Raw genomic sequence first — 57671 nt, forward strand, 5'->3', positions numbered from 1 at the left:
GGCCGATTTTCGCCGTGGCGTTACGCTCGCGAAACCGGCCTACTCGTCCTGCAGCCGGGGGTCGGCCTCCAGCCCGATCAGCCCATTCCACATGAGGTTGACCAGGTGCGCGGCCACCACTTCTTTCTTGGGCTCGCGGGTGTCGAGCCACCACTGCGCGGTCATCGACACGGAGCCCACCAACGCCTGGGCGTACAGCGGCGCCAGCCCGGGATCCAGGCCCCGACGGGAGAAGTCACCGGCCAGGATGGAGCTGACCTGGTTGACGGCGTCATTGAGCAGGCTCGAGTAGGTGCCTGAGCTGATCGCGGCCGGCGAGTCGCGGATCATGATCCGGAAGCCGTCGGTGCGCTCTTCGACGTAGGTGAGCAGGGCAAGAGCCACCCGCTCGACCCGCACCCGGGAGCGGTTGTTGGTCAGCGACGACGTGATGCCGTCGAGCAGCGCCGACATCTCGCGGTCGACGACCACGGCATAGAGGCCCTCTTTGCCCCCGAAATGCTCGTAGACGACCGGCTTGGACACATTGGCCCGCAGCGCGATCTCCTCGATCGAGGTGCCTTCATACCCGCGCTCGGCGAACAGCGAACGCGCGATGCCGATGAGTTGTTGCCGACGTTCGGTGCCGGTCATCCGCGCGCGCGGCGCCCGCACCTCTTTGTCGGGTTCCTTTTGCGTTTGGGAGTCCAGCACGGCCACGTCAATCAGCGTATCGGGCGGCGGGCGGTTCAGCGGCCGACCAGCGCCCCGCATCGTCATCCGACTAGGCCGGATGGTCGGATTCCTCCTCGGGCCGCAAGCGCCCCGCATCGTCATCCGACTAAAGTCTTCTTGGCGATCCGTCGTGGTGTAATCGGCAGCACCTCTGATTTTGGTTCAGATAGTTCAGGTTCGAGTCCTGGCGACGGAGCTTCCTCCGAATCGAGCGCGGGTCTCCCGCGGCTCGATTTTTTGCCTTCACCGCAGATGAGATGACACGCTTGACGGCGTGTCGGCGCTTCCGCGCGCAGCCCGCGCGGGACAGACCCGAAAAGGAGGGTTGATGTCGTCTCGTGATACCGCGGTCGTGGTGCTAGCGGCCGGGCCCGGCACCCGGATGCGGTCGGACACCCCGAAGGTGCTGCACACCCTCGGTGGGCGCAGCATGCTGTCCCACCTCCTGCACGCGATCGCCAAGGTGGCGCCGCAGCACCTGGCCGTGGTGTTGGGCCACGATCACGAGCGCATCGCGCCGCTGGTCGCCGACTGGGCCGACGCCCTCGGACGTCCCATCGACGTGGCCCTGCAGGACCGGCCGCGGGGCACCGGCGACGCCGTCCTGTGCGGCCTGTCCGCGCTGCCCGACGACTACGCCGGGGTGGTCGTCGTCACCTCCGGCGACACCCCGCTGCTCGACGCCGACACCCTGGCCGACCTCATCGCAGCCCATAGCGCGGCGCCGGCCGCGGCCACGGTGCTGACCACGACGTTGAGCGACCCCAGCGGCTACGGCCGCATCCTGCGCACCCAGGACAATGAGGTCACGGCGATCGTGGAGCACGCCGACGCCACCGAATCCCAGCGCGATATCCGCGAGGTCAACGCCGGCGTCTACGCCTTCGACACCGCGGCGTTGCGCTCGGCGCTGAACCGGTTGAGCTCCAACAACGCCCAACAGGAGCTGTATCTGACCGACGTCATCGCGATCCTGCGCGGCGACGGCCTGGCCATTCACGCCCGCCACGTCGACGACAGCGCGCTGGTGGCCGGCGTCAACAACCGGGTCCAGCTCGCGCAGCTGGGCGCCGAACTCAACCGCCGCATCGTCGCCGCCCACCAGATGGCCGGCGTCACCATCGTCGACCCGGCCACCACCTGGATCGACGTCGACGTCACGATCGGCCGCGACACCGTCATCCACCCCGGGACTCAGCTGCTGGGCCGCACCCAGGTCGGCGGGCACTGCGTCGTCGGCCCGGACACCACCCTCACCGACGTCAGCGTCGGCGACGGCGCGTCGGTGGTGCGGACCCACGGCACCTCGTCGTCGATCGGCGCCGGGGCCACCGTCGGCCCGTTCACCTACCTGCGGCCCGGCACCGTGCTGGGCGACGACGGCAAGCTGGGCGCGTTCGTCGAGACCAAGAACTCCACAATCGGCACCGGCTCCAAAGTGCCGCACCTGACCTACGTCGGGGACGCCGATATCGGCGAGCACAGCAACATCGGCGCGTCCAGCGTGTTCGTCAACTACGACGGCGAATCCAAGCGGCGGACCACCATCGGCTCCCACGTCCGCACGGGGTCGGACACCATGTTCGTGGCCCCGGTGACCGTCGGCGACGGCGCCTACACCGGCGCCGGCACGGTGGTGCGCAACGACGTCCCGCCGGGAACGCTGGCGGTCTCCGCAGGTCCGCAACGCAACATCGAGGGCTGGGTGCGCCGCAAGCGCCCCGGCAGTGCGGCCGCGCAGGCGGCGGAGGCCGCCGAGAAGGCGCCCGCCGCGGAAGCCGAACAGACACCGTGACGTCAGTAGCTGGCAACCCGGCCACATTTCCGTACGATTCGCTTCGTACGATGGGCACTTCCATTTGGATCCGAACGGCAAGGGCAGCACGGTGAGCCACGACTGGACCGATAACCGCAAAAACTTGATGCTCTTCTCCGGTCGGGCGCACCCGGAGCTGGCCGAGCAGGTGGCCAAGGAGCTCGACGTCCACGTCACCGCGCAGACCGCGCGCGAGTTCGCCAACGGCGAGATCTTCGTGCGGTTCCACGAATCCGTGCGAGGGTGTGACGCCTTCGTCCTGCAGTCCGCCCCGGCGCCGGTGAACAACTGGCTGATGGAACAGCTCATCATGATCGACGCGCTCAAGCGGGGCAGCGCCAAGCGGATCACGGCCGTCATGCCGTTCTACCCCTACGCCCGGCAGGACAAGAAGCACCGCGGCCGCGAACCGATCTCGGCGCGTCTGGTCGCCGACCTGCTCAAGACCGCCGGCGCCGACCGGATCGTCACCGTCGACCTGCACACCGATCAGATCCAGGGCTTCTTCGACGGGCCCGTCGATCACATGCGCGGGCAGAACCTGCTCACCGGGTACATCCGGGACAACTACCCCGACGGCAACATGGTCGTCGTCTCCCCCGACTCCGGCCGGGTGCGCATCGCCGAGAAGTGGGCCGACGCCCTGGGCGGTGTCCCGCTGGCCTTCATCCACAAGACCCGCGACCCGCGGGTGCCCAACCAGGTGGTGTCCAACCGCGTCGTCGGTGAGGTGGCGGGGCGGACCTGCGTCTTGATCGACGACATGATCGACACCGGTGGCACCATCGCCGGCGCGGTGAAGCTGCTGCACGACGACGGCGCGGCCGACGTGGTGATCGCCGCCACCCATGGCGTGCTCTCCGATCCGGCCGCCGAGCGGCTGGCCGCCTGCGGCGCCCGGGAAGTGATCGTGACGAACACGTTGCCGATCGGCGAGGAGAAGCGCTTCCCGCAGCTGACCGTCCTGTCCATCGCGCCGCTGCTGGCCAGCACCATCCGCGCCGTATTCGAAAACGGCTCAGTCACAGGGCTATTCGACGGGGACGCCTAAATGGCCGACACCGTCATCTACCACAACCCTCGCTGCAGCACCTCCCGCAAGACACTGGACTTGTTGCGCGACAGCGGCTTTGAGCCTGAAGTCGTCGAATACCTGAAGACCCCGCCATCGCGTGCCGAACTGGTGAAGATGATCCGCGACGCCGGCATCGACGTGCGTACCGCGGTGCGCAAGCGTGAAACCCTGTATGGGGAGCTCAATCTCGCCGACGCGACCGACGATCAGTTGCTCGACGCCATGGCCGAACACCCCATCCTCATCGAACGACCCTTCGTCGTCACGCCGAAGGGCACTCGGCTGGCCCGTCCGATCGACGCGGTCCGCGAGATTCTGTGAATCGCTTCGGCAGCTGCGCGGCCGCCGCCGCGATAGTTGCACTGGCCGTGTCGTCCGCCGGGTGCGCCCCGAAAGCTCCTGACTACCAATCGATCTTGTCGAAGACGCCGACGACCTCGACGACCACCCCGACGGCAAAGCCGGTCCCCCTGTCGCAGTATCTGCAGAGTATTGGGGTCACCGGCCAACCCGTGGCACCGGGATCCGTGCCAGGCCTGACGATCTCGATCCCGACGCCGCAGGGCTGGGCGCCCTTCACCAGTCCCAACATCACGCCGCAAACGCTGATCATCTCCAAGGGCGGCAAATTTCCGACGGCGCGGCTGGTGGTCTTCCAGCTGAACGGGGATTTCGACCCGGCCGAAGTCATCAAGCACGGCAACGACGATGCGCAATTGTTCGAGAATTTCAAGCAGCTGGACGCCTCGGGCGCGCCGTACAACGGCTTCCCGTCGTCGATGATCCAGGGCAGCTACGACCTCGACGGCATGCGGCTGCACAGCTGGAACCGCATCGTGATCCCCACCGGGTCGCCGCCGGACCGCAAGCGTTACCTGGTGCAGTTGACCATCACCAGCCTGGCCAACCAGGCCGCCGCCGAGTCGACGGACATCGACGCGATCATCCGCGGATTCGTCGTCGCGGCCAAGTAAGTAGCGCGAGCTGCCGCTGGAGTTCGATGTCGGTACTGTTCAGCCATGACGAACTGGACCGCCGCAGATCTGCCGTCGTTCGCCGAACGCACCGTGATCATCACCGGCGCCAATAGCGGGTTGGGCGCCGTGACCGCCCGCGAGCTGGCGCGACGCGGTGCCACGATCGTCATGGCCGTGCGCGACATCCGCAAGGGCGAGACCGCCGCCCGGACGATGGCCGGCCAGGTCGAGGTGCGTGAGCTCGACCTGCAGGACCTGTCGTCGGTGCGCCGGTTCGCCGACGGGGTGAGCACGGCCGACGTGCTGATCAACAACGCCGGCATCATGGCGGCCCCGTTCTCCCTGACCGTCGATGGCTTCGAGAGCCAGATCGGCACCAACCACCTGGGGCATTTCGCGCTCACTAATCTGTTGTTGCCCAAGCTCACCGACCGGGTGGTGACGGTCTCGTCAATGGCGCACTGGCCGGGACGCATCAACCTCGACGACCTGAACTGGCAGACGCGGCGGTACTCGCCGTGGCTGGCCTACAGCCAGTCCAAGCTCGCCAACCTGCTGTTCACCAGCGAGCTGCAGCGACGCCTGGCCGCGGCCGGGTCCCCGCTGCGCGCGATCGCCGCCCACCCCGGCTACTCGCACACCAACCTGCAGGGCGCGTCGGGCCGCAAGCTGGGCGACGCGCTGATGTCGGCCGCCACCCGGGTGTTCGCGACCGACGCCGATTTCGGCGCCCGGCAAACCCTGTACGCGGCGTCCCAGGACCTGCCGGGCGACACCTTCGTCGGTCCCAGGTTTGGCCAGATGGGCCGCACGCAACCGGTCGGCCGCAGCCCGCGGGCCAAAGACGCGGCCACCGCGGCGGCGCTGTGGGCGCTGTCCGAAAAGCTCACGAAGACGCAATTCCCCCTCTGAGTCACCTGGGCCACGGCCGAGACCACCCCCGACGCCGAATTTCCCCTCTGAGGTGCACATGCGCTACCCTGACCGGGCGTCACGGCGAGGGTGGCTGGCTGGCCAGCACCGTTATCGACGGAGACCGACGAATCGTCGCGACCCTGGCCGTGCCCCGAACCACCGAGCACACACAGGAGCGACACGATGGCTGCCAAAACACTCAACCAGCTCAAGGTCACGGTGCGAGCCGAGACCGGCAAGGGTGCGTCCCGGCGAGCCCGCCGTGACGGCAAGATCCCGGCCGTCCTCTACGGCCACGGCGCCGATCCTCAGCACCTCGAACTGCCGGGCCATGACTTCGCGGCCGTGCTGCGGCACGCGGGCACCAACGCGGTGCTGACCCTCGACATCGAGGGCAAGGAGCAGCTGGCGCTGACCAAGTCGCTCGACATCCACCCCATCCGCCGCACCATTCAGCACGCCGACCTGCTGGTCGTGCGGCGCGGTGAAAAGGTCGTCGTCGAGGTCCGCGTCGTCATCGAGGGTGACGCCGCGCCCGGCACGCTGGTGACCCAGGAAACCAGCACCATCGAGGTCGAGGCCGACGCCATGTCGATCCCCGAACAGCTGACGGTGTCGGTCGAGGGCACCGAGCCCGGCACCCAGTTCACCGCCGGACAGATCACCCTGCCCAAGGGCGTCAACCTGATCTCCGACCCGGAAATGCTTGTGGTCAACGTGGTTAACGCGCCGACGGCCGAGGAGCTCGCCGAAGAGGGCGCGGGCGAGGTCACCGAGGAGGCCGCGCCGGCCGAGGGCGAAGCCGAAGAGGCCGGCGAAGAAGAGGCCGCCGAAACCGAGTCCGAGTAGGCGGATCGCAACATGGCCGAGCCGTTGCTGGTCGTCGGCCTAGGCAATCCCGGAGACAACTACGCCCGCACCCGACACAATCTCGGGTTCATGGTCGCCGACCTGCTCGCGGCCCGAATGGGTTCGAAGTTCAAGGCGCACAAGCGTTCCGGCGCCGAGATCGTCAGCGGCCGCCTCGTCGGGCACTCGGTCGTCGTCGCCAAGCCGCGCTGCTACATGAACGAATCCGGCCGCCAGGTCGGCCCGTTGGCGAAGTTCTACTCGGTGACGCCGGGCGACATCATCGTCATCCACGACGATCTCGACTTGGACTTCGGCCGCATCCGGCTCAAGATCGGCGGCGGCGAAGGCGGTCACAACGGGCTGCGTTCGTTGGCTAACGCCTTGGGCAGCAAGGACTTTCAGCGGGTCCGCATCGGCATCGGCCGTCCGCCGGGACGCAAAGACCCGGCGGCGTTCGTGCTGGAAAACTTCAATGCCGCCGAGCGCGCCGACGTCCCCACCATCTGCGAACAGGCCGCGGACGCCACGGAGTTGCTGATCGAGCTGGGGTTAGAGCCCGCGCAGAACCGCGTCCACGCCTGGTAAAGGCGACGGACCCTAGGTGACCAGGGTGACCGAGTTGGATCGCCGCAACTTGCCCGACGGCGTCTTCGGGATGGTCCCCGGTCCGAGCACCACCACGTTGCGCGGCCGCACGTCGACCTCGGCCACCACCTCGCGGGCGACCTGGTGCTCGATGCGACGCACCTCGGTCTGGTCCTGGAAGGCGTTGGACTCCACGGCCACGGCGAACGTCTCGCGGGAGTGGCCGGCGTCCAGCCGCACCGCCACGGCGCAGCCGGGCCGCACCCCCTCCACGCGGCAGGCGGCGCGCTCGATGTCGGTCGGATAGATGTTGCGGCCGGCCATGATGATGACGTCCTTGACGCGGCCGCACACGACGACGTGGCCCTCCTCGGTCAGGTAGCCGAGGTCACCGGTGTCGTACCAGCCGTTCTCGTCCTGGGCCGAGATGAAACCGCCCATGGTCAGGTAGCCGGGCGTCAGCGACTCGCCGCGCAGCTCGATCACGCCGACACCGCGGGGCGGCATCACCTCGCCGTTCTCGTCGATGATGCGCGCCTCGAGGTCCTGCAGCAGCGGACCGAGCGTGGCCAGCCTGCGGGTGTTGCCCTTGGTGGCGGGTACGGCGCGGCGCAGGGCGGCCAGCAGGTCGGCGTCGACCTCGTCGACGACCAGGCCGGCGTTGCACTCCGAAAACGAAACGGCCAGTGTGGTTTCGGCCATGCCGTAGGCGGGCAGGATCGCCGAGGTCTTCAGGCCGAACGGCTTGCCGGCGTCCAGCAGGTCCTCGACGTCGGCGGGTTCGACGGGCTCGGCGCCGGACAGCGCGAAGCGCAGCGTCGACAGGTCGAAGTCGCCGGGCTTGGCCTGCCGGCGCAGCCGCTTGGCCAGCAGAGCGTAGGCGAAGTTGGGCGCCGCGGTCATGGTGCCCTTGTACTTGTCGATGAGCTTGGCCCACAGCAGTGTGTCGCGCAGGAAGTCCATCGGGGTGACCTTGACCAGCTCGGCGCCGAAGTACATCGGAATGGTGAGGAAGCCGACCATGCCCATGTCGTGGAAGCAGGGCAGCCAGCTCACCATGACGTCCGTGTCGACGTCGTACTGGGCGCCGATGAACATCGCCTCGGCGTTGGAGTAGATGTTGCGGTGGGTGATCTGCACCGCCTTGGGGGACCCGGTCGAACCGGACGTCAGCTGCATCAGCGCCAGCGCGTCCTCGCTGACCTCGACGGGGTCGATCGGCTCCGCCGCGAGCAGATCGGCGACGGTGACGACCTTGATGCCCTTCTCCTCGAGCACCGGGATGGCCACCAGGAACGGCTCCGAGACGACGACGGCCTTCGCCTCGATCATGCCGATGACGTTCATGGTGTCTTCGGCCCACACGGCCAGGTCGGTGCGGGGCGTGGGCTGGTGCAGCATGGTCAGGCTGGCCCCGCGCATCCACAGGCCCTGCGCCGTCGGCGCGATCTCCACCGGGAAACCGGCGAGCACGCCGACCGCGTCGCCGGGCCCGATGCCCGCGGCGGCCAGGCCGCCCGCGATGCGGCGCGCGCGCTCGTGGACCTCGCCCCAGGTGTGGCGTACCGGGTCGTGCGGTTCACCGGTGACCATGCCCGTCGTCACGGACCGGGCATTGCGGTACATCTTCTCGGTAAACCTGCTCACAACAGCCTCCTCGGTTCCAGCCCTCGTCCCAACGCCCGGGATCTCATATTCCGCCCGCCGGGTAGCTCTACGCCGCAGGCACGCAAACACGGTTGGGCGGCGGTTAGGTCTCGGATCGGTGATGCGCCCGCGCCCGCCACGAAACGGCGGCGTGCGTTCGCCCGACAAGCGCAAAACGGGCCCGACAAACTCTGTCGGGCCGGATGCATTAATCGTCCGCCGGAACGCCCGGCGGACGATGGAATTAAGTGATCTTGCTCAGCGCTTCCCGTCACCGCGCATTATCTTAAGCTCCTCTTAGGGACGCGCCAAACTAATGCGCAAAATGGGAAAATATTCACACCTCGGTCGGCGCGGGCACCACCCGCGCACCGGCCACCGGCCCGCTGGCCACTCGAACCGTGCGGCACACCCCCGCCCCGGACACCTCGGTGCCCACGTCGACCGCCGACGCTGCCGACGCGCACAAAAACGCACACGTCGGGCCCGAGCCGGACACGATGCCCGCCAGGGCACCGGCGTCCACGCCGGCGCGCAGCGTGCGCCGCAGACCGGGGTTCAGGCTCACCGCGGCCGCCTGCATCTCGTTGCCCAGCAGCGGGGCCAGCTGTTCGGCATCACCGGCGGCCAACGCGGCCAGCACCGGCCCGGGCGCGGGCAGCCGCGGCGGATCCCCCGCCTCCCGGAGCCGGTCCAGTTCGGTGAAGACCGCCGGCGTGAGCAGCTCGCTGTCCGCGAACGCCAACACCCAGTGGAAGGTGTTGCGCGACAACACCGTCGCCAACTCCTCACCGCGCCCGGTGCCCAACGCGGTGCCGCCATGCAGCGCGAACGGCACGTCGCTGCCCAGCCGCGCGGCGAGCATGCGCAGGTCGCGGCGGGGCACGTTGAGTTCCCACAACGAGTTCATGGCGACCAGCACCGCCGCCGCGTCGGCGCTGCCGCCGCCCATGCCGCCGGCCACGGGTATCGACTTGTCGATCATGATCGACACATCCGGAGCCCGGCCGACGTGTTCGGCCATCAGTTCGGCGGCCTGCCAGGCGAGGTTGCGTTCGTCGGTGGGCAGCTTGTCGGCGCCCTCGCCGACGATGTCGAGCGACAGCACATCGGCATTGCGCACGGTCACCTCGTCGAGCAACGAGACGGCCTGGAATATCGTCGTCAGCTCGTGATAGCCGTCCTCGCGGCGGTCACCGACCGCCAGGTAGAGGTTGACTTTTCCGGGCACCCGAACGGTGACCGACCCGGTGGGCACCCAAGCCGCAGCGGTATTGCCGTCAGACGCGGACACCGCAGCAGACTATCGCTGCTGCCGGCCAACCACACGTAGCGGCGCCTCGGCGGAGCGCTGCAACAGCCGCACGAAGTCGTCGATGGACAGCGTCTCACCGCGACGGGCGGGATCGATGCTGGCGGCCAGCAACCGGTCCGCCGACTCGTTACCCGAGCCGGCCCAGTCCAGGAACGCGTTGCGACAGGTCTTGCGGCGCTGACCGAAGGCGATGTCCACCAGCTCGAACACCCGCCGCCGGAACGCCTCGTCGGTGGGCCACGGCGAGGTCGCGTACCGGTCGATGCGGACCACGCCGGAGTAGACGCGGGGAATCGGCCAGAAGACGGTCGGCGAGACCGTGCCGCAACGGCGAACCGTGCCGAAGAAGCGAACCTTGACGCTGGGCACGCCGTACTCCTTGCCGCCGGGTTCGGCGGCAAGGCGTTCGGCGACCTCGGCCTGCACCATCACCGTCACGACCCGAATGGACGGGAACTCGGCGAGCAGGTGCAACAGCGCCGGGACCGCGACGTTGTAGGGCAGGTTCGCGACCAGGGCCGTCGGCGCGACGGCCAGTTCGTCACGGCGGAGGGTCAAGACGTCACGGTTGAGCACGCTCAGGCGCTGGATCTCGCTGTGCGAGTGCTCGGCGACGGTGCGCGGCAGCCGTTCGGCCAGCACCGGATCGATTTCGACCGCGGTGACGGGGGCGCCCCGGTCCAGCAACGCGAGCGTCAGCGAACCGAGGCCGGGACCGACTTCCAACACGTGGTCGGATCGGCCGATCCCGGAGGTCGACACCACCCGTCGCACCGTGTTGGCGTCGTGGACGAAATTCTGGCCGAGCGATTTTCGTGGCCGAAATTCAAGTTCTTTGGCCAGCCGCCTGATCTCGGTGCGCCCGAGTAGCCGGATGGTCAGCGCGCACCAGCTCTTCCGCTGCACACTGGCCACGCACCCCAACCCTGGCGCTCTCGGGTCACCTCGGCGACGGTGATCTGCTCCTCGCGGGTGGCGAGGTCGGCGCGGGAGGCGAACCGCAACCCGCCGTTGCGCTCCCACGTGCCCTGGTCGAACTGCACACCGCCGTAATACCCGTTTCCGGTGTTGATCGCCCAGTTTCCGCCGGCCTCACAGCCCGCGATCGCATCCCAGATGGAGCCGTCACTGATCGGAGGCACCTCGGTGCCCGGCTTGGTGCCGATCCGGACCACCGATTCGCGGGCGGGCGTGATCACCGTGTTGGCGATCGGCAGCCGACCGGTCTCGACCCCGTTGACGGTGGCCACGGAGAAGGTGACGTCCTGCGTGCCCGGGCTGCCGGGGTCCTCGACCACCTGGCGGCTCATGTTCATCTCCGGATCTTCGATCCGACGCGCGTTGGGCGGCAACGGGATTCGCTCGGTGACCTGCTGGATCCGGTTGCGGGTCACCTGGACTTCCATTCCGTCGACGATCGGCATCGTCGCGGCGGGCACCACCTGGTCGCTCTCGAGCAGCGGCGCGCCGGCGGCGCTCAGCAAGCCGGCGACGTTGGGGGCGGCCAGATGCACGGTGCGGACGGCGCCGCCGTCGTTGATGCGGACGGTCTTGGCGCTGACGACGGGCAGCGCCATCCCGGCCAGAGGGACGCGGCTGCCGCGGTTGGCCGCGGCGGGCGCGGTATCGGTCATCGCCAGCTGGGCCAGCGCCTCGTCGACGGTGGACGCCGTGGTCCACACCTGCTTGGTGTCATGGCCGTCCAGCGAGATCTGCAACGGGCGGCTGCGCCGGAGCACGATCTTGCCGGCGTCGTGCACCGCGACATCGGCGGCGGGGTACAGGTCGTCACGGTCGTCGATGACGAAGCCGTTCTCCTCGACGACGTCGATGACCCGGGACTTCATGGTCGTCACCTGCATGGCGACGCCGTCGACGGTCAACGTCACCGTCTTGCACACCGAGATCGCATATCCGCCCGCGAATGCCAGGACTACCAGCAGCCCTCCGACCACGAGACGCAACATCGGCGAAGGATTCTGATGAAGTTTTGTCAATACACTCAACGCGCGCTACCCAACCCTCAGCAACCACTCATTTAGCAGCAGGTCATAAATTAAGGGCCCGTAGGCCCAACCGTTCGATCACAAGACGGTAACGAACTGGCCAATGTTGGGCAACTCCGACGCGGCGATGTGAAATGAATCGCCCGGTCAGTCGCCTCAGTGAGCGGCCAATCCGTACACCCGTCGAGCATTGCTCGTCGTGACCTGAGCCAGCTCTTCCGGGCGGCGATCCACCAGTTCGGCGATCGCCCGAACAGTATAAGGAAGGCAATAGGGCTCATTCGCCGTCCCCCGGTGCGGATGCGGCGTCAAAAACGGGGCATCGGTCTCCACCAGCAGCTGCTCGGGCGGTATCAACGGAACGGCTTCGCGCAGGGCGCGCGCGTTGCGGAAGCTGACGGTGCCGGACAGGCTCAGCAGCCATCCGGCGTCCACGCAGCGCCGCGCCATGGCGGCGTCGGAGGAAAAGCAGTGGAAGATCACGACCTCCGGGGCGCCCTCGGCGGCCAGCACGTCGAGCACCTCGGCGTCGGCCTCCCGGTTGTGGATCATCAGCGGTTTGCCGCACCGCTTCGCCAGATCGATATGCCAGGCGAAGGCCTCCCGCTGGACGGCGGGCTCGGCGCAGCCGTCCAGGCGCCCGGGCCAATACATGTCCATGCCGGTCTCGCCGACCGCCACCACGCGGGGGTGCGCCACCAGCCGCTCGATCTCGGCGCGGGCGGCCTCGGTGAGCGCGTCGGCGCGGGTGGGGTGCAACGCCGTCGCGGCGTAGACCCGCGGGTCCCATTCGGCGGCGCGGCTGACCCAGCGCGCCGATTCCAGGTCGTCGGCGATGGTGACGACGGCGCCCACCCCGACCGCCGCGGCGCGGTCGACAATGGCCCGCACTCCCCCGGCGTCGGTGGCGCCGCACGCGTCGAGGTGGGTGTGCGCATCGACGAGGGGGCTCAGGGGCTCGGGAGCCGGGGGCGGCTGGCGTTTGGAACTCACGCGCACACAATAGGGTGAACTGCGATGAGGCCGTATTACGTCACCACCGCAATCACCTACCCGAATGGCGATCCGCACATCGGGCACGCGTACGAATACATCGCCACCGACGCGATCGCCCGGTTCAAGCGGCTCGACGGGTTCGACGTTCGGTTTCTGACCGGCACCGACGAGCACGGCCTCAAGATGGTCGAGACCGCGGCCGCCGAGGGCATCGGCACGGCCGAGCTGGCCCGGCGCAACTCCGATGTGTTCCAGCGCCTGCAGGAGCGGTTGAACATCTCCTTCGACCGCTTCATCCGCACCACCGACCCCGACCATCACGAGGCATCCAAGGCGATCTGGCGCCGGATGGCCGACGCCGGCGACATCTACCTGGACACCTACTCGGGCTGGTACTCGGTGCGCGACGAACGCTTCTTCGTCGAATCGGAAACCAGACTCCTCGAGGACGGGACCCGGGCGGCTGTGGAAACCGGCGCCCCGCTGACGTGGACGGAGGAGCAGACCTACTTCTTCCGCCTCTCGGCGTATGCCGACAAGCTGCTGGCCCACTACGAGGCGAACCCGGACTTCATCGCGCCCGAGGTGCGCCGCAACGAGGTCGTCAGTTTCGTGGCGGGCGGCCTGCGCGATCTGTCCATCTCGCGCACCTCGTTCGACTGGGGCGTGCACGTGCCCGAGCATCCCGACCATGTGATGTACGTCTGGGTCGACGCGCTGACCAACTACCTGACCGGGGTCGGCTACCCGGACACCGACTCGGAGATGTTCCGCCGCTACTGGCCGGCCGACCTGCACATGATCGGAAAGGACATCATCCGGTTTCACACCGTGTACTGGCCGGCGTTTCTGATGTCGGCCGGAATCGAGCTGCCGCGAAGGGTTTTCGCGCACGGATTCCTGCTCAACCGCGGCGAGAAGATGAGCAAGTCGGTGGGCAACGTCGTCGACCCGATCACCCTGATCGAGGAGTTCGGCGTGGACCAGGTGCGTTATTTCCTGTTGCGGGAAGTCCCGTTCGGCCAGGACGGCAGCTTCAGCGAAGAGGCCATCATCACCCGGATCAACACCGATCTGGCCAATGAACTGGGCAACCTGGCCCAGCGGTCGTTGTCGATGATCGCCAAGAACCTGGGCGGCGTGCTGCCCGAACCCGGGGAGTTCACCGAAGCCGACACCGCCCTGCTGGCGACGGCCGACGGTCTGTTGGAGCGCCTGCGCGCCAGTTTCGAAGCGCAGGCGATGCACCTGGCGCTGGAAGCGATCTGGCTGATGCTCGGCGAGGCCAACAGATACTTCTCGGCGCAACAGCCCTGGGTCTTGCGCAAGAGCGAGTCGGAAGCGGATCAGAAGCGTTTCGCGACAGTGCTTTACACGACGTGCGAAGTGGTTCGCATTGCGGCGCTGTTGATTCAGCCGGTGATGCCCGATGCGGCGAGCAAGCTACTGGAGCTGCTCGGCCAGAAGCCCGAGCAGCGCGGGTTCGACGCCATCGGCACGCGGCTGGCGCCCGGCACGGCACTGCCGGCGCCGAGCGGCGTCTTCCCGCGCTACCAAGTCGACTAATTGCCTGCGAGGCGAACGCGAACGGTGACGCGGCCGTTGGCGTCTCGATGAGCGATCGCATGCCCGGCCCGTTCGGCGCCATCGAGCGTCAGCGACATCGGAGCGCCCTCGCCGACGAAGTTGCGCCACCATGTCTTGGCGTCGGGCATATTCGCGACGATCTCGATATCGTTGCCGCGCCGGCGATAGGCCACCGGTATCGAAAACGTCCGTCCCGAACGCCGTCCCGTGTAGGTGACGAGCGTGATGCTGCGCCTGATGCCTGCGCCGAAGCGCGAGGCCGCTATCGCCGCGACCGGCGCGTTCAAGAGCGGCGCCGCGCGCATGAGCAGGCGCCCGACTTTGTTGCCCATGGTCATTGTCCCGATATCCCTTCCGAGTTCAGATCAGCAGCGCCAGGCATAACCCGGCGACCGCCAGGCCCTGCAGGGTGGCCCTCGTGGTGATCACCTTGTCCCAGTTACGTTGCAGCGCTCGAACATTCGTTGGCGGCCCGGGCCGATCGACTCCGGCGATGAGTTGGTGGTTGATCGGTGCGCTCACCCGCAGATAGAGCAGCAGCCACACCAGCAGCAGGCCCACGGAGGCGCCGGCCGCGCCGGCTTGCGCCCAGTGGCCGGCCGCCGCGGCGAATACCGCGCTGAGGGCGGCGGCGCCGAGGCCGAGCATTCCCGGCACCGGCATCCGGCGGTCTCCGTAGCGATGAATGTTGCCCATCACCGCGAGCAGCGCCCGGTCGTCGACGCGGGCCAGCGCGGGCCGCTGCACCATCGCGCAGAACACGTCGGTGCCGTAAACCACCGCGGTGCCCAGCACCGCGATGACCGCGAACAGCGTGGCGATCATGATGCGCACTCCTCGTCGGCAGCAGGTGTTAGCGACGCTAACCCCCATAACCGGCCGTGTCAATAGCACCGCTAGATTTTATATCGGCGCTACGATGGGTCCATGTCCATCGAGGACCGCCGGGCACGCGAACGGGCCGCCCGCCGTCGGCTGATCACCGCTACCGCGCGCAAGCTGGCCGAGCAAGAGGGTTGGGACGCCGTCACCACCCGCCGGCTCTCCGCCGAAATCGAGTACAGCCAACCGGTGCTCTACAAACACTTCTCGGGCATGGAAGACATCTCCGCGTCGGTCGCGGTCGAGGGATTCGGCGAACTCGCGGACGCGCTCCGCACCGCGCGCGGCGGCGCCACCGACGGCCGGGACGCCCTGGCGCGGGTCGCCGAGGCCTTCATCGGGTTCGCTCGTGACAACCCCGCCCTGTTCGATGCGATGTTCACCCGCGCGACCACGCTGCCGTTCGCCGCCGCGGAAACCCCGGCCGAGCTGACGGCGGCGTTCGCCGAACTGCGCGCGGTGGTGGAGACGATCGCGGGCCCGCGGGACCCCGACACCCTGACCGAGGTGCTGTGGGCGGCCCTGCACGGCCTGGTCACCCTCGATCGCGGCGCCCGGTTGCGACGCGACCACCACGCCGCCCGCGTCGACATCCTGATCAGCGGGTTGTGCGGCGCCCCCACACCGGCGACCTGAGGCCGGTGACCGGCGCGTGAATGGCCGAACAATTCGGTTGCGGATCAAGCGACTTCAACGACGCCAGCAAATCCCTTTCGGGGAAAGCCCCCAACATATCCGCTGCCATAGCCCATAATCGGGCTGTGGAACGACGCCAGAACCGGCAACAGAGCCAATCGCCGATGACGACCTTGAAGGAGCTGCCGGCACTGGTGGTGCTGGAGCGGATCCCGGTTCCGGTGCTGGCCATCGGCGACGACGGCAGTATCTTGTTCGCCAACACCGCGTTTGCCGACATGATGGGCTACGAGCCGGAGGAAACCCTGTCGCTGCGGTTCGAACAGATCTTCCATCAGGCCCCGGCGTCGGAATCGCTGCTGGCGACCGTGCATGCTCTCGCGAACATGGTCGTCGAACTGGCGCACAAGGACGGCTCGGTCGTGCGCGCGATGATGAGCAAGTCCGCGGTGCGGCGGGTGGATGATCAGTTCGCCCTCGCCGCATTCCAGGATCTGACCGAGCAGCTCTGGGAAGAAGCGCGCTAGCAGGTCCTCAGGGGCGCGCCCAGTCAAACGCTATCGGCGCCGCCATGATTCGCGCCTGACACGCCACACGATCACCCCTGCCCCGACGATGGCGACAACGACCCACCCCGCGCCGAACCACCACAGCCAGTCGAGGTCGGAATGGCTTCCGGATCCCGCGGCGGCCGCACCGGCGGGCAACGGCGGATGATCGACGGTCACCGGGTCTTGTCCCGGTACCGACACCACCGCAACGCCCTTGAGCCGCTGCCAGTGCTTGTTGTCGTCGCCCTTGAGCCACCTGATCAGCTCGTCAAGCTGTCCGGGCGCCCCATTGGACGTCGCGATCAGCAGTGTGCGGCCGCGGTTGAAAACCGTTTGGAGAGAGGCGAATCGCAGCACCGGGTCCAACGTGAGCTTGGTGGGCTTGTCGCCGGACCCGACGGCGTTGACGGTGATCGGGCCGCTGGGCCCCGCGGCCACGGGGAGCGTCACGTCGGACTGATTCCAGCCGTCGGCGGAAATCAGCAGCGCGGGATTCGAGGAATCGACCGCTTGCTTCACGCTGGTGACGGTGGTGTCGATGGGCATCGAACTCATCCGCTGCAGACCCACCATGATGTCGAGCGCGCGCACCGTGTCGACCAACGAGTGCTCCGCGATGCCCACCTGCACGCGGGGCATCAAGGTCTGCGGTACCGACTGAAGGCCGTCCGGCGTCGGCGGCGCCGCGCTACTGCTCTGAATAGTGCTGTCGCCGTTGATGTTCAACGTCAGCAGCTGATTTCCGGGCCCTGCGGTGTAGAAGTCTCCGCAATGCCCGACGTTGCTCGCGACGTCGAGCACCATTTCGATGTTGGTGTAGCGCTGCAGGAGCCGATCCGGCACGTCGATCCACCGGTCGATGCCGCCCTGGCCATCGGTCGGCCAGTGATCGATGGTCTCGGGACCGATCGTGACGGCGATCCGGCCGGCGATATTGGGCGGCGTCGGCGTGTAGGAACCCTGCAGATGCACGCGGACCCCGTGGATGGACCTGCCAAACCGGGTCTGGTCCAGTCCGATCGACACCCGCGGTTGCAGGGAAGTCGCGTTGATGAACGGGCGCCCGAGGTCGCGGAGCGTGGCGGTGTCCCCCGCCAGTTGCACTGTGGGCTTCACCGATTCCGCCGAGGCCCTGGAGGAAAAGGCGAGCTCCGACAGGTCGCTGAAGAGCACCGCGATGTTCGATTCGTCCGTTTGGCCCAGCGGCCCGGAGACCAGGAGCCACGGCACACCGGTCGCGCCCTGCAGGGAAAGGCCGTTGTCCGGGCCCTCTTTGACGACGACCTGGCGTTCCAGCGGCGCCGGCGGCGTCGGCGGGGCCGCCTGTCCTTCCTGCAACGGGACCACGACGATCTCGGGAGCCTGTTTGCCGTAATGCGACGCGGTGGAGGCGGCCAGTCGGATTGCCGTGTCGGACTCGGCAGTTGACGGCGATTGCGGCAAATAGATGGTCAGCTTTCGCAGCACCGGCGGCAAGAAATGAGCCACTGTGGTGGGCGGCAGTTCGGTCCCGGTGTAGGTGACCGTTCCGTTGGCGAGCCGAAGCGGGCTTTCCGGGTACAAGCAATATCCGTCCAGCGGCACCAGGTACGTACGCACCGTCACGCTCAGAAAGTTGTCGACGACCTCCGCTCCGGTCAGCGGGATGACGATCGGGGCCTGATCGGTCGTCGGCAGGTTGACCCGCGCGATGGTGCGATCGCCCTGTGTCACGGTGATGAGCCCCGACCGCAGATTGATTGGCAGTTCGACGGTCGCGTTCAGCGCCGTCGGGGTCAGCCCATGCAGTACCGGCAGAGTCAGCGGCACGTTGTTGGTCAGGCCCCAGAACTCCAAGGTGGAGGAAGACCCAAGATCGGCCAACGTCAGCGTCGTCGTCGAATCCGTCGTTGTGAGCGGATCGGTGGGCGCACCCCATGATGCCGCGGGAGCATTCATCACCAAGAAACCGACGACACCGGCGAGTGCAATTGCTCGGCCGAGAGCTTTCCGGAACATCACCGGAACAGTATGCATTGTTGAAAGCGCTTCAACCCCAATAACGGAAAGGCCGTTGCGGCGACCGCGAAAAGGTGTCCCGCAACGGCTCTCACCGAACGCTAATCGGTTTCCGGTTCCCCGCCGTCCTCGTCGAGCGGGGCGCTGGCCGCGGTATGGCGCATCACTTCGCGCCGCAGAAATTGCTGGAAGTAGGGCAGCGACGCTTCCGAGACGACGCCGGGCAGCAGGAGTTCCCAGAGCTGATGCAACCGAGCGAAGGGATCACCGATGACGTCCCCGATCCTGCCGTGGCTGGATATCGCGGTCGCGATCAGCCGTGTCCCGGATATCGTGCCCACGATCGACGCGCTGAGCACGTCGGGGTCGATGCCGCTCCGAAGGTCGCCTTCCTTGACCGCGCGGCGCGCCTCCTGGGCCGTCTCCAGCACCAAGTTGGCGTAGAAGCGCGAGGCCGCCCCGTTGAATCCGCTTAAGGCGGTGGCCAATTGCGCGGCCGCCCGGGCCATTTTGTCGGAGCCCAACACGTCGACGATCGTGAATGAGCCGTGCACAATGTTTTCCAGCCCCGGCGATGACGACTTACAGACATTTCGATAAGCGCTGAGGATCGCGTCAGACCCTTCCTCGATGATGTTCGAGGCTAACGATTCTTTCGAATCAAAGTGGTGATAGAGGGCGCCTTTGGTCATGCCCGTCCGCTCGATGATCGTGCTCCATCCGGCGGCCGCGTACCCGACCTCGCCGAACACTTCGATCGCGGCGTCGAGGATTTTTTGCCGAGTGGCCTCAGACCGAACCTGGCGCGGCATCGCCGCTGCACCTCCAGAGTCTCGTCGGACGCGCGGGTCGTTCGCCGTCGTTACTACTGCGAGTCGGCATCGTTTGAACCGGTGTTGACGGCGAGCGCCGTACGCCGCCTGAGGAATTGGCGGAAGTACTCGGAACGGTCCGGTTGCAGTATCCCGGTAAGCAGTAAGGACCAGCACTTTTCCAGGTCGAGCAGGAAGCGTTCCGGGTCGTCCAGGTTGCTGGTCTTTCGCAGTCCCATGTGCAGGGAGACCATCATGCGGCCGACGTCCTGCGGGTCGCACTGTGCGTTGATGTCGCCCTCGGCCTGGGCTTGCTCGGCGACTCGGCCCAGGTTTCTGATCCAGCGGTCGAACAACTTTTCCTGGAGCCCGTCGGGCAGGCCGACGGACTCCATCAGATTCAGTCCCGACCTGACGAGGTCCATCTTGATGTCCCGAATGGCGATCAGATACGAGAAGTCGATGAGCGTCTCGAGGCCCGAGAGCCCGCGCGTCAGCAGGTCACGCACGCCGACCGCCCCGGCCTCGACCTGGCTTTCGATGATGGCGACCGCCAAGGCATGCTTCGACTTGAAGTGGAAGTACATTGCGCCCTTGGTCAGTTCGGCCTCGGCGAGGATGTCGTCGAGGCCGACGTCGTGGTAGGGCCGACGGGCGAACTGATGCGACGCGGCCCGCAGAATCTGTTGCCGGGTCGCGTCTGCTCGTCCGTCAGTCGAGTGTGTGGTCATCGCGATCGAGAACTCAGCTCTCCGCGGCGCGAATTGTGGGGCACGCCGTGGCACCGAGGCTGAGGCCGCGGGCGGCGTCGGCCACCCCTGCGTCGCACGACGCCTTGCTCAAGCAGGGCACACACACCTCGGTTCTTCAGACATTGGGAGCGAACACGCACCCGCGTCGCTCGAGATTTCTAGCCCACTTCTGAGGTTAGCAGTCATACGGCTGTCCCGGTTGACGCCCGTGTAAATACTTGAGGTTTACGTCACAGCGTGTTGTCAAACCTATAGTATGTTTTATACGCTATTGTGCGTACGTCAGTCTGATCGGACGCCTAGATCGTCTCGACCGTTCGAATCGCACGAAGGAGAAAGCCCATGTCCCCTCTCACCACGCCTTATTCGGGCCGCGTGGCGGGAGGGGACGTGGGCGCCGCGCTCATCTCCTTGCCGGCCCTGGGGACCGCCAGCCCCGGTCGGCGCGGACTAAAGGGCTTCAGGCCGGGACGAATGACCTTTAGCTTTCAAATCCCGTTATTTCCATACTTTCGGTATGGATTTGGCCGTTTTGCTGATCTCGGAGCATGCCGAGAGGGCGCTTCCGCCGGATCCACGACGCGATCCGCTGACGGGCGGGCCGTCAAGTGATCGATTTCGGAGCGCTTCCCCCGGAGATCAACTCCACCCGGATGTACGCCGGTCCCGGCCCCTTCTCCCTCATGGCCGCGGCGGTGGCCTGGGACGCTTTGGCCGCCGAACTGCACGCCGCGGCGAGCTGCTACCGCTCGGTGATCGCCGGGTTGACCACCGGACGCTGGCTGGGCCCGTCCTCGCTGACCATGGCCTCGGCGTACGCGCCCTACATGGCGTGGATGGCTGGTGCCGGAGCGCGAGCCGCGGAGACGGCCGGTCAAGCCAGGCTTGCCGTGGAGGTTTTCGAGGCCGCCTTCGCGATGACCGTCCCGCCGCCGGCCGTCGCCGCCAATCGGGCCCAGCTCGCGACGCTGGTCGCGACCAACTTCCTCGGGCAGAACTCGGCGGCGATCGCCGCCACCGAGGCCGAATACGTGGAGATGTGGGCGCAGGACGCGGCGGCGATGTATGCCTACGCGGCGGGCTCGGCGGCCGCGTGCGAGGTGACACCCTTCACCCCGGCGCCGAACGTGACCAACGAGAGCGGCGCGGCCCAGCAGGCCGCCGCCGTCGGCAAGGCCACTTCGGAAACGGAGCAGGCGAACCTGGCGAATGTGGTGTCCAAGGTGCCCAACTCGCTGCACCAGCTTTCCTCGCCGATGAAAGTCACGGCCGATACGGGCCCTGATCTCGGCGGGACGATTGGGAACGCTGGGTCCGGTGCAGGCGACGCCGCCAATTCCTCGATCATGACGGGTCTCGCGTCGGGTATCCCCGGCGCCATCCCCAGCGCATTCTCGGCGGCGGCGACCCCCCTGTACGGCATGTCCTCCATCCTCGGCATAGCCCAGACCGCGCAAGGCTTGGCAAAAGCCGCCGGCGACGGCGCCATGGCCGCCGCCTCGGGAGCGGCGAGTGCGGCCAGTTCGGGCGCCGGAGCGCTCGGATCGCTCGGATCCGGCATCTTCGGCAGCCTCGGGAAGGCGGCCATGCTGGGTCCGTTGGCGGTGCCGGCGAGCTGGACCAGCGTGATTCCCGCCGCCCACAGCGCCGTCTCGGCGCTGCCCGCCATCAACCTCGCCGGCGCCAATGTGCCGCCCAGCGTCATGGGCTCGCTGCCCCGCCTCGCGGCCGCCTCGGGCAAGAACCTCGGGCCGCGATACGGCGTGATCCCGACCGTGATGACACGCCCACTGTCGGCCGGATACGCGTAGGCCATCTCATGAGCGGACAGGTTTTGAAGGCCCGGTGCACGAGAAGGAGCGGTAAGTGAAGTACACGCCCACCAAGGTCGCCGGGGTGACAATCATCGACTTCGAACTCCACCACGACCATCGCGGGTATTCCTCACGTTCGTTCTCCGCCCGCGACTTCGCCAACCACGGGCTGAATTTTGAAGTCGCGCAGACGAATATCTTCTTCAACTACACCCGCGGCACCGTGCGTGGCCTGTACCGTCGGGTGCCACCACACGCCGAGGCGAAACTGGTCCGTTGCACCCGCGGTGTTATCGCCGCTGTCGCGGTCGACGTTCGCCCCGACTCGCTGACCTACGGCGACCACGTGATGGTGCAGTTGAGCGCCGACGACCACCGCACGCTCTTCTTGCCCCCGTACGTCGCTCACGGCTTCCAGACGCAGGTCGATGACACCGAGGTCACCTTTCACGTCAGCGGTCGGTACGCGATGGCCGACGAGGAGGGGATCCGCTGGGACGACCCCGAATTCGGGATCTCGTGGCCGATACCGGTCACGGTCATCTCCGAACAAGACGCGAGCTGGCCCTCGCGCAAATCCAGATTGGCACCAGTGGAACAGGTGGCATCATGCGTCAGTCGGTGATCGTTCCCAGCACGGTGGATGTCGTGCAGCCCAGCTGGCGGCAGCTCAAGGCCTGGCCTGCGGGCACGACCGCGTTGCATCGCAGCGAGACGGCGGGTTCGCCCATGACCGCGCCCGTCACGCCTTCGGCCGGTGGGAATCCCGTACAGCGCTGGCAGGATCGCTATTCGCAGGGCCTGCGCATCAGTGACTCGGTGATGGTCTTCGCGTCGGTGATGCTCGCCCAGTACGTCCGATTCGGCGAAATCGCGAACACGTCGGGTTACTCGGACCAGACCATGACGCTGTTCTCCTTCCTGTTCGCGGCGCTGTGGCTGTCGGCCCTCGCGGTATTCCAAACGCGCTCAACGCGAATCATCGGGGCGGGGATCGAGGAGTACCGCCGGATCGGCACCGCGTCCTTCTGGACGTTCGGGATCATCGCCATGGTGACCTTGCTGGCCAAGGTCGACCTGGCCCGCGGCTATCTGGCGATCGCGCTTCCCGTCGGCACCGTGGGGTTGCTGGCCAGCCGTAGCGTGTGGCGAAAGCACATCTGCCGCAAGCGAGTCCAGGGCGAATGCCAGACCCGCGTTTTGGCGATCGGCGACCGGCAATCGGTCACGCACCTCGCGCATGAACTGGACCGCAACGCGGTGGCCGGGTGCGTCGTGGTCGGCGTCTGCATCCCCGGCTACGGGCCGGCCCGCGGCAACACCCTGACGATCGGCGGCCGTCAGGTACCGATCCTGGGCGACCAGACCCAGGTGGCGACGGCGATCGACAGCTGCGGCGCGGACACCGTGGCGGTGACGCAGACGGATCACTTTGGGATGCACGGGATCAGGGAGCTGCTGTGGCAGCTGGAGACCCGCGACGTCGACCTGGTGGTGTCGCCCGGCGTCATGGACGTGACCGAGGCGCGGTTGACCCTGCGCCTGACCGGCGGGCTGCCACTGCTGCACGTCGACAAGCCGCAATACGAAGGGGCGCACCGCTTTCAGAAGCAGGCCTTCGACTTCGTGTTCTCGCTGGCGGCGCTGGTCGCCACAGCACCGGTGCTCGTCGCCGCTGCCATCGCCATCAAGCTGACCAGCAAGGGACCCGTCTTCTACCCGGCGGAACGTATCGGCACCGACGGAAAGCCCTTCACTATGCTGAAGTTCCGCACGATGGTCGACGGTGCAGACACCCAGCTCGAGCACCTGCTGGCGGTCAATGAAAGCGCCGGCGGCATGCTCTTCAAGATGCGTCAGGACCCCCGGGTCACCCCCGTCGGCAGAATTCTTCGCCGGTACAGCATCGACGAGCTCCCGCAATTCATCAACGTTCTCAAGGGGGACATGAGCGTCGTCGGGCCGCGACCCCCGTTGCGCCGCGAGGTCGACAACTACGACGGCGAGGTGAAGCGGCGCTTGCTGGTGAAGCCGGGCGTCAGCGGGTTGTGGCAAGTGAGCGGCCGGTCGGACCTCTCCTGGGAAGAGTCAGTGCGGCTGGATCTGTCGTACGTCGACAACTGGTCGATGTCGGGTGACCTGATGATCGTCGCGAAGACGGTGAAAGCGGTCCTGACAAGCCACGGAGCCTACTAGGCTCGCGAGCCATGACTGAGCCAACGGCACCCGCCGCGGTGGTGCCCTCGGTGCCGCTCGCGCGAATGGCTCACGCGTTCTCGATCCAGCTGATCTGCCGCGCGCTGGGGATGCTCGCATCCGTGGTTTCGGTGGCGATGACCGCGCGCTATCTGGGGCCCGGCCGCTACGGCCAGCTCACCATCGCGGTGGCATTCGTCGCGATGTGGACCAGCTTCGCCGATCTGGGCATCGCCACCGTGATCGTGCGACGGGTGACCTCCGGCCGCGGCGAACTCGAACGCCTGGTGCGCATCAACAGCGGCCTGGCCCTGCTCTACTGCGGTCCCCTCGCGGTGCTGGCAGCCGGGTCGGGGTTGCTCATCTATCACGACACGCAGGTGCGGGTGATGCTGGTCGTGTTGTCGGGCGGGCTGCTGCTGCAGACCATGACGACACGATTCGAACCGGTATTCCTTGCCACCGTCCGGTTCTCCGCGGTGGCCATCTCCGACGTCGCCGCCCGGGTGAGCACGCTGGCCATAGTTGCCTGGCTGGTCGCGGCGCACTCGGACGTCATCTGGTTCGCGGTCGCACAACTGATCCCGCCCGCCGTGCAGCTGCTGATCCAGGGCGCCGCCGCGATGCGGCACATCTCGGTGCGGCCGCTGTTCGCCCCGCGGGAAGCCGCCGACCTGTTACGGGAAAGCTTGCCGCTGATCGGTTTTATGATTGTGGGGCTTTTGTACTGCCGCGCCGACGGCGTGATCTTGTCCCTGCTGAGCACCCACTCCGAGGTGGGCGTGTACGGCCTGGCCCTCACGATCTCGTTCAACACGATCGTGGTCTCGCTGATCTTCCACAAGTCGACGCTGTCGACGGCCACCGAACTGTTCTCGCGTGACGTCGCGGCGTTCGCCCGATTTCTGCGCCGCAGCGTCGAATTGATGTACTTCGTGGCGGTCCCGATCGCCGTGGTGGGCGTGCTGCTGGCCGGACCGTTGATCGGGTTGTTCGGCAAGAGCGCGTTCATCGAACGCGGGACGCCCACCCTGGCGTTGCTGTTCGTCGCGGCGGCCCTGCGGTTTGTCGGCGGCACCCTGGGCCAGGGTCTGGTGGCTTCCCATCATCAACAGGTGCTGCTCTGGTTGACGGTGGCGACCCTCGTGCTCAACGTCGCGCTCAACCTCGCCCTGGCCGGGCGGTTCGGCGCCGTCGGTCCCGGCGTGGCGCTGGTGTGCACGGAACTGTTCAACATGGCGATCTCCAGCTGGTGGCTGCGCCGCCGCTTCGGTTACCGCACGCCCGTGCTGTTCGTGCTGCGCTTGCTGATCCCGACGGGGGCGAGTGTCGTTGTGACACTGCTGCTCTCGGGCCACCACGTGATCCTGGTGCTGACCGCGGCGGCCACCGCCTACCTGGCCACCAGCGCGACCTTCGGCCCGATCAGCTGGTCCACCCTCGCCTCGCTGCGGGCCACGCTGCGCGAGAAGCAGCCGACGGCATGACCCGTGAAACGGACCGTGCCTATCTGAAGCGCCCCGTCGGCGACACGGCCGGCCTGCCGTCGACGCGCACGCTGGCCGTGCTGATCGTGAGCCAACGCGCCCACGAGCCGCTCGAGGTCTGCCTCGACAGCGTCGCCGAGCATCTACCCGAACTACCGATTCACGTCTACGACCACGGCGGCACGGAGCATGCGGAACTCGCCGCGAAACACCCCGCGGTCCAGTGGTTTCCGGGTCAGCCGAACGCCGGTTTCGCCGCGGCCTGCAACGCCGTGGTGGAGCAGATGCCCGCCGATGTCGACCTGCTGTTGCTGGACCCCCATGCCCGCGTGCTCGGGCCGCTGAACCGCACCCGCGAGTTGCTTCGCCAGCCCCGCGTGGCGGCGGTCTCGCCGCTCGCCCGCGACGCCGCCGCGCCGGGCCGGGCGCCATGGGACGTCGCTGCCCGCCACCACACCGTCACCCGGGAGCTGAGCGCAGCCGCCGGCCGCTCCGCCCCGCTCCGCCGTACGCCGCCCGCACGGCGGTATTCTCGCCAGCCCCCCGAATCACGAAGCATCGACGGCGATTTGGCACCTATCTGCCTGGCGATCAGCCGGGCGGCCTGGAATACCATCGGCGGCTTCGACGAGGAGTACTTCGGCTACGGCGAGGCGGCCGACTGGCAGGCCCGGGCCCGCGCGGCCGGCTGGCGCATCCTGCTCGCCGACGAGCTCGGCGTCGAGCGCCGCGACCCGACAACCGACGACGGCCCCCGACGGCGCCGCGATCGGGACTTGGTGCGAACCAATACCGCGCTGTTGCTCGAGCATCAACGCGGCGTTCACCACGCGGACGTATACCTGGCCGGCACCGCCGCATTGCGGCGGCTGCGGCGGCCGCAGCGCGCGCGCCGGCGAACCGACCTGCCCTCGATAGTCATCGCCACCAACCGCCTGGTCTACGGGGGTGCGGAGCGACAAAAGGCGCTCTTGGCAACGGAATTGGACCGCCGCGGTTACCCGGTCACCATCGTCTGCGTGCAGCGGTTCGGCCCACTGATCGCCGAAATCCCGAACACGGTGCGGGTGGTTCGCCAGCCTTGGTGGGCGCCGATGGTCGATATCGCCGAGGGCCCGGCGGTGCTGATCACCGGCGACACCAATACCGAGGTGGGGTTTGGCACGCTGTGGCGCGCGGCCGGCAGGCGCCGTCGATGGTTGGTCGCACCGCATGTCCCACCCGAGGAACACCGGCCGATCTACTCGCGCCCGCTGACCGCCGCGATGCGACGCGCGGACGGTTTCATCGTTCTGGCACAACGACATTGGGACATGCTGGCCAAACAGCACCGGCTCTGGGGACGGCGCTTCGTCGCACCCAACGGTGTCACCGACAGCGGGGAGCCGAGCCGTCGGCATCGAAGCGCCGGCGAACCGCTGCACCTGGTCATGCTCTCGCGCATCGTCGAGCACAAGAACCCGCATCTGCTGATCGAGGCGCTCGGCGGCCTCGTCGAGGTGCCGTGGAAGCTGTCGATCTTCGGCGACGGGCCCGATCGGGAGAGGCTGCAGGAACAAACGCCCGCGGGACTGCGCGATCGGGTGCAATGGCGCGGATGGTCGGCCGGGCCCGGACCGGCGCTGGCCGACGCGGATCTGCTGTGCGTTCCCAGCCGCTCCGAAGCGTTCCCGGTGGTGATCCTCGAGGCGATGGCCCGTGCGGTGCCGGTTGCGGCGTCGGCGATTTGCGCTGTCCCGGAGATGCTGGATTTCGGTGAGGCGGGATTTCTCGTCGAGCCCGTATCCGTGTCGGGATGGCGAGAACACCTGACCCGGATCATGGCGGATCCCGATGCGCTGCCGTCGGTGGGGCAACGCGGTTACGAGCGCATGCGCAAGCACTACACGGTGGAGGCGATGGCCGACGCCTACCTGAGCGCCATCGGAGCGGTGCTGTGAATTCGCCTCGGGTGCTGTGGCTTTCGCCATGGACGCGACCGGCGGTGCGGGTGCAGGCGGAAGCGCTACAGCGCCAGGGCGCCGACGTGCTGTTGGTCACCTCCGATCAGCACCCGGAGTCGGACGCCGCGCGCGGTTACGAGTTGGTGCTCGACCCGCGATTCCGCACGGCCGCGACCTGGCTGCCGACCCTGAAAGCCTGGCGCCGCGTCCGACGGTTCCGCCCTGACATTGTTATCGCCGAGTTGGTGCGGGATCCACGCTGGATCGCGTTGGCCGGCCGCACTCCGCGTATTCAGGTGGTGCACGACGATCGACCGCACGACCCCCACGAACTGACGCCGGCCTACGAACGCGCCGTATTCGACCGCTGGGCCGCGCATTCGGCCGCCACCATCACCTACAGCGACTATGTCGCGGCCGCCATCTCCGCGCGCCGCGACGTCGCCGGCACGCCGGTGCATGTCGTGCCGTTGGCCAGCGACCTCGATCTCGACCGCGTTCCACCGTTCGTCAGGCCCGAAGGGCGCCGCGATTTCGTCATGTTCGGCCGTCTCAATCCCTACAAGAACGTCGATGTCGTGCTGGCGGCCTGGCAGCGACATGTGGTCGGCGGGGGCTGGCGCGGCGACAACCTCGTGCTCATCGGCGACGGGCCACTGGACGCCGACGCCCTGCCCAAACACACGCGCTGGCGCAACGGCAGCTTCCGCTACGCCGACGTCATCCCCACACTGGCCGCCGCCAAAGGGTCGATCGCCCACTATCGGCGCGCCTCACAGAGCGGCGTGCAATCGCTCTCGATGCAGCTGGGCGTGATGCCGATCGTGTCCACCGCCGGCGCGTTGCCCGAATACCAGCCGCCGGGTTTGGCCCCCGTCGGCGTCGACGACGTCGCCGGGCTCGCCGCCGCATTCGACCTCCTGGCCGATCCGGTGACCGCGGCTCAGCTCGGGGCCGACGCGGCGCGCCACTACGCGCGCCGATGCGCCGTTGACCTTGTCGCCGTGCGCTTTTTGGACGTCATCACCCAGGTGCTGGATGGGCGACGGTGACGGGGCGCTCAGGCGAGGCCCCGCCAGAACGTCTCCAGCCATCCGGTCAGTTCGCGGGCCCGGCCCAGCGCATCGGGTGCGGCCGCTCGGGACCGCGTCGCCGCGATGGCCGCCGGAAGCTCCTCGGTTTCTCGGGCCACGGTCGCCAGTCCCGCATCCGCCATCTTCTCGGCGAACGGCAGCTGGTGCTCGTCGACGTGCTCGCCGCGCGACGAGCGACGCGGCACCAGCACGGGATGCTTTCCTTGCTCGACGCACAGCAGCGTCGATCCGGCGCCGGCGTGGGTGACGGTGACGGAGGCCCGCCGGATCTGCGTGCACACGTCACCGAAGGACAGGAAGCGCTCGAACGCGGCGTGGCGCGGCTCGAACTTGCAGGTTCCGAGCTGCACGAAGAAGTCCTCCCCCACCGCGTCCGTGCGCGCCAGCTCGTCCACCGCGCGCGCCAGCCGGTCGAAGGGATGGACCTCCATGCCCATGATCACGAAGATCACACGATCCTCCCGTGGTACTCGGTGCGGGGAATCCGGTCGGCCAACTCGGGCCACTGCACGAGAAAGCGGGAGGCGAACGGCTTCACCATGCGGGCGGTGAGCGAGAGCTCGGTGATGCGGGTGATCGATTCGATGAACACGGTGGGAATCCGCAGCAGCCAGGCCAGCCAGAGGAAGGGGGCCGCCACGCCCGATCCGGTCGTCAGGATCATGGCGGGGCGGTGGCGGATCAAAAGCCGCAGCGCCAGCAATAGATTGCGCAGCAGGTTGGGCACGTTGCGGACCGTCGGGTGCGCGGCCCAGTAGACCTCCTGCTCGTCGCGCAGCAGGTAACGGGCATCGGCGGTCCCGAAGCTCACCCAAAACCGATCCTTGTCCTGCCAGAACTCCCGCAGGCAGAACATCTCGTAAATGTGCCCGCCGGAGGATGCGATGAGGAGCAGCCGGCCCATGTCTCCCCTCGGTTGAGGCGCGCGCCGATCTTTCCGGCAACGTCGCGACGATCCCGTGTTAGAGACTAACTCCCGTCGCGGCCGGCGCCGGGATGCCGACAGCGAAGAGATCGACGAGATTTCGCGATGAGGATCCGGCCGGATGCTAACGTCCACGTTGGCGGGCCGTACACGTTGCCGATGCGGCACTCGGAGTGAGTAAAGGCGCGGACGATGATTCGAACGGCCATAGTCGGTCTGGGCAAGATGGGTCTTTCGCACCTTGCGATCCTTCGCACGCACCCGGATCTCGACGTGGTCGGCGTCTGTGACTCCGCCGGCTATGTGCGCGACATCCTGGCCAAGTACACCGGTCTGGAGTGCTACGACGATTTCGATCGGATGCTGGCGCAGACGAAGGCCGAAGCGGTTGTCGTCGCCGTTCCATCACGGCTGCATGCGCCGATGGTCGAAAAGGCCCTTGCCCGAGGGACACACGTCTTCTGCGAGAAGCCGTTCGTCCTCGATGTCCGGGACGGGGAGCGACTTGTGACGCTCGCGGAGAGCAATCGACTCGTCACGCAGGTCGGCTATCACTGCCGCTTCATCGGCGCCTTCCAAGAGGCGGCACGTATCGTCGCGTCGGGCGCTCTCGGGCAGGTGCACCATGTGCGCGCCGAGGCATACGGCCCGGTCGTCCTTCGCCCGAAGGGAAGCACGTGGCGCGGCGTGAAGGCCGAAGGCGGGGGCGCCCTCTACGACTACGCCTGCCACGCCATCGATTTGATGAACTTCATCGCCGGCGTGCCCCATTCGGTCGACGGAGTCGTCCGGCACAGCGTTTTCTCGCGCGACGTCGACGACGAGGTCTACTGCACGATGCGCTACGACAACGGCGCGAGCGGCCAGTTGTGCGTGAACTGGAGCGACGAGAGCTTTCGCAAGATGTCGACGAAGGTCTCGGCGTGGGGAACCAACGGCCGGGTCGTCGCTGATCGTCAGGAATGCCAGATCTACCTTCGCGAGACGCACCCCGGCTTTCCCGATTTGGGGCCGGGATGGACGATCCGCTACACGACCGATCTCACCGACGAGGTCTGGTATTACCTTCGGGGCGAGGAGTATTCGGCGCAGATCGACTATTTCGCCCAGAGCATCAAGCACAACCGGGTGAATGGCCAGAACACATTTCGCTCGGCGCTCGACGTCGATCGTGTGGTCGACATGATCACCGGTGCCGCCGTCAGCGGAGGTCCCCCGCCGCCGCAGGCGGCCGCGAACGGCTCCCCGCGCGGCTCGCTGCGGCGCGAGCTCGTCGCGCGCATCAGGAAACTCACCTCCCCGAGGGCGTCGTGACCATGGACCGGGTGCTCTTCGGCGACAACCAATTCTTCGGCGTCAACCACATGTCCGAGGACAAAGCGCGCGCGCAGGCGATACGGTTTCAGCACCTGCCGGCCGTGCTGGCGACGCTGGACGCCGCGTACCAGGAAGGCATCCGCACGTTCGTCTGCACGACGCACGATCGTGTCGGCGAAATCTGCGATCATTTCCGCGCCAACCGAACCCGATACCCCGACTACGTCTTCTACCCGTGCATGCCGTATGCCCACAAGTACGCCAACGCCGTGACCGAGTTCGGCATGGTGGAGGCGCTCCGAAAGTTCCTGCCCGACGACGGGGCCGTCAAGTCGATGTTCAAGGGCGGTGTCGCCATCGCGAGCAAGGACATCGAGCCGATCATGCAGCTTCTGGTCGACGCCGAGATGAAGATGTTCGCCGGACTGTCCACGCCCGTCATCTTCATTCAAAACGTCGTCACCGACCTGCTTCTCGGCCTGGGCATGAACGAGGGCTTCCGGTTTTTCTCCGACCACGTGCGGCTCAAGTACGGTGCCGAGCCAGGCTTCATCACGATGAATCTCCCACGCCTGCTCGATGCCCTCGACGGACAGGGAATCGAGAACCCGATCGTGTGCGCCAATTTCAATAAGATCGGCTTCCGGATGTGTGGCGGCATCGAGCTCTACGAGAGGACGATTAGTGAGCGCCGCTGCCGGCTGATCGCGATGTCGGTGCTCGCCTCGGGCGCGATCCCGCCCCGCGAGGCCATCGACTACGTGTGCGGCCAGCCGCAGATCCATTCGATCGTATTCGGCGCATCCAGCCGTGCGAACATCCGGCAGACGAAGTCCCTGATCGACGAGCTCTGGCCGATTCCGACGTAGGTCCTGGACGCGGGTTAGCTTGAATCCGTTGACGTGCAGGCTGTTCGCGCCTTAGCCAGACGCTCCGCGAGCCGCACGCCCAGCGCGATCCCGAGCAGCGTCGGGTTGGCCTGGCTCGATGTCGGCAACACCGAGGTGCTGGCAACGTAGAGCCCGCGAACGCCGTGGACTTGCAGGTGCGGGTCGACGACGCCGCCTTCCGGCGATGTCGACATCCGGGTGGTTCCCGCCTGGTGGAAACCGGCCCGCTTCTCCATGTAGGCACGTACCGAGGCTTCGACGTCGTCGGTCAGCCACTCCACGTATCCCACACCGTGGCGACGAAGGTGTTCATCGACCGCGACGATGGCCCTGCGCACACTCGCGTAATCGGCTTCGGAGAAGTGCATCCGGGTGCGAATCCTCCTCATGCCGAGGGCGTCTCGCTCATCGGTCAGTTCGACCCGGCTCTCCTGGTGCGGAAGGTGCTCACCGTGGTACTGGAGCAGGTAGCGATTGTCGGCGCTCTTCACGAAGAACCCGGGCACCTTGCGGCCCCTGCGGACGAACCGCGCGTAGCAGAACACGATGGCGAACCCGAGGGAACCGAACAGGTCTCGGACAACATTGCCCAGATGCGCGAGGATCCGTGGCGACCCGTCCGTCTTGGTGTGCGCCTCGCGGATCGCCCCGGCGAGCAGGAAACGGCCGATCGGGGAGATCAGCGTCAGGTACACCCCGGACAAGATTCCGCTTCCGTGGCTCGGGTCGCTGATCGGCGGATTCACCAAGAAGATTGCGGCGTTGGGCATTCCGTTCTGGCGCAGCAGCTGCGGGTGGAAGGTGAAGCGCCGGCGAACATACACCCCGTCGTTGTCCCGCTCGTAGCCGTGGATGACCTCGTCGGTGGTGAATTGCACGCGCGCGACCCGGGCTTCGACGTGCGCCATGTACCAGCGCCCCAGGTGCCCGCCCGCGTTCCCCAGCCCCCCGGGGTGATGGCGATCCGACGCCAGCAGCAGGCGGGTGGCCTCCAAACCGCCGGTCGCGATGACGTAATCCGTCGCCACCACTGTCCCCTTGCCACCGTTGAGCGCCTTGACCACCAGGTGGTCGACGGCGTCGCCGGCCGGTGTCGTCACGATTTCGGTACACGTGAGGCCGGTCCATAGCGTGAGAGGGGACGCTTTCCGCAACGTCGTGCGGTACCGACGCCCGAAACGGGTTGGTAGCGCCCAGCGCTCGAGATCCGTCGTGCGCACGTCACCGTCGGGGAGCCCCCCGATCAAGTCGCGATGCGCGATCTCGGGAAGGTCGCGCGCATTGAATGCCGCCCGACCGCACACCGCCCAATCACAGGCCCGCTGGAGATACGGCTCGACATCGTCGTGTCCGATGGGCCACGGCGCCTGCGCGGTGATGGATCGATCCTCGAAATCGATGGGGTCGAACTTGACGCAGCGTCCGCCCCAGAGCGCCGACGTTCCGCCGACCTGCCGGCGGACCGTTAGCTCGCTACGCGAATGGAAGTAGTCGTCGTGCCGCGAATCGAACATCGAAAGCGCTTGCGCCGCCGCATCGTTGCGTTCGAGGCCACTCTCTAGGAGGACCACCTGCACGCCCGAACCAACGAGTTCCAGCGCGGTCGCGATGCCGATCGGGCCGGCCCCGATGACCACCACGTCCGCCTCGATCCTCATGCCGCCGGCGAAGTCCTTCATGTCGCGAATCACGCCGCTGCACCCTCTCGAAACTCCTTGACGAGAGCGAGGAACCGTGTGAGGGTCTCGGCATCGGGTGGCGACGAGACGGCGTTCGCGGCTTCGGAGACCCGCTGGGGCCTGGTGGTGCTGTAAAGGATTGCGCGGCAACCCATTGCGGCGAAGGATGAGGCGAGAATCAGCCTGGGCAGCACGCCGGGGGCCAGCGGATCGGCCTGCAGGGCTTCGCGCCAGCGCCCCGCCAATCCAGGGTCCGCCAGCAGGGCGCCCGAGAGCTTCCGGTACGGACCATCGAGGACACCGAACGCGAGATCGGCCGGTCGCGGCGAAGGATTGAGCAAGTCGCTGCGGAGTTGGCTGACTGCCCGCGGCGCGAATGCGCGGACGAAGTCGACGTCGAGCCCCTCGTCCTGCGAGACACCCCAGGCGCGAATCTTCCCCTGTTGGCTTGCCCGCTCAAAGAATTCGCGGAGTTCGTCGGCTGCGACGGTGTCCTGAGGCCGTGGGGCGTGCACGAAAAGGATGTCGACGTAGTCGACGCCGAGGGCCGCCAGGCTCTCGTCAAGGCTGCGCGCCGCGACGGCCGCGTCGTACACCCGGCCGGTCGCCGGCGGCGCCTGCCGCCGCTTGACGATACGGCGCAGCGCGGGCGCCTTTTTCAGCAGCGCTCGGGCCGGGGCCTGGAATCGGCCGAGCCGCCGCGCCGCGCCGCCGACCTCGATGCCGAACTTGGTGGCAATGGTCACGCTGTCGCGGTCGACGGTGCGCAGGAAGGCCCCCAGCTCCGCCTCGGCCATCCCGAGCCCGTACATCCGCGCGGTGTCGAAGTGGGTGATGCCGCTGTCCACGGCGCCGGCGAGCACCGCCATCCGTTCCTTGCGGGACGGCGACTGCATCAGTGCGCCGCATCCGAAACCGATTGCGCTGACCGCCAATTGCGGTCCCTGCAGTTCAACCCGCCGCAATGCCGCAGCCCAGGTAGATCCGGCGAAGCTCGGCGTCGATGACGTCGGGGCTTCGTGTCGCCGCGACGTGCGCTTGGCCGCGCAACCCGTCACGCTCGGCCAGCTGCGGGTCGCGCAGGTACCGACCGATCGCCTTCGCCAACGCGGGCACATCGTCGACCGGGACGAGCATGCCCGGGTCCGGCGCGATCTCTGCCGTACCGCCGACGGGTGTCGCCACGAACGGGCGCGCGCCGGCCAGGGCCTCGGTCAGGATCATCGGCATTCCCTCCGCAAACGACGGGAGCACAACCACCCGAACCGAGCGCAGCAGCCCACGGACCATGTCGGGGTGTATCGGACCTTCGACGCTCAGCCGTTCCGTCTCGGGCGGAACGTAGTCGTCGATGGGACCGATTATCCGACAACGGCCTTCGATACCCTCGGCAAGAAGAAGCCGCCAGGCCGCGACAAGCCTGTCGACACCTTTGCGGTGACCGACGGTGCCCGCAAAGAGCGCCACGGGTGGCGTAGAGCCGGCCCCGGGCGCATCCCGGTCCACCACGATCGGGTTCGGCACGATGGCGGTCCGCACCGTGGGCGCCACCTCGGCGACGGCGGCGCGCGCTTCCTCCGATAACAGGATCACATGGTCCGCACGCTTCAACGTCGCACCGACGAAGCGGGGGTGCGACCTGGCGAACTCGGGAAAGTCGGGGCCATGGAGGGTGACGATCACCCGGAAGCCCTTGGCCCTGGCCAATCGGATCAACGGTCCTTCGCGCAGCCAGGCCCCGCCATTGGAGATGTGGAAGTGCACGACGGCGGGGCGAGGGGTCCGGCCCAGTGAAATCCCCGCGCGTGCCGTGAGAAACAGGTTCTTCAGATGGCCGTTGCCGTTCCACGTCGACAGGACTCGGATGTCGTCGGCACCAATGTTGTTGTCGCGCAACACGCGGATGACGGACTGCGTCCCGCCGATGCTGTACATGTCGGGTCCGACGTGTGTCACTGCGATCATGTTGGCCACGCTCGTCTAGGGGGAAGCGACCACGCCGACCCTGGTGTTGAGGGTCGGGCCGGGCGTCGCGGTCGGCGCCGGCGCGGAGTTGTCCTCGGGTTGGCCGCCCTCCGCGCCCCGGCGCCGCAGGCCGGCGTATCCCATCGCCGCCCCCAGCGCCATGCCCAACCCCAAGGCGTCCATCGGCATCTCCGGCAACGGCCACACGGCGGATATCGCCAAGAGGCCCGCGGCGACCGCCGCACTGATTTTCGCGGGCGTCGGGGCGCAACGCAGCGCCAGGATCACCGGCGTGAGCGCGAACAGGACGAACGCAGCCATGCCCACCGCCCCGGCCTTGGCCAACCACCACAGGTAGAAGTTGTGGGAATAGGCGGGATAAAGGTACCGATGGAATTCGTCGTCGCCGGTGGGCGGCTGATACACGAAGCCCAGTCCATGGCCGAAGACCGGCGCCTGGGCGATGGTCTCCTTGAGGAGATTGATTTCCCGCAGTCGTTCCAGCGCCGAATCGTCTACCGCGAGCGCACTCGACGTAACCCCGCCGAGTACCCGCTGATTGAAGGCGACGTATTGATCGGCCAGCCACGCCCCGGTCTTCGAACGCTGTAGTAAAAACAGCGACCCGGGCACCGTCACCGCGACGAGAACCAGGCCGACGGTAGCGGCCACAACCGCCCGCCGCACGGCCGCCCAACTCAAGCTGCCGAGCAATGCGACCCCGGCCGCCACCCCCATGGAGATCAGCGTGTTGCGGGAGAAGGACAGCAGCGAAATGCTCAGCGCGGGAACGCCCAACGCGAGATAGGCCATGGGTCGGACGCGGCCCACGATCGGGGCGGCGACCAGCGCGCTCAGCACCGCGGTGGCCGGCGTCTGGGTGGACAGGATGATGCGCACGGCCTGGCCGGCACCCGTCGTCCCCTCCAGGCTTTCCGCCCGACCGGCCAGCCGGATGGCGTACAGCGAGCTGATGATCGCCATGCCCGCCGAAAACCACAGGATCACGATCATCACCCGAATCGAAAATCTGACATGACCGCTGTAGACGACAAACATCGCCAGCACGAAGCCAATGGCCATTTCGATCATGGTGGTCGATTCACGGGTCACCGTCAGTTCCGGGTTGCCCGTGGCGAATCCGGTGGCCGTGGACCACAGCACCGCCGCCACCAGGATCCCCGGCAGTACGAAATCCGACGACCGCGGTTTCGCGGTGGGAATCAGGTAGCAGATCGCGAGGATGGCAGCCAGGTGGTAGGCGTAAATCGTCAGCGGCCCAAAGACTTTCCCGACGTGCAGGCCTTCCGGCAGTGCCGCGAACGCACCGAACAGCGTGACCCCCACCATCCCTTCGGGTTTCACCCAGTAGACGACCACGCAGAACAACGCTGCGGTCAGCAGCACGCCCTCGGTGGTTCGGCGCACCGAGAACACGCCGAACGCGAAGCAGCCGAACACGAACATCGCCAGCAGAGCTCCATCCACTGCCAGGCGGTGACGGGCCCGCAGGTACGGGATCACGCCGGCCTGCTGACCTTTGACCGGTAGGCACGGTCCGCGGCCCTGATGTGCAGCGACTGGCGGGCGTCGGTCAGCACAGTGCCGACGACCTGCGCGCCGGCCGCACGCAGGGCGGTCAACGCGTCCTTGAGTTCGTCCGCGGTGGTGCGCTTCGCCCGAACCACCAACACCGTGGCCGGGACGGCGCCGGCCAGCAGACCGGTGTCGGCGGTGGCAAGCACCGGCGGCCCATCGACCACGATCCGATCAAAACGTGACGACAATTCCTGCACCACTCGGTCGATCACTTCCGGCAGGTACGCGCTGGGCGGCAGGCTCTCGCGCCGGGCGGACCGCGACGCGAGAATGAACAGCTTCGAAATCGGCGTCGGCTTCACCGCCTGGGCGGCGGCGTCGGGGTTGGCGAGCGCGTTGGCAAGTCCCTCCCCCGATTCGACCCTCAGCAGACCGGCGATCACGTGTCGGCGACTGTCGCCCTCGACGAGCAGTGCGTCTTCGCCCATCTCGGCCAGCGCGAGCGCCAGATTCATCGCCGTCGTCGTCGTTCCTTCGCCACCGAACGGCCCCGCCACCAGCACCTGGCGGGCATTGGGTCCCATCGCCCTGAGCAGCCGGGTGCGCATGCCCCGCACCGCGTCGTCGAATGCGGTGTCGGTGCCGAACCGCGGAGCGCCGCCGCGCTTTCCCGGCAGCTCCGCCAGCGTGGGCAAGCCCGAGAGTTCCTCCAGCTTTGCGCGGGTGCGCACGGTGCGATCGCCGGCCTCGCGGGTCAGCGCCACCGCGATGGCCAACAGCACACCGGCGATGAACCCGATCGCCATGTTTCGCAGCGGCACGGGCGAAATCGGAACTTTCGGTACGCGGGGCGGCTCGACCATGGTCGCACGCGCCGAGGGCCACGGCTTCCCCGTGGGTCCTGCCGATGCCGGCACGTCGGACGGTTGACCCGATGGCGTCGTCGTCGTTTCGACCACCTCGGGTCGCGGCCCCCCGGTGATCGGCGCGCCCACACCGTTCGCAGCGGTGTTCGGGGCGAGCGTCGGAAGCATCGCGCTGAACTGACCGGCCATGGCGCCTGCCAGCGCGGCGGCGCGCGCCGGGTCGGTGTCTTTGACACTGATCGTGAAGAGCACCGATTTCGGCGTGTATTTCACTTGGGTTTCGCTCAGCAGATCATCGGCGCGCATGGGAAGTTGGAGCTGATGGATGGCGCGCTCGGCGACGATGTGGCCGCCGGCAATTTGGGCATACGACGACAGCCGTTCTTGTGCGGCCTGGGTCCCGCTGTAAACCTCGTTGAGGTCGGTCGCACCGGAAAACGAGATGAGGACCGTGGCCGACGACTGGTAGTGCTTGGTCTGCAGTGCGGTCACGAACGCGGCGCCGACGGTGCACGCCAGCAGCGCGGTCAAGGCGAGTTTCCAGTGCGCGCCGAGAATCCGGACGAAGGTACGGAAATCCATCGGCTATTAACCTTTCTAAAAGCCTTCGGCGGGAAGAAAACTCTTCGGTTTTGGACCACCAGCCGCCCATACTCCCTGCAGATTATGCAGCATCATCAGGCAGGCTTTGGCGGAATCGCAGTCCCGCTGCCCCGGTTGATTACCGCGTAATTGGTGACGCGGCGCGCGGGCCGTCATCGTCAAGGGGCGCGAGTCAACACTTCGCGGGACAGGTTCAGCGTCGCGATGGGATAGCACCCGTTGCCGTCGCGCCCGTCGCGCGCGAGCCGCATGGGCGGGTAGTTCACGGTATGGGACGCGCCGGGCTTGTGCTGTTGCCAATCGACCGAGGCGCACAAGGTGTAGTGCGCGGGTGCCAAACCCGCCAGGTCGACGTGAACGGACTCCGTGGACGACGCCGGGATCGGCTCCTTGCGGGAGCCGTCACCGGACGGGCTTTGGACCAGGCTTTTCAGCGCCACGGTCGCGGGAAACGTGCGGACCACGGCGCCCGAGAAATCGACCAGCCGGTAGCCGGGGACCCAGTTTTCCGTCGCGGCGGCCGCGCCGTAATTGGTCCACGTGACAGCCAGTGTCGCCTTCCCGTCCTTCACCGATTGCGATTCCTGCCGCGCCTCGACCGAATACCGGTATCCGGCGACGACGTTCGCCTGCGCCCACAGCAAGTACAGCGCCGGATCCATCGGCGTGGCCGAATCCACGGCCGGGAAGTTGAAGCTCGATGTCATCGAAACGTGGTACTTGACGACGTCCTGCAGGCCCTTTTCGTAGTAGGTCCGCGGATCGGTCCCCCCGGGCAGCTGGCACCACTCGGTGATCATCGGCGCCGACGCCAGCCGGTTCCTCAGTGCGCCGACCAGCGGATCTTTCGACTGCACATAGTGGGAACCGTCCCTTTCGGCCCACGCGGGCAACGGGTCCTGGACGCCCAGGCAATCCGCGCGGATGCCCACCGGCGCGGAGAGCTTCTTGGTGACATCGTCGGCGATCAGCTGGCGCACAATCTCCGGGTTCAACGCCGTCGTCACCAATTGCGTGTGGGGAAAGGCGTTTACCGTCGACGCAACCAACTGCCGAACGGACCCGGCGGTGATGTTCTGGTCACGAAACTGGCTGTAATACCCCAGCTTCGCGACGCTCTCATCGGGTGCCGGACCCGGCGCGCCGAGTGTGTCACGCAGATAGGAGATGTGGTTCTCGCTGAAATCGCCGTAACCAGAGAACTCAAAGACGCTCAGCCGCTCGTCGCCGTCGTAACGACGGCCCAACGCGGCCAACAGCTGGCCGAACGCGTTCAGGTAGGCGGGATCGTTCCAGTTCGGGACGACCTGGGTCACGCCGGGCATCCACCAATAGCGTTGTGGACCGGAGTAGTTGGTGGCCGCGGGGCGCATCCAGTCGGGCATCGCGATGTTGGTGTTGTTCGGATAGACGGTGTCGCAACAGGAGTTGTAGGCGACCACGCGAAGGGTCAGGCGCATGTTTCGACTGGCCAATTTCGTCAGCGCGTCGTCGATCACGCTGAAATCGAATTTGCGATCGTCAGGAGCGTCGGGCGGCAGTGTGCTCGGATCGGTGGGCTGCAACTGGCGCCAGGGGACTCGCAGGCTGGCGTCGTACGACGCGGGCCACGCCGGGTAGCGCCGCTGTGCCGGATTGCCCTGCGGGAACAGCGGTTGCAGGAGATCTTCGTACTGGCCGCGCAGTGGGTTCGGCACGTCTTGCACGGACAGCGGAATGGCCGGACTGCTGATCAAGGTGAGCGGATCGAGGTCGCTGCGGCCATCACATCCGTCGAGCACCAACGTCACGCACACGGCGGCGACAAGGAGAATTTTCCTAATTGTCCGGACCATAATTGGTTGTGCTAAACCGTGCCCGACAAATGCATCTATTGCTACCTCTCTGGCGGTTGCGATTCGCTACGTTGCGCGGGATATCAAGGGTGACAACAGGCTACAGTCCGGGCCCACGCCGTATAGCTGAATTCGGGGCGCGCACCCAAAAGCTCGTCGACTTCGAGGGCGCTTTAAGCATTGCGGAGGCCCGCGTCGACTAAGCTGGGGCTCCGCATCGGACAGGAGAACAGCAGATGGCTGTCGCACGCTCGGCCAAAAGTTGGTTCGCGCCGGCGGCAAAAACACTTGCACCGCGCCTGTTCTGGCGGCGGAAATTTCGAATTCTGCACCGCCTGGGGCAATCCCGCGCGGACGTCGCGCTGGTGGCGTCGTTGTGCGATCCGGACCTGATCTCCCTGGACATCGGAGCGGACCTCGGCGAATTCACGATTGCGATGGTGGCGTCGTCGCGATCGGTGATCGCGTTCGAGCCGCGGCCGGCGCAGGCCCGCGATCTGGCCGCGATGTTCGACGCCGTCGGGGCCCCGGTCCGGGTGGAGGCGGTGGCGCTGTCGGACAAACCCGGCAGGATCGCCATGCGGGTGGTCGAATCCGAGCCGGGCCGAAGCACAATCGACACCAGCAATCAACTCGCCGACGTCGACGGCGACGAAATTCGCAGCATCGACGTGCCGGTCAAGCGCCTCGACGACTTGCATCTCGACGACGTCGGCCTGGTCAAGATCGACGTCGAAGGCCACGAACTCGCAGTATTGCAGGGCGCCACACAGACGCTCGCCCGCAATCGACCCGCGATTGTGGTGGAAGCCGAGGAGCGCCATCATCCCAACGCCGTCGCCGACATCACGGCGTTGCTGACCGGACTCGGTTACGCGGGTTACTTCGAACTCGGTGGCGATCGGCGGCCCATCGCCGAGTTCGACCCGGCCCGGCACCAGGACCCGGCCAACGTCGGCAGCCGGGAGGACGGCTGGGCCGGCCACGGCACCTACGTCAACAACTTCGCCTTCCTGCCCACCCAAGGCTGAGCGGCCACCGCGATCCGCGCCGCTACGTCGAGCCCAGCGACGACGACTCGCGATCGGCGAGAAACGGCATCGGCATCCAGCGCGCGGACAGCAGCGCTTCCATCGCGTCGCCGGGCAGGGGACGCGACAACAGGAAGCCTTGCGCGCGATGGCACCCGTGTTGCATCAAAGTCAATGCGGCAGCGGGGGTCTCGACGCCCTCGGCGACCACTTCCAGGCCGAACGCCTCGGCGAGCCCGATGATGGCGCGGACGATCGCCAGATCGCCGGCGTCGGTGCCGACGTCACGCACGAACCCGGCGTCGATCTTGAGCATATCGACCGGCAGGGACTTCAGGTGGGACAGGACGGCATAGCCGGTGCCGAAGTCGTCGATGGCGATCTGCACGCCCACGTCCTTGAGCTCCGCCAAGGTCTTTCGCGTGGTTTCGATGTCGTGCACCACGGCGCGCTCGGTGATCTCCAGGCACACCGAACCGGCATCGATGCCGAACTCGCCGATCGTGTCCGCGACGCTTTCCACGAAGCCACGACTGATCAGCTGGATGGGCGACACATTGATGCGCAGCGTGGCGCCGTGCCCGACGCCGTTGGCGCGCCACCGGCTCAACTCGGCGCAGGCGTTGCGCATCACCCACCCGCCCAACTCCGCGGCGAGGTTGGTCGATTCGGCCACACCGATGAACGAATCGGGCAGCAGCAGCCCCCAGATCGGGTGCCGCCAGCGCACCAACGCCTCCGCACCCACGATGGCTCCGGTCCACAGGTCGACCTCGGGCAGGTAATGCAGCAGCAGACCTTCGCTTCCGATGTCGCCCTGCAGGTGCAGCTCGATGTCGTTGCGGAAGGCGCGCTTGAGCGACATGTCGTCGGTGGACACCGCCGTCTGGTTGCCGCCGGCACGCTTGGCCGTCAGCACGGCCTCGTCCGCTCGACGGAGCAGATCGGTCCAGTTGTCCGACCCCGGCGTGCCCACCGCGAGCCCGATGCTGACGGTCCGGCTGATAACGTGGCCGCCGATGGTCAGCCGGTCGCACAGCATCGTCGACAGGCGACGCGCGAACGCCTCGGCGGCTTCCGACGACATCGGCTCATCGGGGATGACCACGAACTCGTCACCACCGAGCCGGGCGATCATGCTCGGCGTTCCCGCACACTCCTCGATGCGCTGCGCGAAGACCCTGATGTACCAGTCACCCGCGGCGTGGCCGAGGTAGTCGTTGATCGGCTTGAGCCGGTCGAGGTCGAGGTAGAAGACCGCGACGGGCCCGGGGCTTCCCGCCGCGAGGCGTCCGGACAGGTGCGCGACCAGCGCCCGGCGGTTGTACACCCCGGTCAGATCGTCGTGCTCGGCGAGATAGCGGAGCCGCTCTTCGGCCGCGATGCGGGCTTGGAGCTGCGCAAACAGCGCGGCTACCGCCTCGAGGGTGTTGATCTCCTCCTGCTTCCACTTGCGGGCGCCGAGCTTGACGAAGCCGAGCACACCGGTGCAGGCGTCGCCGGACACCAGCGGGGCGGCGGCCACCGACGGCGACGCGGGCGCCGTGGCCCGGCTCAGCGCGCGGCGCACCCACCCGTCGGGCCGTTCCGGGGGCGTCACCACCGGCTGCCGGTCGCGCTCACACTGGGCGAGCACCGACTCGAGGCCGTCCCATTGCAGGGCGGCCATCAGATCCGGATCCGGGCCGTCGGTTCGGCGCGGCCATTCGGCGACCACCGCCGACGTCGCGGCTTCGTTGTCGTGGTGGCGCAGGAAGCTGGCGTCCACGTCGAACTGCTCGACGAGCTGCGCGAGTACCTTTTCGCTGACCGAGGTCGCGGTGGGTGCCGTGGCCTCCATCAGCGCGGTGGCGACGGAGGTGACCACCAGGTTCAGGCTGCGCGGCACGGACTCCTCCGATACGGGGCACTATCCCGTCTGGGTCCCGACGTCGAAATATGTCCGAGAACGGTATCACGCAGGACCGCGCCCATCCGGGGTTACGAAAAGCACGCAGCGAGCGAAAGGTCGCTACTGACCGTTTGCCGTGGCCGAGTCACTCGGGATGTCAAGCGTGGCAATCGGGTACAGCCCCGAACCGTCTCGGCCGTCCCGGGCCAGGGCCATGGGTGCGTAGTTGACGACGTGCGAGGCGCCCGGTTTGTGTTGTCGCCATTCGACGGAGGCCCGCAGCGTGTAGTGACCGGGCGCCAGGCCCGTGACGTCGACGTGCACCGACTCGCTCGACGATTCGGGAACCGGTTCCTCACGCGACTGACTGGTCTCGTCGTGGACCAGCTTCGCCAGATTCACCGTCGCCGGCAGGCTGCGAACCACCGCCCCGGAGAAGTCCACCAGTTTGTAACCGGGCTCCCAGTGCTCGGTGGCCGCCGCCGAGCCGTAATTGGTCCACGCCACCGAGATCGTCGCCACCTTGCCCTGGATCGACTGCGATCCCGGCTGCGCCTCGACCGAGTACCGGTAGCCCGCTGAGGTATTGGCCTTACCCCACAGCAGAAACAGCTTGGGATCCATCGCCGAGGCCGCATCGCGGTCGGGGAAGTCGGCGCTCGAGGTCATCGACACGTGATACCTGATGACGTCGTGCAGCCCCTTCTCGTAGTACGACCGGGGGTCCGCACCGATCGGCAACCGGCACCACTGGCTGATCACCAGCGCCGAGGTGAGCCGCTGCTTGATCGCGTTGACGACGGCGTCGTTGGAGCGCACGTAATGCGAGTCGCTGGCGTCGGCCCATTCCGGCAACGGCGCCTGCGCACCGAGGCAATCCGCGCGGATGCCGACGGGCGCCGCCAGTTTCTTGGTGACGTCGTCGGCGAACAATTCGCGGACGATCTCCGGATTCTGGGGGGCCACCACCAATTGCGTGTGCGGGAACGCATTCGTGTTCGCCGCGACCAACTGCGCGATGGAGGCCTTGGTGATGCTCTGGTCGCGGAATTGGCTGTAATAGCCCAGCTTTGCCGCGCTGTCGTTCGGTTCGGGTCCCGGCGCGCTCAGCGAATCGCGCAGATACGCGACCTGGTTCTCGCCGAAGTCGCCGTATCCGGAGAACTCGAACACGCTGAGGCGCTCGTCGCCGTCATAGCGACGGCCGAGGGCGGCCAGCAGTTGACTGACCCCGTTGAGGTAGTCGGGGTCGTTGAAATTCGGCACCACCTGCGTGACTCCCGGGGCCGAGCCCTTCGCCGGCGCGGGATAGCTGGCGGCGAACGGGCGCACCCAGTCCGGGATCGCGATGTTGGTGTTGTCGGAATAGCTGTCGTTGCAACAGGACTTGTAGACATACACGCCGAGGGTCAGCCGCATGTTCCGGGCCCCGAGCTTGTTCAGCGCGTCGTCGATCGCGCTGAAATCGAACTTGCGGTCGTCGGGCGCGTCGGGGGGCAGTGTGCGCGGATCGACGGGCTGCAGCTGCCGCCACGAGACACGCAGGCTGGCGTCGTAGGACGCGGGCCAGGAGGAGTATCGCTGCTGCGCCGAATTTCCTTGTGGGAAAAGCGGATTCAGCATTTCCTCGTACTGTCCGCGCAGCGGGTTCGGAATCTCCTGCGCGGTGGGCGGGATGGCCGGACTGACCATCGCGGACAGCGGCCCGGGGTCGCTTTTGCCGCCGCATCCGCTCAACGCCAGCGCCGCGCACACGACAGCGGCAAGCGCGCTTGTCCTCCATGAGCACAACATCGTCACCGCGTCAGATCACACCCGACGAAACGCTCAACGACACAGGCACGCGGCCGCTCGCAGAGATGGTCGTCGTCAAGGTTGCTTCTCCCCAATACACACCGATGCGCATGCACGTGGCCCGATATTTCGTGGGTTGTCTGGTGCGTGTATCCGACCCGGGGGCGGGCCGCGAATTGGCGTAGCGCAGCGTATCACGCGCGTTCCGGCGCCGCTCCGCCGCAGCTCAGCGGGGGTGCGCTCCTGAGACGGCCCCTTCCGTCCGCCCGTGTGCAGTGAGACCGGTCACAATAGCGGTGCCGCTGTCACGCTCGGCCGGTCTGCGGTGTCTCAAGGGCACAGGTCCTCACGAATAGGAGACAGCCATGACCGAGGTGGCCCCTCAAAGAACTCATGTCGTCGTCGTCGGCGGCGGATACGCCGGAACGCTGGCCGCTAACCGTCTGCGCCAGCGCCCGGACATCGACGTCACGCTGGTGAACCCCCGGCCGGTCTTCGTCGAGCGCATCCGGTTGCACCAGCTGGTCGCCGACACCGGCACCGCGACCGCCGATTACGCGACGCTGCTCGGCGACGGGGTTGAGCTGATCGTCGACACGGTCGACGGCATCGACGCGCCGGGCCGGCGCCTGCTGCTGGGCTCGGGCTTCGAGGTCGACTACGACTACCTGATCTACGCCGTCGGCAGCACCGGCGCGACGCCGTCGATGGTGCCGGGCTTCGCCGAGTTCGCTCATTCGGTCGCCGACCTGGAAAGCGCGCAGCGACTGCACTACGCGCTCACGGATCTGCCGCTGCCCGCGCCCGTCACCGTGGTCGGCGGCGGGCTGACGGGCATCGAGATGGCCTCCGAGCTCGCCGAGCAACGACGCCCGGTCACCCTGGTCTGCGGCCCCGTTCTCGGCCCGTCGCTGAGCAAGCGGGGCCGTCGCTCGGTGGCCAAGCGGCTGCGACGCCTCGGTGTCACCGTGCTGGAATCCGTCGCCGTGGCCGAGGTGCGCTGGGATGAGGCGGTGCTCAGCGACGGCGCCGTGCTGCCCAGCGCTGCCACCGTGTGGACGGCCGGATTCACCGTGCCCGATCTGGCCACACGCAGCGGGCTGCGCACCGACCCGATGGGCCGGCTGCTCACCGACGAAACGCTGACCAGCATCGACGACGACCGCATCGTCGCCGCCGGTGACGCCGCCGCGCCGTCGGGTCAGCCGCTGCGGATGAGCTGCCAGGCCGCCGGGCCGATGGGCGCCCAGGCCGCCGACACCGTGCTCAGTCGCATCGCCGGGGACACGCCCGCGGCGCTGAGCCAGGCGTTCGTCGGGCAATGCATCAGCCTGGGCCGCACGCACGCCACCTTCCAGCTGGCGCGCACCGACGACACCCCGGTGAACATGTATCTCGGTGGCCGGGCGGCGGCGTCGCTCAAGGAGACGATCTGCAGGGCCACGTTGTGGACGATCCGGCGCGAGGCCGCCAAACCCGGTTCGTACTTCTGGCTCAAGGGCGGCAAGCGGCCCGCGCAGTCACCGGCCGACGAGCGGATCGCGCTGCGATGACCTCAGCGGGCCGCTCGTCGCCCGACGAGCACGCCGAACGGTTCACCCTGCTGCGGCCACTGCTGTTCACCATCGCCTACGAGATGCTGGGCTCGGCGACCGAGGCCGACGACGTGCTGCAGGACAGCTATCTGCGGTGGTCGGCCGTCGACTTGGCGACGGTGCGCGACACCAAGTCCTACCTGGCCCAGCTGGTCACCCGGCAGGCGCTCAACGCGCTGCGGGCGGACGCCCGGCGGCGCGAGGAGTATGTGGGTCCGTGGCTGCCCGAGCCGCTGCTGCTCGACGAGCAGGATCCGTCCACCGATGTCGTTCTCGCAGAGTCGATTTCGATGGCGATGCTGGTCCTGCTGGAGACGCTGAGCCCCGACGAGCGGGCCGTGTTCGTGCTGCGCGAGGTGTTCGGCTTCGAGTACGGCGAGATCGCCCAGGCGGTCGGCAAACCGGCCCCCACCGTGCGACAGGTGGCGCACCGGGCCCGTGCACACGTGCGGGCCCGGCGCAGACGATTCGAGGCGGCGGACCCGGAACGCAACGCCGAGATCACCGCGCAGTTCCTGGCCACGGCGGCCAGCGGCGACGTCGAGACGCTGATGACGATGCTGGCCCCGGACGCCACCTGGACGGCCGACAGCGGTGGCGTGGTGAGCGCGGCCCGCCGGCCGGTGATCGGCGCCGAGAAGGTGGCCCGGGCGATCGCCGGCCTGATGCGCCGGGCCACGGAGATGCCCACCCTGCGCGTGGACACGGTGACCTGCAACAGCGCCCCGGCGGTGCTGCTCTACCTCGGCGAGCAGCTCGAAGGCGTGATCACGCTGGAGATCGCCGACGGCAAGATCACCAACTTCTACGTCATGCGCAACCCGCGCAAACTGGCGGCGCTGGCCACCGCTCGCGACATCAGCCGCGGGTGAGCGGCAGACTGGGGCGGTGCGCATCGACCGGCTCGGCGATCTCGGCGCCGCACCCCAGGTGCTGCGCGCCGTCGGTGACGCCACGACCCGGTTGGGTCTGCCGCCGCCGGCGGCGCTGACCGGCGAGTGGTTCGGTGCCCTGGCGGTGATCGCGCCGAGCGTGTCGGTGGGGCCGGTGGGCGTCGACGACGTGTTCGCCGTCGAGGTCTCGCGGACGCCGGAGCCGCGCGCGGTGGGCGGCGGGTGGATCGGTTACCTGTCGTATCCCGACCCCGGTGCCGACGCGCATCCGAACCGCATCCCCGAGGCCGCGGGCGGCTGGACGGACTGCGTGCTGCGGCGCGACCGCGACGGGCACTGGTGGTACGAAAGCCTGTCCGGCGCGCCGATGCCGGGTTGGCTCGCCACCGCACTGGCCGCCCCGGCGGCACCGGCGCGGCAGTGCCGGATCGAGTGGGGCGTCGCCGACCGGTCCGCGCACCGCGACGGGGTGCTCGCCTGCCTGGAGGCCATCCGCGCCGGCGAGGTCTACCAGGCGTGCGTGTGCACCCAATTCACCGGCACGGTCACCGGTTCTTCGCTCGACTTCTTCATCGACGGCGTCGCCCGCACCTCCCCGGCCCGGGCGGCCTACATCGCGGCCCCCTGGGGCGCGGTGGCGTCGCTGTCGCCGGAGCTTTTCCTGCGGCGGCGCGGGACGGCCGTCACCTCCAGCCCCATCAAGGGCACCTTGCCGCTGGACGCCTGGCCGTCGGCGCTGCGCGCGTCGGCCAAAGAGGTGGCCGAAAACATCATGATCGTCGACCTGGTCCGCAACGATCTCGGCCGCGTGGCGATCGTCGGTTCGGTGACCGTACCCGAGCTGTTGGTGGTGCGCCGCGCACCGGGCGTGTGGCACCTGGTGTCCACGGTGGCGGCCCAGGTTCCGGTCGAGTTGCCGACGTCGGCGCTGCTGGACGCCACCTTTCCGCCGGCGTCGGTCACCGGGACACCCAAACACCGTGCCCGCCAACTGCTCTCACAGTGGGAGCCGCACCGTCGCGGAATCTATTGCGGCACAATCGGGTTGGCTTCACCGGTCGCCGGCTGCGAACTCAACGTCGCGATCCGCACCGTCGAATTCGATGCCGCGGGCGGGGCGGTGCTGGGTGTCGGCGGCGGGATCACCGCCGATTCCGACCCCGACGCCGAGTGGGCCGAATGCCTGCACAAGGCGTCGCCCATCGTCGGGCTGCCATCGATCGCGGCCGCCGCCCCGGCGGGCTTGTCCTGATGGCGGCGGCCCGCCGCTAATCCTGATGGCCGCGGCGAGACTGCAGGACCGCGTCGTAAAGCTGACGGGACCGCACCCCGGGATGCGCGGCCGCCACCTCACCGCAGGCGTCCTTGACCCGGGCACCGCCCGCGACCATCTCCTCGACCTCGGCGACCAGCGACGGCAGGTCGGCGCGCGGCGTCGCACCGGCCAGCACGACGGTGATCTCGCCGAGCACACCGTCGGCCGCCCACGCCGCCAGTTCGTCGAGCGATCCGCGCACCACTTCCTCGTGCACCTTGGTCAGTTCCCGGCACACCGCGGCCCGGCGTGCGCCGCCGAGCCGTTCGACCGCGTCCTGCAGACAACCGGACAACCGGCGCGGTGACTCGAAGAACACGCAGGTGCGGCGCTCGTCGGCCAGCGAATCCAGCCAGGTTCGCCGCGCCGCCTTCTTCCGCGGCGCGAACCCCTCGAAGCAGAACTTCTCCGCCGGTAGGCCGGATAGGGCCAGCGCGGTCGTCACCGCCGAGGGCCCCGGTAAGCAGTGCACCGGCAGGCCGGCCTCCACGCACGCCGTCACCAGCCGGAACCCGGGGTCGTTGATGACGGGCATCCCGGCGTCGCTGACCACCAGCACGGTCGCGCCCGCGGTGATCGCTTCGAGCAGCGACTCCACCCGCGTCGCCTCGATCCGGTCGAACATGCTGATCACCCGGCCGGTGATCGTCACCTCGAGGGCGTGGGCCAACGTCCGGACCCTGCGGGTGTCCTCGGCGGCCACCACGTCGGCTCTGGCCAGCGCGTCCAGGAGGCGGGGCGAGGCGTCCGAGGGCTGGCCCAAGGGGGTCGCGCCCAGCAACAGGCGGCCGGTGGTCATGGTCGACAGCCTACGATCGACACCGATGACTGCCCCGCCCCGCGAATCCCCCTTGACCATCGAGGGCGCCGAGAAGCAGCGCGTGGTCCCCGTCGTCAGCCCGGGCCCGCGGGTTCCGGTGGCCGATTTCGGGCCGACCGATCACGTCCGCGGCTGGGTGGCGACCGGCGTGATCACCGTGGCGGCCGCGGTGACCCGCTTCCTGAACCTGGGCTCGCCCACCGATGCCGGCACGCCGGTCTTCGACGAAAAGCATTACGCCCCGCAGGCCTGGCAGGCGCTGCACAACCACGGGGTGGAGGACAATCCGGGGTTCGGTCTGGTGGTCCACCCGCCGGTGGGCAAGCAGCTCATCGCGATCGGTGAGGCGATCTTCGGCTACAGCGGCATCGGCTGGCGGTTCACCGGCGCGTTGCTCGGCGTGGTCATGGTGGCGCTGGTGATGCGGATCGTCCGACGGATCAGCCGGTCGACGCTGATCGGCGCGATCGCCGGCGTGCTGGTCATCTGCGACGGCGTCAGCTTCGTCGCCTCGCGGACCGCGCTGCTCGACGGCATCCTCACGTTCTTCGTGGTCGCCGCGTTCGGCGCGTTGATCGTCGACCGCGACCAGGTGCGGCAACGAATGCACGTCGCGCTGGTGCAGGGCCGCATCGCCGACACGGCATGGGGCCCGCGGCTGGGTGTGCGGTGGTGGCGCTTCGGCGCCGGGATCCTGCTCGGATTGGCTTGCGGCACAAAGTGGTCGGGCCTGTACTTCGTGGTGTTTTTCGGCGCGATGTCGCTGGCGTTCGACGTGGCCGCGCGGCGCCAGTACCAGGTGGACCGGCCCTGGCTGGGGACCCTGCGGCGCGACCTCATCCCCACCGGCTACGCGCTGGGCCTCATCCCGGTGTTGGTGTACCTGGCCAGCTACGCGCCGTGGTTCGCCTCCGAGACCGCCATCGATCGGCACGAGGTGGGCCAGACGATCGGCCCGCATTCGCTGATCCCGCTGCCCGACGCGATCCGATCGCTGTGGCATTACTCCGCCAAGGCTTTCCAATTCCACCAGAGCTTGACGAATTCGGCCGGCAACTACCACCCGTGGGAGTCGAAACCGTGGAGCTGGCCGATGTCGTTGCGGCCGGTGCTCTACGCGATCGACGAGCAGAACGTGCCCGGGTGCGGCGCCCAGTCCTGCGTCAAGGCCGAGATGCTGGTGGGCACGCCCGCGATGTGGTGGCTGGCGGTACCGGTGTTGATCTTCGCGCTGTGGCGGATGCTGGTGCGCCGCGATTGGCGTTACGCCGCTGTGCTGGTTGGCTATTGCGCGGGGTGGCTGCCGTGGTTCGCCGACATCGATCGGCAGATGTACTTCTTCTACGCGGCGACCATGGCGCCGTTCCTGGTGATGGCCATCGCGCTGATTTGCGGCGACATCCTCTACACCCCGGGAGCCCCCGCCCGGGGCCCCGGCGTCAACTCGGAACGACGCTCGCTGGGGCTGATCGCCGTCTGCGCCTATGTGGCCTTGGTGGTGACGAACTTCGCCTGGCTGTTCCCGGTGCTCACCGGTATGCCGATTTCGCAACAGACGTGGAACATGGAGATCTGGCTGCCCAGCTGGCGCTGATACCTTTGCCCCGAGACTGCAACCAGCGACGGGGTCACTCGGGAAATGCGTTGCCAGTTACAGTTTCGCGGCGTTATGAAATTGCGTCGCGCGCGACGGGGCACGACATGCAGCGGGGGCCGCCGCGGCCGGTGCCCAATTCGGATCCCGCGATGGTCAGCACTTCGATGCCGGCGTCCTGCAGGCGAATGTTGGTCTGCGCGTTGCGTTCGTAGGCGACGACGACGCCGGGCGCCAGCGCCAGCGTGTTGTTGCCGTCGTCCCACTGCTCGCGCTCGGCGATGACGGGATCGAGCCCGGTGTCGATGACCCGCAGCTTGTCGATCTCCATCGCCTTGGCGGCGCCCTCCAGGAAGGGGACCTCGTCGCTGATGGCGACGCCGTCGGGGGTGCGCTGGATGGTGAACGCCGACAGCGTGTCGACGATGTTGGCGTACATCACCACCGTGTCGGTGTCGACCATCGTGCACACCGTGTCCAGATGCATCTGCGCGCGCCGCTGCGCGATCGGCACCGCGAGCACCGTGTGCGCGAGGTCGTCGTCAAACAGGCTGCGGGCCAACGCTTCCGCACCGGCGGGCGTGGTGCGCTCCCCCACCCCCACCGCGACCACACCGGGCGCAAGCAGCAGCACGTCGCCGCCCTCAACCGGTGCGGTGCGCGACTCGTAGGCGCGCCGCACCCCGGTGAACCGCGGGTGATGGGCATAGATGAGATCGGTCAACGACGCCTCACGGACCCGGGCCGGCAGCGCCAGTGTCGGGATCACCACCCGCGGGCCGATCCAGATCGACGAGTCGCGGGTGAACACCAGGTTGGGCAGCGGGCCGATGACGAAATCGCCCCCGTGGTGCATGCGCAGCACCAACGACACGTCGGTGCGGGTGTCCGCGGGCAACTCGTTGAACGTCATGCCGGCCATCAGGACCTGAGCCAGCCGGGCCGGCTCCAGTCCCCGCAGGTACGCCGAAAGCTCTTGCGCCAGAGGCACTCCGAGCCGACGCGCGTCCACGGCGGCCGCGACGCCCTGCATCCGCGCGGCCCCGCTGTGCGTCAGCGCCTCGGTGAGCAGCTCCGACAGCATCAGCACTTCGACCCCCCGGGAACGCAGCACCTCGACGAACTGGTCGTGCTCGTCCTGCGCGCGGGCCACCCACGGGAGGCCGTCGAAAAGCAGCTGGTCGACGTTGCGCGGATTGAGCCGGAGCAACTCGGCGCCCGGCCGGTGCACGATGACGGTGCGCAGCGCGCCGACCTCGGATTTGGTACCCAGCTCCACCACACCCACGCCTCAACCGTAGCGGCGGCGCGGGCCGGACGGGCCCCTCACACGCCCGTCGCGCGCCCCGGCGCCATCGAACGGATGTGCGATAAACTCGGTCGCGTGGAGGTTGCGGTTCAAGGCTCCCTGTTCCAGCACACCGAGCGCAGGCAGCTCGGCGACGGCGCGTTCATCGAGATCCGCGCCGGCTGGCTGACGGACGCGGACGACCTGCTCGACGCCCTGGTGTCGACCGTGCCGTGGCGCGAGGAACGCCGCCAGATGTACGACCGGGTGGTCGACGTGCCGCGACTGGTGAGCTTTCACGACCTGACCGTCGATGACCCGCCGCACCCGATGTTGGCCCGGCTGCGGCGGCGGCTCAACGACATCTACGCCGGCGAACTCGGTGAGCCGTTCACCACGGTGGGATTGTGCTGTTATCGCGACGGCTCCGACAGCGTGGCCTGGCATGGCGACACGATTGGCCGCAGCAGTTCCGAGGACACCATGGTGGCGATCGTCAGCCTCGGCGCCACCCGCGCGTTCGCGATGCGGCGCCGCGGCGGCGGCCCGTCGCTGCGGCTGCCGCAGGCGCACGGGGATCTGCTGGTGATGGGCGGGTCATGCCAACGCACCTGGGAGCACGCCGTGCCCAAGACGGCGGCAGCCGTCGGTCCTCGGGTGAGCATCCAATTTCGGCCGCGCGGCGTGCGCTGAAAACGTCCCCGCCGTCAGGTGCGCACCGCCGCGACAGCTTTGACGAGCAGGTCGCGGGCGCGTTGGGTGTCGACCGGGGCGACGGGCTGATCGGGAATCACCAGCGGGTTGGCGATGACGATCACCTGGTAGTCGCCGAATGAGGCCGAATAGTCGTACAGCTCGCCGGTGCGTGGACCCCCGGGTGTCAGCGCCTGCATGACGCGATGCACGCCCAGCGTGCGGGTGCTGTCGATCTGCGGCGCCTCGACCACCTGGACGCCGCCGCGCATCTGCGGGCCGGCGAAGGTCACCTTGGCGCAGTCCTTTCCGGGATCGTTGACGGGCAAGGCTTTTGAGGTCTCCAGCGCGATCACCACGAACCGGTTGCCGTGGCCCTCGGCGGTGACCGCGGACATGTTGCCCTGCAGGTCCGCCGGCATGTCCGGCCCCGCCGCCACTTTCGCGCAGTTCGCGGGATCGAATGTCAACCCGTCGGGCAGCTTCCGGCCGGCCAGCAGCTTGGGATCGATTCCCCGTTCGCTGATGTCGCTGACCTTGAAATCGGGCCCGAAGCTGGACTTCACGTCGACGACCTTGCTGATGTCGACCTTCGCCGCGTGGGTGGCCGATGAGCAGCCGGCCAGGACGCCGACGGCCGCGACCGCGAGCAACATCTTGGACATCGTGGCCAATCTACCCAAGCGGGGAGTTCAGCTGCGCAACGTGGACACGGTTTTGGCGAGCAGATCCGCGGCGAATTGCGGTGGCAGTACCGGAAGCGCTGAACCTGGGTCGGTGGTCAGCGTGGTGAACGCGTAGAAGTTGCCCAGATACGCGGTGAATGTGAAGACGCGAGAATCTATTTCGGTGCCCGACTCGACCGATGACTTGACATCGGCGACCATGCCGACGGTTGGGACGCCCTCGATGGACGGCGCGTCGGTGAGGTGGACATGCACCACGGTGTTCCCGGCGGTCTCCGACCATTGGGCACACGCGGTGACCAGGTCCTCCGGAAAATCCACCGGCCCCGGCAAAGCCACCACCACCGCGTTGACGATGCCGCCGCTCCCCGAGCCCGACACGCCCTGCGCCGATTGGTCGCGCCCGTTCCCGGGGTCGGCCAGCGCCCCACATTTGGCAGGCTTGGAGTGTAGGCCGTCGCCGAGGCTCCAGAGCACCCTCGGCGAGGCGCCGCTGGGGATTCCGGTGCTCACCTCGTAACCGGGCGGCAGGTCGCGAACGATCCGTTTGATGTTGGCGGGGTTGACGGCGGCGGCGTTGCTCGGCGGCGATTTCGCCGGAACGGCCGGCGGTTTGGGCGCGGGTTGATGAGCGCACCCGGCGACCGCCAACGTGAACGCGGTAGTCACCACCGGGCCAATCCCGAACGCCCGCATGAGGAGTTGATAGCACACGACACCGCCATGGCGTCTCCCCCACGCCAGTGCCGGGCCGTTCGATAACTTCCGTGATTCGGAAGCCACCTCATGGTCCGGAGACCGACCGCGGATAGAGCACTACGCGTGCGCCGGTCTCAGCCGACCGCCTCGATCACCTGCCGGGCCACGCGCTTGATCTGCTCGGCCTCGTCCTGGCTGAACGGCAGGTGACGCGGGTGCGGCACGTCGATCACGGTGGTGACCACGCCGATGTCTTCGCGCTGCCAGACGGCGCCGTAGCGGTCCATGATCGCGCGCATCGGACCATTATCGGAAAGCATTCGCGCGGAAAACCTTTCGATGCCGTCAACATCGGCGGCGATCGACAGTGCGCTGATCAAATAGGTGCCGATGCCGCGACCCTGATAGGCATCGGCGACGGTGAAGGCGATCTCGGCGACCGTCGGGTCGTTTTCGTCGCGCACGAAGCGCGCGTCGGCCACCGGGTCGCTGCCGTCGGTGACCACCCACACGAAGTGATCGACGTAGTCGACCTCCGACAGGTAGTGCATCAGCGCCGGGGTGGGAAGACGCGGGGTCATGAAGCGCCGATACAGCGTGTCGCCGGAGAAGTAGATGTGTCCGTGCACGGTGCGCTCGCTGTCGCCGGGGAGCACCGGGCGCAGCAACAGGAGCGTGCCGTCACGAACTCGGATCGGGATCGGCGTGATGAACGCGGCGAGCCGCTGGCGCACGGTGCGCAGCAGTCGGGGCGTGATGCCCGGGATGTGCACCATGCTGGCGAAGGACCTGGTGTCACCGACCCAGCCGGTCAGCGGTTCGGCGGCGGTCACCGTCGCGGTGCGGGGGATGTCGCGCAGCAGGGCGATCTCGCCGACGATCATGCCCGGGGACGCATGCTCGACGATCACCACGCCGTCGTCGCCGACGTGTTTGATCTCGGCGGTGCCCGAGGAGATCAGCAGGAACGAGACGGCTTGCTCCCCCTGCCGCATCAGCACCTCGCCGGCCGCGGCGCGCAGGGGCTGTAGGCGGCCCGCTAACGGTGCAAGGTCTTCGGCGGGACATCCCTTGAAGATGTCCATCGTCGCCAGTTCGTCCACCCGGGCGCCGGTCAGTCCGGCCACCGCTACGGACCGCCGCCCGCAGCATCGCGACACCGCTCTGCGCGTCGCGATGGTGCCATGACCTGTCCCGCCTGCTTGCCGTCGTCTGGTGCGCCAGGCCCGAGACTCCTGGACACGCTCGGATGTTGCCAGGTTATGAGCAGGTTGCGGCCGCGGCAAGGATCCGCGGCGTGTTCATGATCGAACTAAAGCGCAGCTTGGGCGTCCAAGATCAGCCCGACGGCGGCGGCGAGGTCGTCGACCACGATGTCGGCGTCGGGAGACGCCTCGCCGCCGCAGCGAAGCAGGATGGTCGCCGTTCCCGCCGCCCTGCCCGCCCTCATGTCCATGTCGCTGTCGCCGATCATCACCGACGCGGTCAGGTCGATGGCGTGCTCGGCCGCCGCGCGTAACAGCATGCCGGTGCCGGGCTTGCGGCAGTCGCAACTGTTCGCCGCGTGCGGGCAATGGTAGGCGGCATCGATCCGGGCGCCTTGATCCGCGAGCAGTTCTTGCAAGCGCTGCTGCACATCGGCGAAATGCGTTGGATCGGAGGCGGGTTCGGAAAGCCACCGCTGGTTGGTCACCAGCACAATCCGCAGCCCCGCGGCGTTCAGCGCGGCCAGCGCCGTGGCCGCCCCCGGCAACAGCACCAACTCGGCCGGTGATCGGATGTACTCGCCCTCGGCGGCCTTGACGTTGATGGTGCCGTCCCGGTCCAAGAAGACGGTGCGCACGTTGCGCAGGTCGGGTGCGGCCATCGTCGATGTCAGGAGGGTCCGGGAAACAGTGCCGCTTCGACCATTTCGCAAATCGAGTGGCCCAGGTGCAGGCAAGCCTCCTGAATCCGCGCGGTGTCCTCGCTGGGAACCCGGATGCACAATTCGGCGACGTCGGCGACTTTGCCGCCGCTTGCGCCGGTGAGGGTGACGGTCGTCATCCCCGCCTGGCCGGCGACCTCGAGCGCGCGAACGACGTTGGGAGAGTTGCCCGACGTGGTCAGCCCGACGACGACGTCCCCGGGGCGCCCGGTGGCGAGGACCTGGCGGGCGAACACCTCGTCGTAGGAGTAGTCGTTGCCGATCGCCGTGATCGCGGCGGTGGCATCGGGCAGGCTGATCGCGGCCAGGCCCGGGCGGTCAAAGGCAAAGCGGCCCATGAGTTCTGCCGCCAGGTGCCCGGCGTCTTGCGCGGACCCTCCGTTGCCGAAGAAGATCACCTTTCCCCCGGCGCGCAGCGAGCCGATGATCGCTCGCGCGACCTCGACGGTCTGCGCGGCGACATCGCCCTGCTGCATCTGCTGCTTGACCGCGATGGTCTCGGCCAAGCGCTGCTGCACCAGCTGCACGCTCGGCGCGACGACGTCCGACCCGGTCATGCCAGCCATGTGGTCAAACCCTTGCTCTCGAAGGCGAATTCGGTGATGCCGGCCCCGGCGCCCTCGAGCGCTTCGATGAGACGGTGCTTTTTGGCGAAGTCACAGAACAGCAGGATGTATCCCCCGCCGCCGGCCCCGGTGAGCTTGCCGCCCAGCGCACCGTTTTTCAGGGCCAGCTCGTAGAGATCGTCGATGCGCTCGTTGGTGATGTAGGGCGACATGCGTTTCTTGTGGCTCCACGCCTCGCCGAGCAGAGCACCGAAATCGTTCAGCTTGCCCGTCAGCAGCGCCGCCTTCATCGCGACCGCCAAATCCTTCTGGGCCCGCAGCCCCGCCAGGGTGTCGTCCGAACCCGTTGTGGCGCGCCGGGTTTGGTCCTCGATCACCCGCGCGGAGTCCCGCGTGATGCCCGTGTAGCACAGCAGCAGGCTGAGCTCGAGTTCGAAGGCCGTCTCGTCGCGGATCCGCAGCGGATTGACGATCACCCGGTCGGTGAACTCGATGAAGTTGAACCCACCGAAGGTCGCGGCGTACATGTCCTGCATCCCGCCCGCGATGCCCAGGTCGTCGCGTTCGATGGCGCACGCCAGCTGGGCCGTCTCGTATTCGCCCATGGGCA

53 protein-coding genes and 1 tRNA gene (1 of these 54 running past the window's edge) are annotated in these 57671 nt (G+C 67.7%); 25 read left to right on the forward strand and 29 right to left on the reverse strand.

Annotated elements, in window-relative coordinates; translation table 11 throughout:
• Positions 1 to 39: 39 nt before the first annotated feature.
• Entirely contained in the window at positions 40 to 633 is a 594-nt protein-coding gene (locus tag JF781_RS16480; RefSeq protein WP_008254212.1) for a TetR/AcrR family transcriptional regulator, read from the reverse strand.
• A 205-nt stretch (positions 634 to 838) separates the two neighbouring features.
• Here JF781_RS16480 and JF781_RS16485 point away from each other — a divergent pair.
• The 8 genes from JF781_RS16485 to pth all read left to right on the forward strand — a co-directional run bounded on the left by JF781_RS16485 (position 839) and on the right by pth (position 6934).
• A tRNA-Gln gene (locus tag JF781_RS16485) sits at positions 839 to 910 on the forward strand.
• A gap of 132 nt (positions 911 to 1042) precedes the next feature.
• The gene (glmU, locus tag JF781_RS16490; protein ID WP_225328064.1) at positions 1043 to 2509 is read left to right on the forward strand and encodes a bifunctional UDP-N-acetylglucosamine diphosphorylase/glucosamine-1-phosphate N-acetyltransferase GlmU; all 1467 of its coding nucleotides are present in this window, start codon (positions 1043 to 1045) and stop codon (positions 2507 to 2509) included.
• A 91-nt stretch (positions 2510 to 2600) separates the two neighbouring features.
• On the forward strand, positions 2601 to 3581 hold the full coding sequence (locus tag JF781_RS16495; RefSeq protein WP_225328063.1) for a ribose-phosphate diphosphokinase: 981 nt from the start codon (positions 2601 to 2603) through the stop codon (positions 3579 to 3581).
• Positions 3582 to 3926 (forward strand): arsenate reductase (glutaredoxin), encoded by a 345-nt coding sequence (gene arsC, locus JF781_RS16500; protein ID WP_225328062.1) that lies wholly within the window; start codon positions 3582 to 3584, stop codon positions 3924 to 3926. It begins immediately after the preceding gene.
• The gene (locus tag JF781_RS16505; RefSeq protein ID WP_225328061.1) at positions 3923 to 4579 is read left to right on the forward strand and encodes an LpqN/LpqT family lipoprotein; all 657 of its coding nucleotides are present in this window, start codon (positions 3923 to 3925) and stop codon (positions 4577 to 4579) included. Before arsC ends, JF781_RS16505 begins: the two co-directional genes overlap by 4 nt.
• A 45-nt stretch (positions 4580 to 4624) precedes the next feature.
• Entirely contained in the window at positions 4625 to 5494 is an 870-nt protein-coding gene (locus tag JF781_RS16510) for an oxidoreductase (RefSeq protein ID WP_225328060.1), read from the forward strand.
• 186 nt (positions 5495 to 5680) lie between these two features.
• Complete coding sequence (locus JF781_RS16515; RefSeq protein ID WP_225328059.1) at positions 5681 to 6346, forward strand: 50S ribosomal protein L25/general stress protein Ctc; 666 nt, start codon at positions 5681 to 5683, stop codon at positions 6344 to 6346.
• A 12-nt stretch (positions 6347 to 6358) separates the two neighbouring features.
• The gene (pth, locus tag JF781_RS16520; RefSeq protein WP_225328058.1) at positions 6359 to 6934 is read left to right on the forward strand and encodes an aminoacyl-tRNA hydrolase; all 576 of its coding nucleotides are present in this window, start codon (positions 6359 to 6361) and stop codon (positions 6932 to 6934) included.
• 12 nt (positions 6935 to 6946) lie between these two features.
• On the opposite strand, the gene JF781_RS16525 is transcribed toward pth, so the two are convergent.
• The 5 genes from JF781_RS16525 to JF781_RS16545 all read right to left on the reverse strand — a co-directional run bounded on the left by JF781_RS16525 (position 6947) and on the right by JF781_RS16545 (position 12901).
• On the reverse strand, positions 6947 to 8581 hold the full coding sequence (locus JF781_RS16525; protein ID WP_225328057.1) for a fatty acyl-AMP ligase: 1635 nt from the start codon (positions 8579 to 8581) through the stop codon (positions 6947 to 6949).
• A gap of 337 nt (positions 8582 to 8918) precedes the next feature.
• Positions 8919 to 9875: a 4-(cytidine 5'-diphospho)-2-C-methyl-D-erythritol kinase gene (locus JF781_RS16530; RefSeq protein WP_225328056.1), complete on the reverse strand. Its 957-nt coding sequence runs from the start codon at positions 9873 to 9875 to the stop codon at positions 8919 to 8921.
• A gap of 9 nt (positions 9876 to 9884) precedes the next feature.
• On the reverse strand, positions 9885 to 10811 hold the full coding sequence (rsmA, locus tag JF781_RS16535) for a 16S rRNA (adenine(1518)-N(6)/adenine(1519)-N(6))-dimethyltransferase RsmA (RefSeq protein WP_225328055.1): 927 nt from the start codon (positions 10809 to 10811) through the stop codon (positions 9885 to 9887).
• The gene (locus JF781_RS16540; protein WP_225328054.1) at positions 10775 to 11902 is read right to left on the reverse strand and encodes a resuscitation-promoting factor; all 1128 of its coding nucleotides are present in this window, start codon (positions 11900 to 11902) and stop codon (positions 10775 to 10777) included. Before JF781_RS16540 ends, rsmA begins: the two co-directional genes overlap by 37 nt.
• A 156-nt stretch (positions 11903 to 12058) precedes the next feature.
• Positions 12059 to 12901 (reverse strand): TatD family hydrolase, encoded by an 843-nt coding sequence (locus tag JF781_RS16545; protein WP_225328053.1) that lies wholly within the window; start codon positions 12899 to 12901, stop codon positions 12059 to 12061.
• A gap of 18 nt (positions 12902 to 12919) precedes the next feature.
• On the opposite strand from JF781_RS16545, the gene metG reads away from it, so the two are divergent.
• A complete protein-coding gene (gene metG / locus JF781_RS16550) occupies positions 12920 to 14464 on the forward strand; it encodes a methionine--tRNA ligase (protein WP_225328052.1) in 1545 nt (514 codons plus the stop codon).
• Here the strand turns inward: metG and JF781_RS16555 are convergent.
• Both JF781_RS16555 and JF781_RS16560 read right to left on the reverse strand, forming a co-directional pair.
• On the reverse strand, positions 14461 to 14823 hold the full coding sequence (locus JF781_RS16555; protein ID WP_225328051.1) for a nitroreductase/quinone reductase family protein: 363 nt from the start codon (positions 14821 to 14823) through the stop codon (positions 14461 to 14463). The genes metG and JF781_RS16555 overlap by 4 nt on opposite strands.
• 22 nt (positions 14824 to 14845) lie before the next feature.
• Positions 14846 to 15319 carry a DUF1772 domain-containing protein gene (locus JF781_RS16560; RefSeq protein ID WP_225328050.1) on the reverse strand — a complete coding sequence of 158 codons (474 nt, stop codon included), beginning with the start codon at positions 15317 to 15319 and terminating at the stop codon, positions 14846 to 14848.
• Positions 15320 to 15412: 93 nt separating this feature from the next.
• Here JF781_RS16560 and JF781_RS16565 point away from each other — a divergent pair, with 93 nt between their 5' ends.
• Positions 15413 to 16003, forward strand: a complete 591-nt coding sequence (locus JF781_RS16565; RefSeq protein WP_225328049.1) for a TetR/AcrR family transcriptional regulator — start codon at positions 15413 to 15415, stop codon at positions 16001 to 16003.
• Positions 16004 to 16167: 164 nt separating this feature from the next.
• Entirely contained in the window at positions 16168 to 16530 is a 363-nt protein-coding gene (locus JF781_RS16570) for a PAS domain S-box protein (protein WP_008254177.1), read from the forward strand.
• A 30-nt stretch (positions 16531 to 16560) separates the two neighbouring features.
• On the opposite strand, the gene JF781_RS16575 is transcribed toward JF781_RS16570, so the two are convergent.
• The 3 genes from JF781_RS16575 to JF781_RS16585 all read right to left on the reverse strand — a co-directional run bounded on the left by JF781_RS16575 (position 16561) and on the right by JF781_RS16585 (position 20095).
• Positions 16561 to 18570 carry a hypothetical protein gene (locus tag JF781_RS16575; protein WP_225328048.1) on the reverse strand — a complete coding sequence of 670 codons (2010 nt, stop codon included), beginning with the start codon at positions 18568 to 18570 and terminating at the stop codon, positions 16561 to 16563.
• Positions 18571 to 18653: 83 nt separating this feature from the next.
• Complete coding sequence (locus tag JF781_RS16580) at positions 18654 to 19364, reverse strand: TetR/AcrR family transcriptional regulator (RefSeq protein WP_225328047.1); 711 nt, start codon at positions 19362 to 19364, stop codon at positions 18654 to 18656.
• A gap of 53 nt (positions 19365 to 19417) precedes the next feature.
• Complete coding sequence (locus JF781_RS16585; protein ID WP_225328046.1) at positions 19418 to 20095, reverse strand: TetR/AcrR family transcriptional regulator; 678 nt, start codon at positions 20093 to 20095, stop codon at positions 19418 to 19420.
• 629 nt (positions 20096 to 20724) lie between these two features.
• Between JF781_RS16585 and JF781_RS16590 the strand changes: the two genes are divergently transcribed.
• From JF781_RS16590 to JF781_RS16615, 6 genes are read left to right on the forward strand one after another with little or no spacing between them, the layout of a single operon-like run.
• Positions 20725 to 21927 (forward strand): PPE family protein, encoded by a 1203-nt coding sequence (locus tag JF781_RS16590; protein ID WP_308011552.1) that lies wholly within the window; start codon positions 20725 to 20727, stop codon positions 21925 to 21927.
• A gap of 55 nt (positions 21928 to 21982) precedes the next feature.
• Positions 21983 to 22555 carry a dTDP-4-dehydrorhamnose 3,5-epimerase family protein gene (locus tag JF781_RS16595; RefSeq protein ID WP_225328045.1) on the forward strand — a complete coding sequence of 191 codons (573 nt, stop codon included), beginning with the start codon at positions 21983 to 21985 and terminating at the stop codon, positions 22553 to 22555.
• Positions 22540 to 24126, forward strand: coding sequence for a sugar transferase (locus tag JF781_RS16600; protein ID WP_225328044.1), 1587 nt, complete (start codon positions 22540 to 22542; stop codon positions 24124 to 24126). Before JF781_RS16595 ends, JF781_RS16600 begins: the two co-directional genes overlap by 16 nt.
• Before the next feature lie 11 nt (positions 24127 to 24137).
• Positions 24138 to 25613, forward strand: coding sequence for a flippase (locus tag JF781_RS16605; protein WP_225328043.1), 1476 nt, complete (start codon positions 24138 to 24140; stop codon positions 25611 to 25613).
• Positions 25610 to 27553, forward strand: coding sequence for a glycosyltransferase (locus JF781_RS16610; RefSeq protein ID WP_225328042.1), 1944 nt, complete (start codon positions 25610 to 25612; stop codon positions 27551 to 27553). Before JF781_RS16605 ends, JF781_RS16610 begins: the two co-directional genes overlap by 4 nt.
• A gap of 11 nt (positions 27554 to 27564) precedes the next feature.
• Complete coding sequence (locus JF781_RS16615) at positions 27565 to 28608, forward strand: glycosyltransferase family 4 protein (protein ID WP_225328072.1); 1044 nt, start codon at positions 27565 to 27567, stop codon at positions 28606 to 28608.
• Between the two features lie 8 nt (positions 28609 to 28616).
• On the opposite strand, the gene JF781_RS16620 is transcribed toward JF781_RS16615, so the two are convergent.
• Together JF781_RS16620 and JF781_RS16625 are read right to left on the reverse strand one after the other, a co-directional pair.
• On the reverse strand, positions 28617 to 29102 hold the full coding sequence (locus JF781_RS16620) for a glycosyltransferase (protein ID WP_225328041.1): 486 nt from the start codon (positions 29100 to 29102) through the stop codon (positions 28617 to 28619).
• A complete protein-coding gene (locus JF781_RS16625) occupies positions 29099 to 29554 on the reverse strand; it encodes a UDP-N-acetylglucosamine--LPS N-acetylglucosamine transferase (protein WP_225328040.1) in 456 nt (151 codons plus the stop codon). Before JF781_RS16625 ends, JF781_RS16620 begins: the two co-directional genes overlap by 4 nt.
• A 213-nt stretch (positions 29555 to 29767) precedes the next feature.
• Here JF781_RS16625 and JF781_RS16630 point away from each other — a divergent pair, with 213 nt between their 5' ends.
• Both JF781_RS16630 and JF781_RS16635 read left to right on the forward strand, forming a co-directional pair.
• A complete protein-coding gene (locus tag JF781_RS16630) occupies positions 29768 to 30889 on the forward strand; it encodes a Gfo/Idh/MocA family protein (RefSeq protein WP_225328039.1) in 1122 nt (373 codons plus the stop codon).
• Positions 30886 to 31761, forward strand: a complete 876-nt coding sequence (locus JF781_RS16635; RefSeq protein ID WP_225328038.1) for a hypothetical protein — start codon at positions 30886 to 30888, stop codon at positions 31759 to 31761. The genes JF781_RS16630 and JF781_RS16635 overlap by 4 nt, the downstream gene beginning before the upstream one ends.
• Positions 31762 to 31775: 14 nt before the next feature.
• Here JF781_RS16635 and JF781_RS16640 read toward each other — a convergent pair whose 3' ends face one another.
• The 6 genes from JF781_RS16640 to JF781_RS16665 all read right to left on the reverse strand — a co-directional run bounded on the left by JF781_RS16640 (position 31776) and on the right by JF781_RS16665 (position 40269).
• Positions 31776 to 33461: a GMC family oxidoreductase gene (locus JF781_RS16640; protein ID WP_255641982.1), complete on the reverse strand. Its 1686-nt coding sequence runs from the start codon at positions 33459 to 33461 to the stop codon at positions 31776 to 31778.
• An 8-nt stretch (positions 33462 to 33469) separates the two neighbouring features.
• Entirely contained in the window at positions 33470 to 34396 is a 927-nt protein-coding gene (locus JF781_RS16645; RefSeq protein WP_225328036.1) for an aldo/keto reductase, read from the reverse strand.
• Between the two features lie 16 nt (positions 34397 to 34412).
• Positions 34413 to 35426 (reverse strand): glycosyltransferase family 4 protein, encoded by a 1014-nt coding sequence (locus JF781_RS16650; protein WP_225328035.1) that lies wholly within the window; start codon positions 35424 to 35426, stop codon positions 34413 to 34415.
• Between the two features lie 15 nt (positions 35427 to 35441).
• Positions 35442 to 36893: an O-antigen ligase gene (locus JF781_RS16655; protein ID WP_225328071.1), complete on the reverse strand. Its 1452-nt coding sequence runs from the start codon at positions 36891 to 36893 to the stop codon at positions 35442 to 35444.
• Between the two features lie 53 nt (positions 36894 to 36946).
• Positions 36947 to 38413 carry a polysaccharide biosynthesis tyrosine autokinase gene (locus tag JF781_RS16660; protein WP_225328034.1) on the reverse strand — a complete coding sequence of 489 codons (1467 nt, stop codon included), beginning with the start codon at positions 38411 to 38413 and terminating at the stop codon, positions 36947 to 36949.
• A gap of 179 nt (positions 38414 to 38592) precedes the next feature.
• Positions 38593 to 40269, reverse strand: coding sequence for a hypothetical protein (locus JF781_RS16665; RefSeq protein WP_225328033.1), 1677 nt, complete (start codon positions 40267 to 40269; stop codon positions 38593 to 38595).
• Between the two features lie 236 nt (positions 40270 to 40505).
• Here JF781_RS16665 and JF781_RS16670 point away from each other — a divergent pair, with 236 nt between their 5' ends.
• Entirely contained in the window at positions 40506 to 41300 is a 795-nt protein-coding gene (locus JF781_RS16670; protein WP_225328032.1) for an FkbM family methyltransferase, read from the forward strand.
• Between the two features lie 22 nt (positions 41301 to 41322).
• On the opposite strand, the gene JF781_RS16675 is transcribed toward JF781_RS16670, so the two are convergent.
• Both JF781_RS16675 and JF781_RS16680 read right to left on the reverse strand, forming a co-directional pair.
• Complete coding sequence (locus JF781_RS16675; protein ID WP_225328031.1) at positions 41323 to 43188, reverse strand: bifunctional diguanylate cyclase/phosphodiesterase; 1866 nt, start codon at positions 43186 to 43188, stop codon at positions 41323 to 41325.
• Between the two features lie 123 nt (positions 43189 to 43311).
• A complete protein-coding gene (locus JF781_RS16680) occupies positions 43312 to 44985 on the reverse strand; it encodes a hypothetical protein (RefSeq protein ID WP_225328070.1) in 1674 nt (557 codons plus the stop codon).
• 365 nt (positions 44986 to 45350) lie between these two features.
• Here JF781_RS16680 and JF781_RS16685 point away from each other — a divergent pair, with 365 nt between their 5' ends.
• Genes JF781_RS16685 through JF781_RS16695 form a run of 3 tightly spaced genes read left to right on the forward strand, consistent with a single transcriptional unit; the run spans position 45351 to position 48725 of the window.
• Positions 45351 to 46538 carry an NAD(P)/FAD-dependent oxidoreductase gene (locus tag JF781_RS16685; RefSeq protein WP_225328030.1) on the forward strand — a complete coding sequence of 396 codons (1188 nt, stop codon included), beginning with the start codon at positions 45351 to 45353 and terminating at the stop codon, positions 46536 to 46538.
• Entirely contained in the window at positions 46535 to 47452 is a 918-nt protein-coding gene (locus JF781_RS16690) for an RNA polymerase sigma-70 factor (protein WP_225328029.1), read from the forward strand. Before JF781_RS16685 ends, JF781_RS16690 begins: the two co-directional genes overlap by 4 nt.
• A gap of 16 nt (positions 47453 to 47468) precedes the next feature.
• Positions 47469 to 48725 carry an aminodeoxychorismate synthase component I gene (locus tag JF781_RS16695; protein ID WP_225328028.1) on the forward strand — a complete coding sequence of 419 codons (1257 nt, stop codon included), beginning with the start codon at positions 47469 to 47471 and terminating at the stop codon, positions 48723 to 48725.
• A gap of 16 nt (positions 48726 to 48741) precedes the next feature.
• Here JF781_RS16695 and rsmI read toward each other — a convergent pair whose 3' ends face one another.
• Positions 48742 to 49587, reverse strand: coding sequence for a 16S rRNA (cytidine(1402)-2'-O)-methyltransferase (rsmI, locus tag JF781_RS16700; protein ID WP_225328027.1), 846 nt, complete (start codon positions 49585 to 49587; stop codon positions 48742 to 48744).
• Positions 49588 to 49669: 82 nt separating this feature from the next.
• Here rsmI and JF781_RS16705 point away from each other — a divergent pair, with 82 nt between their 5' ends.
• Positions 49670 to 51202: a dolichyl-phosphate-mannose--protein mannosyltransferase gene (locus JF781_RS16705; protein ID WP_225328069.1), complete on the forward strand. Its 1533-nt coding sequence runs from the start codon at positions 49670 to 49672 to the stop codon at positions 51200 to 51202.
• A gap of 73 nt (positions 51203 to 51275) precedes the next feature.
• Here JF781_RS16705 and arcA read toward each other — a convergent pair whose 3' ends face one another.
• Positions 51276 to 52490, reverse strand: coding sequence for an arginine deiminase (gene arcA, locus JF781_RS16710; protein WP_225328026.1), 1215 nt, complete (start codon positions 52488 to 52490; stop codon positions 51276 to 51278).
• A 96-nt stretch (positions 52491 to 52586) separates the two neighbouring features.
• Here arcA and JF781_RS16715 point away from each other — a divergent pair, with 96 nt between their 5' ends.
• Positions 52587 to 53183: an alpha-ketoglutarate-dependent dioxygenase AlkB gene (locus JF781_RS16715; protein WP_225328025.1), complete on the forward strand. Its 597-nt coding sequence runs from the start codon at positions 52587 to 52589 to the stop codon at positions 53181 to 53183.
• Positions 53184 to 53197: 14 nt separating this feature from the next.
• Here JF781_RS16715 and JF781_RS16720 read toward each other — a convergent pair whose 3' ends face one another.
• The 6 genes from JF781_RS16720 to JF781_RS16745 form a co-directional block, all read right to left on the reverse strand.
• A complete protein-coding gene (locus tag JF781_RS16720; protein WP_225328024.1) occupies positions 53198 to 53848 on the reverse strand; it encodes a DUF5642 family protein in 651 nt (216 codons plus the stop codon).
• A gap of 27 nt (positions 53849 to 53875) precedes the next feature.
• Entirely contained in the window at positions 53876 to 54565 is a 690-nt protein-coding gene (locus JF781_RS16725; protein ID WP_225328023.1) for a DUF5642 family protein, read from the reverse strand.
• Positions 54566 to 54702: 137 nt separating this feature from the next.
• Complete coding sequence (locus JF781_RS16730; RefSeq protein ID WP_225328068.1) at positions 54703 to 55653, reverse strand: GNAT family N-acetyltransferase; 951 nt, start codon at positions 55651 to 55653, stop codon at positions 54703 to 54705.
• Positions 55654 to 55880: 227 nt separating this feature from the next.
• Positions 55881 to 56435 (reverse strand): HAD-IIIA family hydrolase, encoded by a 555-nt coding sequence (locus JF781_RS16735; RefSeq protein WP_255641975.1) that lies wholly within the window; start codon positions 56433 to 56435, stop codon positions 55881 to 55883.
• An 8-nt stretch (positions 56436 to 56443) separates the two neighbouring features.
• Complete coding sequence (locus JF781_RS16740) at positions 56444 to 57061, reverse strand: SIS domain-containing protein (RefSeq protein WP_225328022.1); 618 nt, start codon at positions 57059 to 57061, stop codon at positions 56444 to 56446.
• A protein-coding gene (locus JF781_RS16745; RefSeq protein WP_225328021.1) for a GHMP kinase crosses the window boundary here: on the reverse strand, positions 57049 to 57671 show its 3' portion. The gene runs 394 nt beyond the window's last position; the window shows 623 of its 1017 coding nt (coding positions 395–1017); the start codon falls outside the window, past its right edge; it ends in the stop codon at positions 57049 to 57051. Before JF781_RS16745 ends, JF781_RS16740 begins: the two co-directional genes overlap by 13 nt.

Origin of the sequence: Mycobacterium sp. WUMAC-067, assembly GCF_020217485.1 — a bacterium.
Lineage (GTDB): Bacteria > Actinomycetota > Actinomycetes > Mycobacteriales > Mycobacteriaceae > Mycobacterium.

Coding starts and splice junctions, on each gene's coding strand:
- JF781_RS16660 (WP_225328034.1), bottom strand. CDS start 38,413: ATGGATTTCCGTACCTTCGTCCGGATTCTCGGCGCGCACTGGAAACTC.
- JF781_RS16685 (WP_225328030.1), top strand. CDS start 45,351: ATGACCGAGGTGGCCCCTCAAAGAACTCATGTCGTCGTCGTCGGCGGC.
- JF781_RS16605 (WP_225328043.1), top strand. CDS start 24,138: ATGACTGAGCCAACGGCACCCGCCGCGGTGGTGCCCTCGGTGCCGCTC.
- JF781_RS16555 (WP_225328051.1), bottom strand. CDS start 14,823: ATGACCATGGGCAACAAAGTCGGGCGCCTGCTCATGCGCGCGGCGCCG.
- glmU (WP_225328064.1), top strand. CDS start 1,043: ATGTCGTCTCGTGATACCGCGGTCGTGGTGCTAGCGGCCGGGCCCGGC.
- JF781_RS16740 (WP_225328022.1), bottom strand. CDS start 57,061: ATGGCTGGCATGACCGGGTCGGACGTCGTCGCGCCGAGCGTGCAGCTG.
- JF781_RS16570 (WP_008254177.1), top strand. CDS start 16,168: ATGACGACCTTGAAGGAGCTGCCGGCACTGGTGGTGCTGGAGCGGATC.
- metG (WP_225328052.1), top strand. CDS start 12,920: ATGAGGCCGTATTACGTCACCACCGCAATCACCTACCCGAATGGCGAT.
- rsmI (WP_225328027.1), bottom strand. CDS start 49,587: ATGACCACCGGCCGCCTGTTGCTGGGCGCGACCCCCTTGGGCCAGCCC.
- JF781_RS16610 (WP_225328042.1), top strand. CDS start 25,610: ATGACCCGTGAAACGGACCGTGCCTATCTGAAGCGCCCCGTCGGCGAC.
- JF781_RS16670 (WP_225328032.1), top strand. CDS start 40,506: ATGGCTGTCGCACGCTCGGCCAAAAGTTGGTTCGCGCCGGCGGCAAAA.
- JF781_RS16585 (WP_225328046.1), bottom strand. CDS start 20,095: ATGACCACACACTCGACTGACGGACGAGCAGACGCGACCCGGCAACAG.
- JF781_RS16580 (WP_225328047.1), bottom strand. CDS start 19,364: ATGCCGCGCCAGGTTCGGTCTGAGGCCACTCGGCAAAAAATCCTCGAC.
- JF781_RS16725 (WP_225328023.1), bottom strand. CDS start 54,565: ATGCGGGCGTTCGGGATTGGCCCGGTGGTGACTACCGCGTTCACGTTG.
- pth (WP_225328058.1), top strand. CDS start 6,359: ATGGCCGAGCCGTTGCTGGTCGTCGGCCTAGGCAATCCCGGAGACAAC.
- arsC (WP_225328062.1), top strand. CDS start 3,582: ATGGCCGACACCGTCATCTACCACAACCCTCGCTGCAGCACCTCCCGC.
- JF781_RS16650 (WP_225328035.1), bottom strand. CDS start 35,426: ATGATCGCAGTGACACACGTCGGACCCGACATGTACAGCATCGGCGGG.
- JF781_RS16575 (WP_225328048.1), bottom strand. CDS start 18,570: ATGCATACTGTTCCGGTGATGTTCCGGAAAGCTCTCGGCCGAGCAATT.
- JF781_RS16735 (WP_255641975.1), bottom strand. CDS start 56,435: ATGGCCGCACCCGACCTGCGCAACGTGCGCACCGTCTTCTTGGACCGG.
- JF781_RS16730 (WP_225328068.1), bottom strand. CDS start 55,653: ATGGACATCTTCAAGGGATGTCCCGCCGAAGACCTTGCACCGTTAGCG.
- JF781_RS16720 (WP_225328024.1), bottom strand. CDS start 53,848: ATGTCCAAGATGTTGCTCGCGGTCGCGGCCGTCGGCGTCCTGGCCGGC.
- JF781_RS16625 (WP_225328040.1), bottom strand. CDS start 29,554: ATGGGCCGGCTGCTCCTCATCGCATCCTCCGGCGGGCACATTTACGAG.
- JF781_RS16690 (WP_225328029.1), top strand. CDS start 46,535: ATGACCTCAGCGGGCCGCTCGTCGCCCGACGAGCACGCCGAACGGTTC.
- JF781_RS16640 (WP_255641982.1), bottom strand. CDS start 33,461: ATGAAGGACTTCGCCGGCGGCATGAGGATCGAGGCGGACGTGGTGGTC.
- JF781_RS16655 (WP_225328071.1), bottom strand. CDS start 36,893: ATGTTCGTGTTCGGCTGCTTCGCGTTCGGCGTGTTCTCGGTGCGCCGA.
- JF781_RS16510 (WP_225328060.1), top strand. CDS start 4,625: ATGACGAACTGGACCGCCGCAGATCTGCCGTCGTTCGCCGAACGCACC.
- JF781_RS16480 (WP_008254212.1), bottom strand. CDS start 633: ATGACCGGCACCGAACGTCGGCAACAACTCATCGGCATCGCGCGTTCG.
- JF781_RS16665 (WP_225328033.1), bottom strand. CDS start 40,269: ATGGTCCGGACAATTAGGAAAATTCTCCTTGTCGCCGCCGTGTGCGTG.
- JF781_RS16515 (WP_225328059.1), top strand. CDS start 5,681: ATGGCTGCCAAAACACTCAACCAGCTCAAGGTCACGGTGCGAGCCGAG.
- JF781_RS16565 (WP_225328049.1), top strand. CDS start 15,413: ATGTCCATCGAGGACCGCCGGGCACGCGAACGGGCCGCCCGCCGTCGG.
- JF781_RS16680 (WP_225328070.1), bottom strand. CDS start 44,985: ATGTTGTGCTCATGGAGGACAAGCGCGCTTGCCGCTGTCGTGTGCGCG.
- JF781_RS16630 (WP_225328039.1), top strand. CDS start 29,768: ATGATTCGAACGGCCATAGTCGGTCTGGGCAAGATGGGTCTTTCGCAC.
- JF781_RS16600 (WP_225328044.1), top strand. CDS start 22,540: ATGCGTCAGTCGGTGATCGTTCCCAGCACGGTGGATGTCGTGCAGCCC.